The sequence below is a fragment of the Sphingobium limneticum genome, assembly GCF_008710155.1.
GTDB lineage: Bacteria > Pseudomonadota > Alphaproteobacteria > Sphingomonadales > Sphingomonadaceae > Sphingobium > Sphingobium limneticum.
On record NZ_VYPZ01000004.1, the window covers coordinates 55,678 to 109,771 of the forward strand.

Annotated in this window: 58 protein-coding genes (2 of these 58 running past the window's edge); 38 read left to right on the plus strand and 20 right to left on the minus strand. The window is 65.2% G+C overall.

All coding sequences use genetic code 11. The features are described 5' to 3' along the window. On the plus strand, positions 1-280 hold the end of the coding sequence (locus tag F4U94_RS06535) for a DNA-packaging protein (RefSeq protein ID WP_120250382.1). Its footprint begins 1,034 nt before the window's first position; only the last 280 of its 1,314 coding nucleotides appear in the window; its start codon lies beyond the left edge, outside the window; the stop codon is at positions 278-280. Between the two features lie 38 nt (positions 281-318). On the opposite strand, the gene F4U94_RS06540 is transcribed toward F4U94_RS06535, so the two are convergent. After that, the gene (locus tag F4U94_RS06540; RefSeq protein ID WP_232016064.1) at positions 319-933 is read right to left on the minus strand and encodes a hypothetical protein; all 615 of its coding nucleotides are present in this window, start codon (positions 931-933) and stop codon (positions 319-321) included. A 258-nt stretch (positions 934-1,191) separates the two neighbouring features. On the opposite strand from F4U94_RS06540, the gene F4U94_RS06545 reads away from it, so the two are divergent. Next, positions 1,192-2,502, plus strand: a complete 1,311-nt coding sequence (locus tag F4U94_RS06545) for a M20/M25/M40 family metallo-hydrolase (RefSeq protein ID WP_120250381.1) — start codon at positions 1,192-1,194, stop codon at positions 2,500-2,502. 53 nt (positions 2,503-2,555) lie between these two features. On the opposite strand, the gene F4U94_RS06550 is transcribed toward F4U94_RS06545, so the two are convergent. Beyond that, on the minus strand, positions 2,556-2,867 hold the full coding sequence (locus tag F4U94_RS06550; RefSeq protein WP_120250380.1) for a hypothetical protein: 312 nt from the start codon (positions 2,865-2,867) through the stop codon (positions 2,556-2,558). 173 nt (positions 2,868-3,040) lie between these two features. Between F4U94_RS06550 and F4U94_RS06555 the strand changes: the two genes are divergently transcribed. The 4 genes from F4U94_RS06555 to F4U94_RS06570 all read left to right on the plus strand — a co-directional run bounded on the left by F4U94_RS06555 (position 3,041) and on the right by F4U94_RS06570 (position 6,007). Then, positions 3,041-3,673, plus strand: coding sequence for an NAD(P)H-dependent oxidoreductase (locus F4U94_RS06555; RefSeq protein WP_120252085.1), 633 nt, complete (start codon positions 3,041-3,043; stop codon positions 3,671-3,673). 97 nt (positions 3,674-3,770) lie between these two features. Continuing rightward, the gene (locus tag F4U94_RS06560) at positions 3,771-4,109 is read left to right on the plus strand and encodes a hypothetical protein (protein ID WP_120250379.1); all 339 of its coding nucleotides are present in this window, start codon (positions 3,771-3,773) and stop codon (positions 4,107-4,109) included. A gap of 109 nt (positions 4,110-4,218) precedes the next feature. Next, positions 4,219-4,773: a hypothetical protein gene (locus tag F4U94_RS06565; RefSeq protein ID WP_120250378.1), complete on the plus strand. Its 555-nt coding sequence runs from the start codon at positions 4,219-4,221 to the stop codon at positions 4,771-4,773. A gap of 103 nt (positions 4,774-4,876) precedes the next feature. Continuing rightward, on the plus strand, positions 4,877-6,007 hold the full coding sequence (locus tag F4U94_RS06570; protein WP_120250377.1) for a phage portal protein: 1,131 nt from the start codon (positions 4,877-4,879) through the stop codon (positions 6,005-6,007). Between the two features lie 54 nt (positions 6,008-6,061). Here F4U94_RS06570 and F4U94_RS06575 read toward each other — a convergent pair whose 3' ends face one another. After that, the gene (locus tag F4U94_RS06575; RefSeq protein WP_120250376.1) at positions 6,062-6,241 is read right to left on the minus strand and encodes a hypothetical protein; all 180 of its coding nucleotides are present in this window, start codon (positions 6,239-6,241) and stop codon (positions 6,062-6,064) included. Between the two features lie 131 nt (positions 6,242-6,372). Here F4U94_RS06575 and F4U94_RS06580 point away from each other — a divergent pair, with 131 nt between their 5' ends. From F4U94_RS06580 to gp17, 9 genes are all read left to right on the plus strand, one after another. After that, positions 6,373-6,681, plus strand: a complete 309-nt coding sequence (locus tag F4U94_RS06580) for a DUF6127 family protein (RefSeq protein ID WP_120250375.1) — start codon at positions 6,373-6,375, stop codon at positions 6,679-6,681. A 40-nt stretch (positions 6,682-6,721) separates the two neighbouring features. Further along, positions 6,722-7,123 (plus strand): HK97 family phage prohead protease, encoded by a 402-nt coding sequence (locus F4U94_RS06585; protein ID WP_120250374.1) that lies wholly within the window; start codon positions 6,722-6,724, stop codon positions 7,121-7,123. Positions 7,124-7,405: 282 nt separating this feature from the next. Then, positions 7,406-8,533 carry a phage major capsid protein gene (locus F4U94_RS06590; RefSeq protein ID WP_120250373.1) on the plus strand — a complete coding sequence of 376 codons (1,128 nt, stop codon included), beginning with the start codon at positions 7,406-7,408 and terminating at the stop codon, positions 8,531-8,533. 140 nt (positions 8,534-8,673) lie between these two features. Beyond that, positions 8,674-10,302 carry a tail fiber domain-containing protein gene (locus F4U94_RS06595; RefSeq protein ID WP_120250372.1) on the plus strand — a complete coding sequence of 543 codons (1,629 nt, stop codon included), beginning with the start codon at positions 8,674-8,676 and terminating at the stop codon, positions 10,300-10,302. Next, entirely contained in the window at positions 10,289-10,456 is a 168-nt protein-coding gene (locus F4U94_RS24320) for a hypothetical protein (RefSeq protein ID WP_170271911.1), read from the plus strand. The genes F4U94_RS06595 and F4U94_RS24320 overlap by 14 nt, the downstream gene beginning before the upstream one ends. Further along, positions 10,453-10,731 (plus strand): phage fiber-tail adaptor protein, encoded by a 279-nt coding sequence (locus F4U94_RS06600; RefSeq protein WP_120250371.1) that lies wholly within the window; start codon positions 10,453-10,455, stop codon positions 10,729-10,731. The genes F4U94_RS24320 and F4U94_RS06600 overlap by 4 nt, the downstream gene beginning before the upstream one ends. Before the next feature lie 5 nt (positions 10,732-10,736). Further along, entirely contained in the window at positions 10,737-11,273 is a 537-nt protein-coding gene (locus F4U94_RS06605) for a head-tail connector protein (protein WP_120250370.1), read from the plus strand. Beyond that, on the plus strand, positions 11,270-11,461 hold the full coding sequence (locus F4U94_RS06610; RefSeq protein WP_197716441.1) for a hypothetical protein: 192 nt from the start codon (positions 11,270-11,272) through the stop codon (positions 11,459-11,461). Before F4U94_RS06605 ends, F4U94_RS06610 begins: the two co-directional genes overlap by 4 nt. After that, complete coding sequence (gp17, locus tag F4U94_RS06615) at positions 11,458-11,874, plus strand: tail completion protein gp17 (RefSeq protein ID WP_120250368.1); 417 nt, start codon at positions 11,458-11,460, stop codon at positions 11,872-11,874. The genes F4U94_RS06610 and gp17 overlap by 4 nt, the downstream gene beginning before the upstream one ends. Before the next feature lie 378 nt (positions 11,875-12,252). On the opposite strand, the gene F4U94_RS06620 is transcribed toward gp17, so the two are convergent. Beyond that, positions 12,253-12,576: a hypothetical protein gene (locus F4U94_RS06620; RefSeq protein ID WP_120250367.1), complete on the minus strand. Its 324-nt coding sequence runs from the start codon at positions 12,574-12,576 to the stop codon at positions 12,253-12,255. Positions 12,577-12,713: 137 nt separating this feature from the next. Here F4U94_RS06620 and F4U94_RS06625 point away from each other — a divergent pair, with 137 nt between their 5' ends. From F4U94_RS06625 to F4U94_RS06680, 12 genes are all read left to right on the plus strand, one after another. Further along, entirely contained in the window at positions 12,714-13,121 is a 408-nt protein-coding gene (locus F4U94_RS06625) for a phage major tail protein, TP901-1 family (RefSeq protein ID WP_120250366.1), read from the plus strand. Then, complete coding sequence (locus tag F4U94_RS06630; RefSeq protein WP_120250365.1) at positions 13,118-13,432, plus strand: gene transfer agent family protein; 315 nt, start codon at positions 13,118-13,120, stop codon at positions 13,430-13,432. The genes F4U94_RS06625 and F4U94_RS06630 overlap by 4 nt, the downstream gene beginning before the upstream one ends. Beyond that, complete coding sequence (locus F4U94_RS06635) at positions 13,429-13,626, plus strand: phage tail assembly chaperone (RefSeq protein WP_120250364.1); 198 nt, start codon at positions 13,429-13,431, stop codon at positions 13,624-13,626. The genes F4U94_RS06630 and F4U94_RS06635 overlap by 4 nt, the downstream gene beginning before the upstream one ends. 86 nt (positions 13,627-13,712) lie before the next feature. Further along, positions 13,713-14,267: a tail tape measure protein gene (locus F4U94_RS06640; protein WP_120250363.1), complete on the plus strand. Its 555-nt coding sequence runs from the start codon at positions 13,713-13,715 to the stop codon at positions 14,265-14,267. Continuing rightward, positions 14,267-16,597 carry a DUF2460 domain-containing protein gene (locus F4U94_RS06645; RefSeq protein ID WP_120250362.1) on the plus strand — a complete coding sequence of 777 codons (2,331 nt, stop codon included), beginning with the start codon at positions 14,267-14,269 and terminating at the stop codon, positions 16,595-16,597. The genes F4U94_RS06640 and F4U94_RS06645 overlap by 1 nt, the downstream gene beginning before the upstream one ends. Before the next feature lie 11 nt (positions 16,598-16,608). Further along, complete coding sequence (locus tag F4U94_RS06650; protein ID WP_120250361.1) at positions 16,609-17,424, plus strand: DUF2163 domain-containing protein; 816 nt, start codon at positions 16,609-16,611, stop codon at positions 17,422-17,424. Then, positions 17,421-17,789, plus strand: a complete 369-nt coding sequence (locus F4U94_RS06655; RefSeq protein ID WP_120250360.1) for an NlpC/P60 family protein — start codon at positions 17,421-17,423, stop codon at positions 17,787-17,789. The genes F4U94_RS06650 and F4U94_RS06655 overlap by 4 nt, the downstream gene beginning before the upstream one ends. Before the next feature lie 151 nt (positions 17,790-17,940). Next, the gene (locus tag F4U94_RS06660) at positions 17,941-20,139 is read left to right on the plus strand and encodes a phage tail protein (protein ID WP_120250359.1); all 2,199 of its coding nucleotides are present in this window, start codon (positions 17,941-17,943) and stop codon (positions 20,137-20,139) included. A gap of 48 nt (positions 20,140-20,187) precedes the next feature. Next, complete coding sequence (locus F4U94_RS06665) at positions 20,188-20,685, plus strand: DUF2793 domain-containing protein (RefSeq protein ID WP_120250358.1); 498 nt, start codon at positions 20,188-20,190, stop codon at positions 20,683-20,685. Between the two features lie 200 nt (positions 20,686-20,885). Further along, complete coding sequence (locus F4U94_RS06670) at positions 20,886-21,962, plus strand: OmpA family protein (protein WP_120250357.1); 1,077 nt, start codon at positions 20,886-20,888, stop codon at positions 21,960-21,962. Positions 21,963-22,821: 859 nt separating this feature from the next. Continuing rightward, positions 22,822-23,355 (plus strand): superoxide dismutase family protein, encoded by a 534-nt coding sequence (locus F4U94_RS06675; RefSeq protein WP_120250356.1) that lies wholly within the window; start codon positions 22,822-22,824, stop codon positions 23,353-23,355. Positions 23,356-23,730: 375 nt separating this feature from the next. Then, positions 23,731-24,156 (plus strand): GFA family protein, encoded by a 426-nt coding sequence (locus F4U94_RS06680; RefSeq protein ID WP_120250355.1) that lies wholly within the window; start codon positions 23,731-23,733, stop codon positions 24,154-24,156. An 8-nt stretch (positions 24,157-24,164) separates the two neighbouring features. Here F4U94_RS06680 and thpR read toward each other — a convergent pair whose 3' ends face one another. After that, positions 24,165-24,722 (minus strand): RNA 2',3'-cyclic phosphodiesterase, encoded by a 558-nt coding sequence (gene thpR / locus F4U94_RS06685; protein ID WP_120250354.1) that lies wholly within the window; start codon positions 24,720-24,722, stop codon positions 24,165-24,167. Between the two features lie 556 nt (positions 24,723-25,278). Between thpR and F4U94_RS06690 the strand changes: the two genes are divergently transcribed. Further along, complete coding sequence (locus F4U94_RS06690) at positions 25,279-26,025, plus strand: Bax inhibitor-1/YccA family protein (protein WP_120252084.1); 747 nt, start codon at positions 25,279-25,281, stop codon at positions 26,023-26,025. A 120-nt stretch (positions 26,026-26,145) separates the two neighbouring features. On the opposite strand, the gene F4U94_RS06695 is transcribed toward F4U94_RS06690, so the two are convergent. From F4U94_RS06695 to F4U94_RS06720, 6 genes are all read right to left on the minus strand, one after another. After that, positions 26,146-26,778, minus strand: coding sequence for a glutathione S-transferase family protein (locus F4U94_RS06695; protein WP_120250353.1), 633 nt, complete (start codon positions 26,776-26,778; stop codon positions 26,146-26,148). 191 nt (positions 26,779-26,969) lie between these two features. Further along, positions 26,970-28,211, minus strand: a complete 1,242-nt coding sequence (locus F4U94_RS06700; RefSeq protein WP_120250352.1) for a hypothetical protein — start codon at positions 28,209-28,211, stop codon at positions 26,970-26,972. A 70-nt stretch (positions 28,212-28,281) separates the two neighbouring features. Next, a complete protein-coding gene (locus F4U94_RS06705) occupies positions 28,282-28,938 on the minus strand; it encodes an esterase/lipase family protein (RefSeq protein WP_120250351.1) in 657 nt (218 codons plus the stop codon). After that, a complete protein-coding gene (locus F4U94_RS06710; RefSeq protein ID WP_120250350.1) occupies positions 28,925-29,629 on the minus strand; it encodes an immunity protein Imm33 domain-containing protein in 705 nt (234 codons plus the stop codon). The genes F4U94_RS06705 and F4U94_RS06710 overlap by 14 nt, the downstream gene beginning before the upstream one ends. Positions 29,630-29,840: 211 nt before the next feature. Next, positions 29,841-32,159: an ATP-dependent Clp protease ATP-binding subunit ClpA gene (gene clpA, locus F4U94_RS06715; RefSeq protein ID WP_120250349.1), complete on the minus strand. Its 2,319-nt coding sequence runs from the start codon at positions 32,157-32,159 to the stop codon at positions 29,841-29,843. A 153-nt stretch (positions 32,160-32,312) separates the two neighbouring features. Continuing rightward, on the minus strand, positions 32,313-32,510 hold the full coding sequence (locus F4U94_RS06720; RefSeq protein WP_120252083.1) for a DUF1192 domain-containing protein: 198 nt from the start codon (positions 32,508-32,510) through the stop codon (positions 32,313-32,315). Between the two features lie 103 nt (positions 32,511-32,613). On the opposite strand from F4U94_RS06720, the gene F4U94_RS06725 reads away from it, so the two are divergent. Then, entirely contained in the window at positions 32,614-33,618 is a 1,005-nt protein-coding gene (locus tag F4U94_RS06725) for an NAD(P)H-quinone oxidoreductase (protein WP_120250348.1), read from the plus strand. A 57-nt stretch (positions 33,619-33,675) separates the two neighbouring features. Here F4U94_RS06725 and F4U94_RS06730 read toward each other — a convergent pair whose 3' ends face one another. The 3 genes from F4U94_RS06730 to F4U94_RS06740 form a co-directional block, all read right to left on the minus strand. Beyond that, positions 33,676-34,572: a helix-turn-helix domain-containing protein gene (locus F4U94_RS06730; protein ID WP_120250347.1), complete on the minus strand. Its 897-nt coding sequence runs from the start codon at positions 34,570-34,572 to the stop codon at positions 33,676-33,678. Positions 34,573-34,759: 187 nt separating this feature from the next. Further along, positions 34,760-35,911, minus strand: coding sequence for an acyl-CoA dehydrogenase family protein (locus F4U94_RS06735; protein WP_120250346.1), 1,152 nt, complete (start codon positions 35,909-35,911; stop codon positions 34,760-34,762). 9 nt (positions 35,912-35,920) lie between these two features. Further along, entirely contained in the window at positions 35,921-37,459 is a 1,539-nt protein-coding gene (locus F4U94_RS06740) for an acyl-CoA synthetase (protein WP_120250345.1), read from the minus strand. A 243-nt stretch (positions 37,460-37,702) separates the two neighbouring features. On the opposite strand from F4U94_RS06740, the gene F4U94_RS06745 reads away from it, so the two are divergent. From F4U94_RS06745 to F4U94_RS06775, 7 genes are all read left to right on the plus strand, one after another. Beyond that, the gene (locus F4U94_RS06745) at positions 37,703-39,940 is read left to right on the plus strand and encodes a TonB-dependent receptor (RefSeq protein WP_120250344.1); all 2,238 of its coding nucleotides are present in this window, start codon (positions 37,703-37,705) and stop codon (positions 39,938-39,940) included. A 17-nt stretch (positions 39,941-39,957) separates the two neighbouring features. Further along, a complete protein-coding gene (locus F4U94_RS06750; protein ID WP_120250343.1) occupies positions 39,958-41,190 on the plus strand; it encodes a cytochrome P450 in 1,233 nt (410 codons plus the stop codon). Between the two features lie 129 nt (positions 41,191-41,319). Beyond that, the gene (locus tag F4U94_RS06755) at positions 41,320-42,081 is read left to right on the plus strand and encodes a helix-turn-helix domain-containing protein (RefSeq protein WP_232015986.1); all 762 of its coding nucleotides are present in this window, start codon (positions 41,320-41,322) and stop codon (positions 42,079-42,081) included. After that, positions 42,078-43,544, plus strand: a complete 1,467-nt coding sequence (locus tag F4U94_RS06760; protein WP_170271912.1) for an aldehyde dehydrogenase family protein — start codon at positions 42,078-42,080, stop codon at positions 43,542-43,544. Before F4U94_RS06755 ends, F4U94_RS06760 begins: the two co-directional genes overlap by 4 nt. Next, positions 43,541-43,960: a GFA family protein gene (locus tag F4U94_RS06765; protein WP_120250342.1), complete on the plus strand. Its 420-nt coding sequence runs from the start codon at positions 43,541-43,543 to the stop codon at positions 43,958-43,960. Before F4U94_RS06760 ends, F4U94_RS06765 begins: the two co-directional genes overlap by 4 nt. Before the next feature lies 1 nt (position 43,961). After that, positions 43,962-44,753 carry an SDR family NAD(P)-dependent oxidoreductase gene (locus F4U94_RS06770; RefSeq protein ID WP_120250341.1) on the plus strand — a complete coding sequence of 264 codons (792 nt, stop codon included), beginning with the start codon at positions 43,962-43,964 and terminating at the stop codon, positions 44,751-44,753. Between the two features lie 10 nt (positions 44,754-44,763). Then, complete coding sequence (locus F4U94_RS06775) at positions 44,764-45,870, plus strand: NAD(P)-dependent alcohol dehydrogenase (protein WP_120250340.1); 1,107 nt, start codon at positions 44,764-44,766, stop codon at positions 45,868-45,870. 102 nt (positions 45,871-45,972) lie between these two features. Here F4U94_RS06775 and F4U94_RS06780 read toward each other — a convergent pair whose 3' ends face one another. The 6 genes from F4U94_RS06780 to F4U94_RS06805 all read right to left on the minus strand — a co-directional run bounded on the left by F4U94_RS06780 (position 45,973) and on the right by F4U94_RS06805 (position 52,883). Further along, on the minus strand, positions 45,973-48,228 hold the full coding sequence (locus F4U94_RS06780; RefSeq protein WP_150411876.1) for a TonB-dependent receptor: 2,256 nt from the start codon (positions 48,226-48,228) through the stop codon (positions 45,973-45,975). A 146-nt stretch (positions 48,229-48,374) separates the two neighbouring features. Continuing rightward, positions 48,375-49,151 carry an SDR family NAD(P)-dependent oxidoreductase gene (locus tag F4U94_RS06785; RefSeq protein ID WP_170271913.1) on the minus strand — a complete coding sequence of 259 codons (777 nt, stop codon included), beginning with the start codon at positions 49,149-49,151 and terminating at the stop codon, positions 48,375-48,377. Positions 49,152-49,155: 4 nt separating this feature from the next. Beyond that, positions 49,156-50,271: an Rv3169 family protein gene (locus F4U94_RS06790; protein WP_120250337.1), complete on the minus strand. Its 1,116-nt coding sequence runs from the start codon at positions 50,269-50,271 to the stop codon at positions 49,156-49,158. Positions 50,272-50,292: 21 nt separating this feature from the next. After that, positions 50,293-50,718 (minus strand): hypothetical protein, encoded by a 426-nt coding sequence (locus F4U94_RS06795; protein ID WP_120250336.1) that lies wholly within the window; start codon positions 50,716-50,718, stop codon positions 50,293-50,295. After that, on the minus strand, positions 50,715-51,743 hold the full coding sequence (locus tag F4U94_RS06800) for a phosphotransferase family protein (protein ID WP_120250335.1): 1,029 nt from the start codon (positions 51,741-51,743) through the stop codon (positions 50,715-50,717). Before F4U94_RS06800 ends, F4U94_RS06795 begins: the two co-directional genes overlap by 4 nt. 75 nt (positions 51,744-51,818) lie before the next feature. Further along, entirely contained in the window at positions 51,819-52,883 is a 1,065-nt protein-coding gene (locus tag F4U94_RS06805; RefSeq protein ID WP_120250334.1) for a zinc-binding dehydrogenase, read from the minus strand. Between the two features lie 265 nt (positions 52,884-53,148). On the opposite strand from F4U94_RS06805, the gene F4U94_RS06810 reads away from it, so the two are divergent. Continuing rightward, positions 53,149-53,547: a limonene-1,2-epoxide hydrolase family protein gene (locus tag F4U94_RS06810; protein ID WP_120250333.1), complete on the plus strand. Its 399-nt coding sequence runs from the start codon at positions 53,149-53,151 to the stop codon at positions 53,545-53,547. A gap of 116 nt (positions 53,548-53,663) precedes the next feature. Continuing rightward, a protein-coding gene (locus tag F4U94_RS06815) for a helix-turn-helix transcriptional regulator (protein ID WP_120250332.1) crosses the window boundary here: on the plus strand, positions 53,664-54,094 show its 5' portion. The gene runs 313 nt beyond the window's last position; the window shows 431 of its 744 coding nt (coding positions 1-431); the start codon lies at positions 53,664-53,666; its stop codon lies beyond the right edge, outside the window.

A 54,094-nucleotide genomic window follows, 5' to 3' on the forward strand; every position in this document is an offset into this window, starting at 1 on the left:
AAGCGTGCTGGTGGCGGCGCAGGAAACGATGCCGGTGAAGCTGGTCCATGCGTCGCGCGGGAAAGCGGCGCGGGCGGAGCCGGTGGCGGCGCTGTATGAGGCCGGGCGCGTGGCGCATCGCGGCGCCTTCCCGGAATTGGAGGACCAGATGTGCGGCCTGCTGGCGGGGGGCGGTTATGTCGGGCCGGGGCGGTCGCCCGATCGGGCCGATGCGCTGGTGTGGGCGCTGAGCGAACTGATGCTGGGGAAGAAGGGCGAGGCGCGGGTGCGGGCGATGTAGAAGGTCCGGCGCGGGATGCGCCGCGCCGGCCTTTGGGGTCAGTTGGCTTTGATTTCGAGGGACGGGTCGACCAGCGAGGTCTTGGTCGCGGCCGGGGTCGCGGCTGCCGGGGCTACGGCTGCCGGAACTACGGCAGGTGTGGCGACGGGCGTGGCCGCCACGGGGACGGTTGGCGCAGCCGCCGCGAAGGCGACGCTGATATCTTCGTCGATGAAGGCGTTGACCGGCGCGCCGAGCGGGATGCGGGCGCTGGTGCCGGTGGTGAAGAAGCCGGCGATCGGCACCAAGGCGATGGCGGCGACCACGCCAGCGGTGCCGGTGACGCCCTTGTCATCGAAGCTGCCGGTCAGGCGGATCTGGTTACCGTTGGCGCGGACATAAAGGACGCGGCCGGTGATGTGGCCGGACTTGCCCCACATGCCCTTGTTACGGACGTCGGTAATTTCGCCGACGACCGGGCTGCCGATCGGAATGACGGTCTGGCCATTGAGCGTGACGGCTTCGGCGACTTCCATCTGGACGCGCTGGCCGACGCGCAGCTTCTTGCCCTCGGTCGAGATCGCTTCGGATGTCTTGAGCGCGATCTGGGTGCCGGCGCGCAGGACATTGCCGGCGGGCGCAGCGAGGATCGTGGCGACGGGTGCGGCAGGCATAATGGTGGCCTGAGCAAAAACGGACGGCGCGCAGGCGCAGACGATCACGCCTGCAAGGGCGCTGGTAACGGACTTCATGAGTGTAGACCCCCGAGTTAAAGACTCAACTCCCCCCGGAGCCGAGATATGCTCTGGTGCATTTGCGATGGCCCAGTCGTCAAGGGGATAAATATTTGAACTATATTGGGATTTATTGTGCGGTGGCGAGCAAGGCGGAGGGTGCTTTACAGATGTGCGACAGGCGGTAGACCGGTCGCCATGAAAAACATCCTCCTGCTGACCGCAGCTTCCGCCCTGTATGTCCTTCCCGCCGCCGCGCAGACGCAGGCGCCCGATGCGGATCGGTTGAAGGCGAATGTCGAGAAACTGGTGAGCTTCGGGACGCGGCATACGCTGTCTTCGGCGACCGATCCCAAGCGTGGGATCGGGGCGGCGCGTAAGTGGGGCGCGGCGGAATTTGCGAAGATCGGCAAGGGGTGCGGCGGCTGTCTGACGGTGGAGACGATCGCGGATCGCTTTACCGGGCCGCGCGCGCCCGACGGTGTCGAGGTGGTGGATGTGCTGGCGATCCAGAAGGGGACCGGGGATCCGTCGCAGGTGGTGATCGTCGCGGGGCATATCGATAGCCGCGTGACCGATGTGATGAACATTACCGATGATGCGCCGGGGGCGAACGACAATGCGTCGGGCACGGCGCTGGTGATGGAGGCGGCGAGGGTGCTGGCGGGCGAAAAGTTCGATGGGACGATCGTCTATGCGCTGCTGTCGGGTGAGGAGCAGGGGCTGTGGGGCGCCAAGCTGCTGGCCGCGACCGCCAAGGCGCGCGGGTGGCAGGTGCGCGCGATGCTGAACAACGATATCGTCGGCAATACGGTGGGCCAGAATGGCCAGCGCGTGGCCGACCGGGTGCGGGTGTTTTCCGAAGGGATACGCGGCGCCGAAGATGGCAAGGCGACCCTGACGCGCCGGGCGATCGGCGGCGAGGATGATGGGCCGTCCCGCGCGCTGGCCAAGGCGATCGACGGGATTGCGAAGGCCGATCGGGGGATCGGGCTGGACGTGTTTGCGGTACGGCGGTTCGATCGCTTCGGGCGTGGCGGCGACCATTCGCCGTTCCTGGACCTGGGCTTTCCCGCCGTGCGCTTTTCGGTGGGGATCGAAAATTACGACCGGCAGCATCAGGATCTGCGCACCGAAAACGGCCGCGTCTTTGGCGATACGGTCGAGGGGATGGACTTTCCCTATCTGGCGAAGGTGACGGCGCTCAATGTCGCGACGCTGCGGCAGTTGGCGAGCGCGCCGGCGGCCCCGGCGAGCGTGTCACTGGATGGCGCGCTGTCGATGGATACGCGGGTCTTCTGGGACGCGGTGCCGGGGGCGGTTTCGTACAAAGTCTATTGGCGCCGGGCCGATGCGCAGGACTGGACCGATAGCCGCGCGGTGAGCGGGGCGACGGAGACGGTGCTGAAGGATATCGTGGTGGACGATCATTTCATCGGCGTGGCGGCCGTGGCGAAAAATGGCGCGGAGAGCCTGGTGACGTTCGGGGGGATGGCGCCCAGAAAATAAGGGGCGGGAATAAGACTATCCCCTCCCCATGGTGGGGAGGGGAGGGATAAAGGTTAACGGCAGACCTGATGCCAGCGGCCGCCATCGTAGGTGGTGCGGCAATGCTGGCCACCGCGCTGGCCGCGACGGTCGGCATAGCCGCGGCGGTCGTCGCGATCGCGGCGGACGTCATGCCGGCGGCGCTGATCGTAGCGGCGCTCGGCCGCCTGACGCCGCTGTTCCGCGCGATAACGATCCGATCGGTGATCGTCATAGTGACGCGCGGAGGAGCGATGATCGAGGTCGGGCCGGGCCATCGCAGGCGCGGTCGTCATCGTCAGGGCGGCGATGGCCGCGGCAAGGGCGGTAAGGCGAGTGAACTTCATATAAACTCCCATATCACGTGCCGATACAACGTCGCAGCGCGCGGTCGGTTGCATGGGGCGACCGGTCGGGTTTTGATATGATACCTTTAATTTGATGGGAGAGGCTTCTACATGCGAGCGTCATGTGCCGGGCTCAGGCTTTGGCGCGATGCTTTTTCTGCAAAGGAATGCCCATGCTGATCGACCGTTTGAACTGGCGCTATGCCACCAAGAAGATGAACCCGGACAAGGCGGTGCCGGAGGATAAGGTGGAACGCATCCTGGAAGCGGTGCGGCTGGCGCCGACGTCGAGCGGGTTGCAGCAGTTCGAGGTGATCGTCGTCACCAACAGGGAAGTGCGCGAGAAGATCAAGCCGATCGCCTGGAACCAGGAGCAGGTGACCGATGCGTCGCACCTGATCGTCTTTGCCGCGTGGGACAATTATACCCCCGAGCGGATCAACCATATGTTCGACCTGGTCAATGACGAGCGCGGGTTCCGGAGCGAGGGCTGGGAAGCCTATCGCCAGATGTTGCTCACCACCTACCCGCAGCGCGACGCGGAAACGAATTTCGAACATGCCGCGCGGCAGGCCTATGTCGGGTTGGGCATCGCGCTAACGGCCGCTGCCTTCGAAGAGGTGGATGCGACGCCGATGGAAGGCTTCGATCCGGCGGCGCTGGACGAGATACTGGACCTGCGCGCGCGCGGATTGCGGTCGGTGGCGATGATGCCGCTGGGCTATCGCGCGGATGAAGGCGACTGGTTGCTGGGCCTGAAGAAGGTACGGCGCCCGGTCGACGAATTCGTTTCGCGGGTGGATTGAAATTGTGCTTCGCCCCTTCCGTCGGGGAACCGGCGAAAGGGGCGGATCGTTTCTGAGCCATTATGAAAACATCATGGTGAGAAACGGAGTAAGTGCGATGAAGATGGCCAAAATCTGTGCGGCTGTCGTGGGTGTTTCGCTGATGGCGGGACCGGTGATGGCGGCGAGCCTGAACAGCAAGGATCGGGCGCGGGTGGCGCGGGCTGCGCCGCGTGATCGCGACGATGTGCGCTACTGCCTGCTTCAGGGCAAGAAGGGGCGCGACAAGGGTACGCTGATCGGCGCGGCCGGTGGCGCGGGCGTGGGTGCGATCGCAGGCGGCAGCCTGGGCGAGACGTTGCTGGCGGGTGCTGCAGGCGCGGTGGCGGGCCGGGTGATCGGCAAGAGCGAAGGCACGAACAGCGTGTGCGATCGGGTGCTGGCGCGGAATAGGTAGAGCGTCGTTATGGGATGAATGAGAGTTCGGTCGCGTGGCGGCTTTCATTCATGATCTGGCTAGAAACAACGCATTCTTGACGGCATGGTCGCGCCAACGGAGGCGGACTATGTTTGATACGATTGGGGCATTTGGAAAGCAGTTCACACCGGCAGACGGTGGTTATCTCTACTATCCTTCACGCAAGGCTGGCGGAAAGCTGGTAACGCATGGTGAATATGCGGATCTTATGGCCGGATGGCAACGCGTTGTCGGTCGCAAAGGTCAATGGCAATTCGTTGGCGTGATATTCGCAATCATTGTCGTCTGGGAACTGATTTCCAATTGGCTGCAATTCCCAGATTGGACTCAACAGACGATGATCATAGCCTGTGTCGGGCTGCTGATCGCTCGGTTGTTTCGCGCGAGCTATGCGCCCCGTCGATTGGTTGGCGGCAGGCCGGATATTGCGCCGCCGCGAGCGCGAGCGGATGTGGGCCGTCAGGCGCGCTCTGCCCTGAATTGGCCCTTCGTCCTGTTCGCTCTGGTCATTAGCGGCTTGATTTTCTTTGGCGGGCTGGGCGCGTCAGTGCGCCCGTTTTCATGGTGGGCCTGGACGATCGGTAGCGGGGCTATGCTTGTCGGCTACATTTGGATCGCGGTTCGCAAGCTGATAGATCGCTGACGGGGCGCTGTCCCCTCTCCAAGTTTCGGTAAGCGGCTGACGCCGCTGACCTTCACTATCCTCTCCCCCATGGGGAGAGGATTTTTGCGTTTGGGGGCTTTGCATGAAATGGTTTGGGACGAAGGCAGTTGCTTCTGCGGATGCGCGGCCGGTTTTGGCGCGGGCCTGGGGTTCGGGCGCGGTGGCTCTGGGGGAGTGGCCGGCTAGTTATGAGGCGCAGTTGCGCGCAGGCGTGATGGGCAATGCGGTGGCGCAGCGGGCGATGCGGCTGGTGTCCGAAGGGGCGGGCGCCTGTGCGATCAAGATGCGGGATGTCGACGATGCGGCGGTGGCCACGGTGGCGGCGCTGGTCGGGCGGGCTTCGGCCGGGCAGGGGCTGGTGGAGACGTTGGCCTGCCATCTGCTGTTGCATGGCAATGCCTATGTGCAGGTGATTGCCGGAGCCGATGGGATGCCCGCCGAACTCTTTGCGCTGCGGCCTGAGCGCGTCAGCGTGGAGGCCGATGCGCGGGGATGGCCGGCGGCCTATCTCTATCGGGTGGGGGAGAGCGTGACGCGCCTGTCGCCGCAGGATGGCGCGGGGCGCACCGGTGTGCTGCATATCAAGGCGCTGCATCCACTGGACGATCATTATGGGCTGGGCTGTACCGGCGCGGCGGCGGGCGCGGTGGCGATCCACAATGCGGCGAGCGTGTGGAACAAGGCGCTGCTGGACAATGCGGCGCGGCCCAGCGGCGCGATGGTCTATGATCCGGGCGATGGGTCGGTGCTGTCGCCCGAACAGTTTGAGCGGGTGAAGCGGGAGATGGAGGTGGCCTTTGCCGGCGCGGCCAATGCCGGGCGGCCGATGCTGCTGGAAGGGGGGCTGAGTTGGCGGGCGATGAGCCTGACGCCGGCGGAGATGGATTTCGTGGGCCTCAAAAGCGCGGCGGCGCGGGAGATTGCGCTGGCTTTCGGGGTGCCGCCGATGCTGATGGGGCTGCCCGGCGACAACGCCTATGCCAATTATCGCGAGGCGAACAAGGCGCTGTGGCGGCAGACGATATTGCCGTTGGTGGCGAAGATATGCGGGGCGCTGGCCCAGGGGCTGGACGATTGGTGGCCGGGACTGGTCATCGCGCCGGACCTGGACGCCGTGCCGGCGCTGTCGGACGAGCGCGCGGCGTTGTGGGAACGGGTGGCGGCGGCGGATTTCCTGAGCGCCGACGAGAAGAAGGCCTTGCTCGGACTATGACTGTGTTGGCCGTGATTTTCGAGCCGTGAAATGTTCCATTTCCCTCAAAATCACTCAGAAGGCGTCCGGCGCGCGGGCGGGCATGGAATCGAGGCGGCAAAAGCCATTGTCCCAATTCCAGCTGCCACCCTGCACGATGCAGTCGCCCGCCCGGAACAAGCCGAAATGCCAGGCGAGGGCGGCGAGGATGACCAGAGCGAGGATGATCAGGACTTTGCGAGGGGCGCGTTTCATGGGGCGCAGATAGGGCGGCGCGGGCCTGAAGAAAAGATGGGTTCGCGCGGAGGCGCGGAAGGCGCGGAGAGAAAGAGGGGAAAGGTGCCGCCTTTTGCGGTTTTTGGGGCGGCTTTTTGGGAGGATGGGACATGAAAGAGGAGATGCTGGCGCGGCTGGTCGCGCAGGCGGAGGGGCGGCCGATGGATATGGTCACCGTCCGCGCGCTGATCGAGGAGGCGAGCGATCTGGGGGCGGAGCGGGCGTTGGAGCGGCTGGGCCTGGCGGACCGGCGCGCGGAGGGCGATGTGCGGGAGTTGCGCGAATTGCTGTCCGCCTGGCGCGACGCGAAGAAGGCGGCGCGCGGGGCGGTGATCGGTTGGGTCGTGCGGATCGCGATGGCGATGATCCTGCTGGGGATTGCGGTCAAGGTGGGGCTGGTCGGGTTGGTGCGCGGATAGCCGCGTGCTTCGACAGGCTCGGGACGAACGGGGGTGAGGGATGGAGGGCGATGTGCGCTTTGCCGGCTATGCGGCGATATTCGACCGGGTGGACCGGGGCGGCGATGTGGTGCGGGCGGGGGCCTTTGGCGCGATCGATCCGGCGGGCGTGCCTTTATTGTGGCAACATGGGCCGGGGCAGGTGATCGGTGTTGTGGAAAAGGCGCTGGAGGACGCGCGGGGGCTGCGCGTGATCGGCCGGGTGTCGCGGCGCACGGCGGCGGGGCGCGAGGCGGCGGCGGCTTTGGCGCGGGGGGCGCTGGACGGGCTGAGTTTTGGGTATCGGGTGCGGGTGGCACGGGGCGTGGGGCCGCGCGAGTTGCTGGGGCTGGACCTGGTGGAGGTCAGCCTGGTGACGCATCCGATGCAGGATTTGGCGCGGGTGGTGGCGGTGGAGGGGTAGTGTTTTCCCCCTCATCCAACTTCGCCTAGCCAGCAGGCTAGCATGGCTTCGTATCCTTCTCCCCCGAGGGAAGAAGGTTTTTTATGTGACGCCCAGCCATTGCAGGCCGCCGGGTAGTATAGTCGAGTTGTAGGACGGGGTTGGGGTGGCGGCAAGAGCGCCGATCCCCCTCTCCAACTGCGTCTAGGCGGCGCCGCCGCCAAGACTTCGTATCCTCTCCCCTGAAGGGGCGAGGAAAATATGGGCGGTCCATCTGGGCCGCCCTTTTTTGTGGAGACGGGTATGACGGATCAGGTGGTGGATAGCTTGGAAGCCAGTTTCGATGCGGTGTTGCAGGGGGAGCGGATCGAGGGGTTGGAGGGTGAGATTGCGGCGCTGAAGGGGGCGTTGCTGGCGCAGCAGCGGCCGGCGCTCGATGGGGTGAAGGGTGGCGCTGTCGATCCCGCGCGGGCGGCGTTCGTCGATCGCTATTTGCGGCAGGGGCATGAGGCGGGGGTCGAGTTGAAGAGCTTTTCGGGCGCCAGCGGCGCGGCGGGGGGCTATGCGGTGCCGCGCGAGATCGATCAACTGATCGGATCGACGCTGAAGGGGATTTCGCCGATCCGCGCCATCGCCAATGTCGTGCGCACCGGGACGGCGGGCTATCGCAAGCTGGTGAGCGCGGGCGGCATCGTGTCGGGCTGGGCGAGCGAGACGGGCGCGCGGGCCGAGACGGGGACGCCGAGCTTCAACGAAATCGCGCCTCCGGCTGGTGAATTGTTTGCCAATCCGGCGGCGTCGCAGGCCATGCTGGACGATGCGCAGTTCGATGTCGAAGCCTGGCTGGCCGGCGAGATTGCGCGGGAATTCGCGGTCGCGGAGGGGGCGGCCTTCGTCAGCGGCAATGGGACGAACAAGCCCAAGGGCTTCCTGACCTATACGACCACCAACGAGGCGGACAGCGTGCGTGCGTTCGGGTCGCTGCAATATGTGGCGTCGGGCGCGGCGGGCGGCTTTGCGGCTTCGAACCCGCAGGACAGGCTGATCGACCTGGTGCAGAGCCTGCGTGCGCCGTACCGGCAGGGGGCGAGTTTCGTGATGAACGGCGCCACGCTGGCGGCGGTGCGCAAGATGAAGACGAGCGACGGCGCGTTCATCTGGCAGCCGGGGCTGACGGGCGGGCAGTCCGCGACGTTGCTGGGCTATCCGGTGGTCGAGGCCGAGGACATGCCCGATATCGCCGCGAACAGCCTGTCGATCGCCTTCGGCAATTTCCAGGCCGGCTATGTCATCGCCGAACGCAGCGACACGAGCATCCTGCGCGATCCGTTCAGCAACAAGCCGTTCGTGCATTTCTATGCGGTCAAGCGGATCGGCGGCGCTGTGGCCAATTCGGAGGCGATCAAATTGATGAAGTTTGCGGCTTCTTGATGACGGGAGGGGGCGTGCTGCCCCCTCATCCAACTGCGCCTAGCCAGCAAGCTGGCAAGGCTTCGTATCCTTCTCCCCCAAGGGGAGAAGGTTTGGGGGGAGGCTTTTGGGCTTTCCCCCCTTTTTCTGGGGGGGTGGCTGTGGCGATCACGGGTTGGGAGATGGCGGATCTGGTGCGTGAGGTGTGTCTGGATGCGGGGGCGGGGCCGCTGATGCTGGGCGGGGCTTTGCCGGGCTATCGTGGTTTTGCGGCCGCGATCAGTGTCGGTGCGACTTTCCCTTATGTGATTCAGGGGGTGGTCGATCCGGGGCAGTGGGAGGCGGGACGCGGGACGATCAATCCGGGCGGGCGGCTGGTGCGGGTGCCGCATGCCTCTTCGGCCGGGGGCGAGGCGGTGGATTTCGTCGCGGGGGAGAAGCATGTCGGGCTGGCGCTGCATGCCGACTGGGTCGCGCGGGTCGAGGGGCATGGCCATGGGATCGAGGCGATCGAGGGGCTGGCGGCGGCGATCGCGGCTGGCCCTGCTGGCGGTGCGCTGACGAAGGTGGATGATGCCAATGTCAGGCTGACGCTGGGCGGTGAGGCGGCGACGGCGTTGCTGACGCCGGCGTCGATCAGCGTGAGTTGGTCGGGACAGTTGGCGGTGGCGCGCGGCGGGACCGGGGCGGCGAGCCTGACCGGCTATGTGAAGGGGAATGGCGCAGCGGCGATGAGCGCGAGCGCGACCATCCCCGCGAGCGACATCAGCGGGCTGGGCAGCATGGCGGCGCAAAATGCCTCGGCGGTGGCGATCGGTGGGGGGACGGCGGTCCTGTCCGCCTTCAGCCTGACGCCGGCGTCGGGGCCTGCCCATGCGGCGGTGAGTGCGGTTAACGGGCAGAGTGCGGCGCTGTCGCTGGGCACCGGCGGGGTGGAGATGTCGCGGGTCGAGCGCATGGCGAGCGCCAATAGCGGGGGCAATGCCGGGTCCGACTTCGCGTTGCGGCGCATGGATGATGGCGGCGCGGCGCTGGGGACGGCGATCGCGATTTCGCGGGCGAGCGGGGCCATCAGTTGCAGTGCGAGCAGCGCGCCCGTCCTGTCGGCGGCGCGGACGGGGAGCAATTTCAATTGCTGCTTTGCGGCGCAGACCAGTGCGGGGACGCTCTATTTCGGCAATGCGGATGGGACGCGCTTTGCCATCGGGCCTAACAGCAACCTGGCGGTGTCGCCCTATCTGACGGCGAGTGCGACCAGCTTTGCCATCGGCGCGAGCGTGGAGACGAGCTTTGCCAGCGGCGGGCGGCCATTGACGGATAATGGGCTGGCATGGGGCACGGCGGCCTATCGTTGGTCCACCATTTATGCCGCAAGCGGGACGATCAATACATCCGATGCGCGGGCCAAATGCGATGTCGGCGCGGCGGATGCGGCGCTGATCGAGGCATGGGGCGCGGTCGAATGGCAGCGCTATCGCTTCGTCGAGGCGGTGGCGGAAAAGGGCGAGGATGCGCGCTGGCATATGGGGCTGGTGGCGCAGCAGGTGCGCGACGCGATCGACCAGCAATTGGGTACGGGCGCGGCGCTGCGATGGGGGCTGGTGTGCCACGACAGTTGGGAGGCCGTGCCCGCGCAGGACGGGGTGCCGGCGCGGGCGGCGGGCGACCGGTGGGGACTGCGATACGATGAATGTTTCGCGCTGGAGGCGGTGTGGCAGCGGCGGGCTATCGCGCGGCTGGAGGCAAGATTGGCTTTGCTGGAAGGGGAAAGCGGCCATGCTGGCGGGTGAGGCGATCGGCGCGGGCGCGCTGGGCACGGTGCGGGTGACGGGCCTGTGGCGGGGGCCATGGGGATGGGGCGTGCGGCCGGGGTTGGAGGCGCGCGTGGGAACGCGGGACGGCGCGATGCGGCCCGAAGCGAATAAGGGGAGCAAGGTGCGATGAGCCTGACTGTCAAAGACCCGCAGGCGGGGGTGGATCATGCGATCGACTGGTCCGCCTATCTGGCGGGGCAGAGCCTGGTGGCGAGCCTGTGGACGGTGGCGCCGCAGGAAGAAGGCGGGCTGGCGATCGAGGCGAGCGCGTTCGAGGCGCAGCGCAGCAGCGCGCGGGTGAACGGTGGAATTGTTGGGCGCGTCTATCGGCTGACCAATCGCGTCACCTTGTCCGACGGGCAGGTGGATGAACGGTCGGTGACGATGCGGGTGGAGGAGCGCTGAAAGCGATGGTGGACGAGAGCGAGAGCGGGGCGCTGGCGGCATCGCTGGCGGAGTTGAAGGCCTATTTGCGGATCGAGACGGCGGGCGAGGATGCGGTGCTGGCGGGCTTGCTGCGCAGCGCGGCGGCGTTGTGCGAGCAGTTTACCGGGCAATGGCTGGTGCGGCGCGCGGTGGGCGAGACGGTGGCATGCGATGGCAGCTGGCAAAGGCTGGCCGCACGGCCGGTGGCGGCGATCGACGAGGTCGAGGCGGTGGATGGCGAGGGCGTGGTGCTGGCGTTGCCGGTGGAGGCCTATGCGATCGACATCGACGCAGCGGGCGACGGATGGGTGCGATCGACGCGGGCGCGGGCGGGCGAGCGGTTGAAGATACGCTATCGCGCGGGAATGGCGGCGGAGATGAATGGGCTGCCGGAACCGCTGCGGCAGGGGATCGTGCGGCTGGCGGCGGAGCATTTTTCGGCGCGGGGGGCGGAGAGCGCGGCGCCGCCGGCGGTGGTGAGCGCGCTGTGGCGGCCGTTCCGGCGGATGCGGCTGGCATGAGGGGGCGATTGGTGGCGCTGTTGGAGGCGCGGGCGGCGGCGCGGCGGATGCGGATCGTGGCGGCGTTGGGGGATATGGGCGTCGAGGCTGTGGTGGAGGGGGAGGATGTGCGGGCGTCCGGGGCTGGGCTGATGGGGCGCTGGTGGCGGGATCTTGGGCTGCGGGACGCGGGGAGGGACCGGATATGAGCGCGGAAGTGGTGGCGCGGGCGGCGGTGATCGCGGCATTGCAGGCGGACGGGGCGCTGATGGATGGGCTGAATGGCCTGTTCGATGGCGATCCGGGGCGGGCGAGCGTGCCCTATGCCTATGTCGATGTCTGTATCGGGGCGGACTGGGGCGGGAAGAATATGGACGGGCGGGAGGTGCGGATCAGTCTCGCGCTGCGCGTGGGGGATGAGGCGGCACGGTGGCTGGGCGACATGATCGCGCGGATCGATGCGGTGGTGGCGGGGCTGGGCGTGCAGGATGGGTGGCGGATCGTCACTGCGCGGCTGGTGCGATCGCGGGTGGCGCGGGAAGAAGGGCGCGACGGGGGGCGGGCGCCTGCGGGATGGCGGGCGGTGATCGACTATCGGTTGCGGATGGTGCGGGAGGGGTGAGGGGTATCACGCCGTAGGCATTTAGAGTCTGATGGCTTGAGACGGATCCATTACGTCATCGCGAGCGGAGCGTGGCGATCCACTGTCGCGCTTGTGGATCGCCACGCTTCGTTCGTGCCTCTGCGAGCCTTATTTTGGTTCGCGCGGAGGCGCGGAGACACGGAGGCGTTTTGCCTTGCTCCGCGGCTCCGCGGCTCCGCGTGAATAATTTGCTGCGTGCGGCGCCATGACTGCCTGCGGCGCCATGACTGCCTTCGTCATGCAGGGCTGGACGCGGCATCCTGTTTTTTCTCGCTCATAGTGCGGGAAGAAAGCGGGGCCCCGGATCAAGTCCGGGGTGACGGCTTCTGGCGATGTCAGGCGCCATGATTGTCGCGGTCAGCGGGGTTGGCTGCTTTCTTCATATTCGCTGGTGATCTTGTCGACATATTCGCTGATCTGGTCGTCCGCGTCCGAATTGGCGGCGGCGTCGGACATCTTGTCGGCCTTGTCGGAGGCGACGATCGCCGAGCGGAAGGCGGCTTCCTTGTCGGCGCAGGCCTTTTTGGCTGCCGACTGGAAATCGCCGACGGCCAGCTTCTTGTCGAGGGCGGGCTGGACCTGGGCGCTCAGGCATTTGGAAAAATCCTTGCGCCCGGTGCCGACCGCGTCGGCGGACGGCGCGGTGGCCAGCATCATCATGAGCGAAGCAGCAACAATCATACAGACCTCTCCATAAGCGGCGCAGGACGGTTGCGACCTGATGGTCGGGCCGGCGCCGAGTCCCCTAATTTTTCGCGATTTTCCGGGTGGGAACAGGGTGTTGCCCGCGTCGGGATCGCTTGTCGGGAGAATGCGCCATGGGCGTCGAAAAGGGAAGTACGTTTCTGTTGAAAGTGGGCGATGGCAACATGCCTGCAACATATGCGACCGTGGCCGGCATGCGGACCACGCAGCTGTCCGTCAACGGCGAGGCGGTGAACATCACCAGCAAGGATTCGGGCGGCTGGCGCGAATTGCTGTCGGGCGCAGGGGTGCGGTCCGTCAGCGTATCGGCGGCGGGGCTGTTCACGGGCTCTGCGGCCGAGGTGAGGGTGCGCGGCCATGCGCTGGCCGGGACGATCGAGCAATATGAGCTGAGTTTCGAAAGCGGCGAGCGGATGCGCGGGCGATTCCTGGTCACGCGGCTGGACTATGCCGGCGATTATAATGGCGAGCGCAATTATGCGCTGAGCCTGGAAAGCTCAGGTCCGGTGGTGAGCGAATGAGCGCCGGGGTGGCGAACCCCGCGCGCGGGGAAGCGGCGCTGGATCTGGGCGGGGAGCGGCTGGCGCTGCGGCCGAGTTTCGGGGCGCTGGTGGCGGCGGAACAGGAATTGGGGCCGCTGTTCGATCTGGTCGAGCGGGCGGCGGACGGGAAATTGTCGCTGGCCGATCTGGTCGCGCTCTTCTGGCATTGTCTGGTGGATCGCGACGCGCTGAGCCGCGAGGCGCTGGGCGAGGCGATCGTCGCGGTGGGGCTGGCGAAGGTGACGCCGGTGCTGAAAGCGATCTTGCAACAGATATTGGCGGGAAAATGACGCGCTTTGCCGATGCGGCGGGGCGGCTGGCGGGGGTGGCCGGGTGGCTGCTGGGCTGGCGGCCCGATGAGTTCTGGCGCGCGACCCCGGCGGAACTGGCGGCGGTGTTGCGCGCGGCGCGGGGGGAGGAAGCGGCGGAGGCCGGGGTGGATGGGGCGGAGTTGGGGCGGTTGATGGGGGTGATGCCGGATTGAGGGCATGACGGTGAGTGTGTGGGGCACGCCCCCACCCCAACCCCTCCCCTGAAGGGGAGGGGCTTTTCAGGTTGAAAGGCAGTCATATGGACGAGGACATCGAGACTTTGGTGGTGCGGGTGCGGGCCGATACGCAGGGGCTGAGCCGGGATGTCGAGGCGATGCGGGCGGGGCTGGAGGGGCCGCTGGGTGAGGGGGCGGACCGGGCCGGGCGGCGGATCGAGCAAGGGCTTATGCGGGCGGTGCGGACCGGCAAGTTCGGGTTCGAGGATCTGCGGCGGATGGCGTTCAGCGTGCTGGACGAGATTGCGGCGAGTGCCTTGCGGTCGGCCGTGGGTGGCGGGGGCAGTGCAGCCGGTGGGCTGGTGAGCCTGGGGGCGTCTTTGCTGACGTCGGCGCTGGGGCTGCCGGGGCGGGCGACCGGTGGGCCGGTGGCGCCGGGGCGGGCCTATATGGTCGGTGAGCGGGGGCCGGAAATGTTCGTGCCGACGTCGAGCGGGCAGGTCGTCGCGCAGGGCGGCGGCGGGCGGGACGTGCGGGTGAGCATCGCGGTCAATGGCCGGGGTGGCGAGAGCGAGCCGCGCTTGCTGGCGCGTAGTGCGCGGCAGGTGGCGCGGGCGGTGAAGGGGGCGCTGGGCTGATGGTCGGGACAGGATATTGGCTGGCGGACAAGCGGCGGGGGCAGGAGGCGCGCTGGATCAAGCGCTTTGCCGCGACGCACTGGACCGTCAATTTTCCGCGACCGATGATGGCGAGCGTCGTGACGACCGCGCCGGACGCGGTGCGGGTGGATGCGGTCTTCTATGGGTCGGGGGATCTGGCGGGGCTGATCTGGGACGCGGCGGATGGGTGGAGCCATCCTCTGCTCGCTTATGAGACGCGACGGGATTTTCGGGATTGCACCCTGTCCTTTCGCTGGCGCAGCGGGGGCGTGCGCAGGCTGGACGAGACGCATGGGCCGACGCTGACGATCGAGGGGCGGGATGCGGACGGTGCCCCGCGCGCCTGGTATGTGCGCTTGTGGAACTATGCGAGCGGTGGGCCGGAAGATGCTGTCATCAGGCTGGATTTTGCGGCGCTGACGGGTGGTTTCGACCTGCCCGAGGATGATGACCCGGTGTGGGCGGGGGATGTGGACCGGATGTTCATATCGCTGGTGCCGCCCGGCTATGATGAGGGGGATACGCCCTTTGCCGCTGCGGTCGAGGGGTGGGCGGAGCTGAGCGAGATTGCGTGCGAGGGCGCGGGGTCGGTGCTGGCGATCGGCGACGTGATGCTGCCCGAACATGGGCTGTCGATGGCGACCGGCTATGACGATTGTTTCAACCAGACGCCCGAGCGGGTGGTCGGGGCGATCCATGCGCTGGGCTATCGCGGGGCGATCAACCATTATGTCGGGATGAGCCACTATTTCCGACTGGAGCGGCTGGGAGGCGGGCTTTACGTCAGCCTGAGCGGCGGGGTGCTGAATGCGGCCTGCGCGGCGTGGCATCGGGACTTTGCGGTGCGGGCGAAGGCGCTGGGCTTCGATGTCATCTGGTCGCTGTCCTATGAATTGTTCGATGCGCATTGCAGGAACGACTGGAAGCAGCGGGCGGAGGATGGCGCGCCGGCGCTGACCGGATGGGTGCCGCCGTCCACTTTGCTGTCGCCGGCACATATGGGCGCGATGGCCTATTTGCAGCAGGTGGCGGGGGCCTTTGTTTCCATGGGGTTGGAGGCGGGGTTGCCGATCCTGTTTCAGGTCGGCGAACCCTGGTGGTGGGTGATGCCGGGGAATGGGCGGATATGCGTCTATGACGATGCGGCGCGGGCGGCACTGGGCGGGGCCGTGGTGTCGATCCCCAGTGTGTGGGACGATCTGGATGCCGGACAATGCGCGCTGCTGGATGCGGCGGGGGCTTTGCTGGCGGCGTCGACGGCGGCGCTCTGTGCGTCCGTGAAGGCGGTGGCGCCGGGGGCGGTGACGCATTTGCTGGCCTATCTGCCGACCATATTGGACCCGCGCGCGCCGGAGGCCAAGCGGGCGAACATGCCGGTCGGGTGGGCGGCGCCGGCCTTCGATATACTGCAATTGGAAGATTATGACTGGGTGACGGAAGGGCGGCCCGGCCTGACGGCGAAGGGCGTGGCGGCGGCGACGGCACGGCTGGGCTATCCGATTGCGGAGCAGCATTATCTGGCGGGGTTCGTGCTGCTGCCGGAGCAGGCCGCGCAATGGGGGCTGATCGCCAAGGCGGCGCAGGCGGCGGTGGCGCGGGGGACAGCGCAGACCTTCATCTGGGCGCTGCCGCAAGTGTGCCGTGATGGCTTTACCTGCTTCAGACAGGGTGGGGAGGATGATGTGGAAGCCTTTGACGATATAGTCTTTCCGATCGCGATGGGCAGCCAGGCGAGCGTGTCGCCGGCCTTTTCGACGCAGATCGTCGAAAGCCCTTCGGGGCATGAGCGGCGCAGCGCCGATTGGGCGGATGCGCGCCTGTCCTTCGATGCCGGGCCGGGGGTGCGGTCGGAGGCGGATATCGCTGCGCTGATCGCTTTCTTTCGGGCGCGGCGGGGTGCGGCGCGCGGGTTTCGCTTCACCGACCCCTATGACGATCGCAGCTGCGTGCCGGGCGTGGCGCCGGGGCCGATCGACCAGCGGCTGGGCGTGGGCGATGGGGTGATGACCGCCTTTCAGTTGATGCGCCATTATGGCGCGGGCGACGAGGCGCAGGGGCGGATCATCACGCGGCCGGTGCCGGGTAGCATCCGTGTGGCGGCCGATGGCGTGGAACGGACCGAGGGGTGGAGTCATGCGGGGTTGGGCGTGATCGCGTTCGACACGGCGCCGGGCGCGGGCGTGGTGCTGACCGCCGGATACCGGTTCGATGTGCCGGTGCGCTTTGCCGAGGATCGGCTGGACATCAACCGCGCGACCTTTGCCGCGGGCGAGGCGCCTTCGGTGATGCTGGTGGAGATACGCGAATGAGCGGCGTTATAATGAGTGATGGGGAGCGGCTGAGCGAGCCGGTCAATACGCTGGCTTTCTGCTGGCGGATCGAGCGGCGGGATGGGGTGACGATCGGTTTGACGAGCCATGATCGCGATCTGAGCATCGGCGGGCTGAGCTATCGCGCGGCGCCGGGGATGACGCCGTCGGCGGTGCGGAGCGGCATCGGGCTGCAGGGGGAGGATAGCGATGTGGCGGGCGCGCTGTCGAGCGACGCCATCAGCGAGGCGGACCTGATGGCCGGGCGATGGGACGGCGCGGCGCTGGAGGTGCGGCTGACGCAGTGGGAAGCGCCGGGCGCGCTGTGGCTGTTGCTGGCGCGGGGCGAGATGGGCGCAGTGGCGCGCAAGGGCGGGGCATTTACGGCGGAGCTGCTGGGCGCGGCGGCGGTGCTGGGCGGGCCGGTGGCGCCGTCGACTTCGCCCGATTGCCGGGCGCGGCTGGGCGATACGGCCTGCCGGGTCGATATGGCGGGGCGGCGGCGGATCGTGGCGGTCGGGAGTGTCGAGGAGGCGGAGGTCTTGGTCGGGGGGCTGCCGGCGGGGGCTTATGCGTTCGGGACTTTGCGATGGCTGGGCGGGGCCAATGCCGGGTTGGTGCAGGGGGTGGTGGATAATGGCGTGGACGGCGTGACGCTGAGCGATCCGCCGGCCTTTGCGGTGGCGGCGGGGACGCTGGCGCTGCTGAGCGAGGGATGCGACCGGCAATTGGCGACCTGTGCCGGGCGCTTTGGCAATGCGGTGAATTTTCGGGGCGAACCCTATCTGCCGGGGATGGATTTGCTGACCCGCTATCCGGGCGCATGAACAGCGTGGTCGAGCGGGCGCGGGCGATGATCGGCGTGCCGTTCCGGCTGCATGGGCGGAGCGAGGCGGGGCTGGATTGCGTGGGGCTGGCGGCGGTGGCGCTGGGGCGGGAGGCGCCCTGCGCCTATGGGCTGCGCAGCGGGGATGTGGCGCGGGCCGAGGGCTGGCTGCGCGCGGCGAGTTTGCGGTTGGTGAATGTGGGGCGGCCGGGTGATCTGGCGCTGGTGCGGCCGGGGCCGTTGCAACTGCATCTGATGATCGGGACCGGGGCGGGCTTTGTCCACGCCCATGCGGGGCTGGGGCGGGTGGTGGAGATGCCGGGGGTGTCGCCGTGGCCGGTGATCGGGTGGTGGAGAGCGGAATAGATCAAAGGTCCGTTCGTTTCGAGCCCTTCGACTGCCTGCCAAGGCAGGCGCTCAGGGTAAACTAAGTCGAGAGACATGAAGCGCAGCGCTTGCCGCTTCTCGACACGCTCGAAGCGAACGGAGGTTTTGGGGACATTTCGGGGAGGGACATATGGCGACGGTGGTGCTGACGGCGGTGGGGACGGCGCTGGGCGGGCCGGTCGGGGCGGCGATCGGGGGATTGATCGGCAATGTCATCGACCATCAGATCCTATTCAAGCCCAAGGGACGGGAAGGCGCGCGGCTGGCCGACCTGCAGGTGCAGACGTCCAGTTACGGCACGCAGGTGCCAAAGCTGTTCGGGACGATGCGGGTGGCGGGCACGGTGATCTGGGCGACGGACCTGAAGGAAGTGCAGAGCCGGAGCGGCGGCGGCAAGGGGCGGGGGAGCGTGACCAGTTATAGTTACTCCGCCAGTTTTGCGGTGGCGCTGTCGGCGCGGGCGATCGGGCAGGTCAGGCGCATCTGGGCGGACGGCAATCTGCTGCGCGGGGCGGCGGGGGATTTCAAGACGGAGGTTTCCGCCTTTCGCGTGCATGGCGGTGGAGAGGATCAGGCGGTCGATCCGCTGATCGCGGCGGCGCAAGGCATTGGGGTGACCCCGGCGCACCGGGGGATCGCCTATGTCGTGTTCGAGGATCTGGCGCTGGCCGATTATGGCAATCGGATTCCGTCGCTGACCTTTGAAGTGGAGGCCGATCACGGGCCGGTGGCGATCGGTGCGGTGGCCGGGGCGTTGAGCGACGGGCGGCTGGGTGGTGAGGGGCTTGCGCAAGTGGCTGGCTTTGCCGCGAGCGGGGGCGATGTGCGGGCGGCGATCGCGCCGCTGGTCGAGGCCTATGGGCTGGCGCTGCGGTCGGATGGCGCGGGATTGCGGCTGGCGGCAGTTGGTGACGGGGCGGAGGGCGCGATCGACGCGGATGGGCTGGCGAGGCGGGTGAACGGACGGGATGTCGATCCGGCCGAGCGATCGGGCGCGGCGGCCGATGCCGTGCCGGTGGCGCTGAGCCTGCGACATCATGATGCTGCGCGCGACTATCAGGCCGGGGTGCAGCGGGTGACGCGACCGGGGGCGGGGCGGCAGGAAGTGGGCATGGACCTGCCCGTGGTGATGGCGGCGGACGATGCGCGCGCGCTGGCTGCGGCGCGGCTGGCGGATGGATGGACCGGGCGGGCGACGATGACGCTGCGTTGCGACTGGCGGGCCCTGGCGCTGACGCCCGGTGCGGTGGTGGAGGTGGCGCAGGTGCCGGGGCTGTGGCGGATCGAGGAACGGGAATGGGAGGCGATGGCGGTGCGGCTGGCGCTGCGACGGGTGCCGGGGGCTGGCGGAACTTTGCCGGCGGGGGCTTCGTCCGGCGCGATCGTGCGGCAGGTGGATGCGCCCCATGGGGTGACGCGCCTGATGCTGGCGGACCTGCCGCCGATCCGCGACGGGGTGGCGAGTGCGCCTTTGCTGGTCGCGGCGGCGAGCGGCGGGGCAGGCTGGCGCAGTGCGGCGCTGTTCGTGATGAGCGAAAGCGGCGAAGCGATGCCGATCGGGCGCAGCGCGTTGCGGGCGGTGATGGGGGTGGCGGACGATATATTGCCGCAAGGGAGCGCGACGCTGGTGGATCGGCGTCATTCGTTGCGCGTCACGTTGTTGGCCGACGATATGATGCTGGGTGGCGCGGACGAGGCGGCGTTGGGGCAGGGGCGCAACCTGTGTCTGGTGGGGGGCGAGTTGATCCAGTTCGAGCATGCCGAGCGGATCGGGGCGGATCGCTATCGGCTGAGCGGGCTGCGCCGGGGGCTGCGTGGGACAGAATGGGCGATGGCGGGGCACGGGCCGAGCGAGCCGTTCCTGTTGATCGAGGAGGATCGGCTGGTCGAGCCGCTGGCGGCGATGGGCCGTGTCGGGGAACCGGGCGCGATGGCGCGCGTGGCGGCGCTGGGCCTGGGCGATGTCGCGCCGGTGGAGGCGGCGATGACCATCGAGGGGGCCGCGATCGTGCCGCCATCGCCGGTGCATCTGACGGTGCGGGGCGAAGGTGGCGGATGGCGCATCGGCTGGATCAGGCGCAGCCGGGCGGGATGGCGATGGAATAGCGGCGGCGACGTCCCGCTGGGCGAGGAGGTGGAGCGCTATGCCATCCGCCTGCTGGACGGCGGGGCTGTGGTACGCAGCGCCGAAAGCGGGGTGCCGCAATGGACCTATGACGCGGCGATGGTGGCGGCCGATGGCACCGCCGGGCGATCGCTGGTCGTGGAGGTGCGGCAGATGGGGACGCTGGCGCCGGGGCGGGTGGCGGCGATCGACTTTGTCGCCTGAGGCGAGGGCGACTTCGTCGCCTGAACGGAACCAAGAGGAGAATGGGTCATGGACGGAACGGCGCGATGGGCGCTGCCGCTGCTGTTTGCAGGGCAGGCGCAGAAGGAAATCACGCATAATGAGGCATTGGTGCTGATCGATGCGCTATTGCACGGACGGGTGGAAAGCGCCGATCTGGCCAGTCCGCCGGGGACGCCGCTGGTGGGGCAATGCTGGATCGTGGCGGATGGGGCAACGGGCGACTGGGCCGGGAAGATGGGGGCGATCGCGCTGTGGACCGAAGGCGGATGGCGCTTTGTTCCGCCGCGTGCGGGCCTTTGCGTCGCCGTCGCCGACCGCGATCACCGTGTTTTTCACGACGGGACAGAATGGCGGGCCGGGGCGATCCGCCAAGACGGCGTCTACCTGAACGAAGATAAAGTGGTGGGCGCGAGAATGGCGGCAATCGCAGGACCGGTCGGTGGCGGCGTGATTGACGTGGAGGCGCGATCCGTCGTCGCAGACATTCTGGCTGCCTTGCGCGGTCATGGGCTGATCGCCGCCTAATATTACGCCAATATGTTTTTCTTGTTGCGGGTGTGCGTCAATAGCCTAGGATTTCTTGGTATTGGCCGGGCAAGCCTGTCTCTGTCGGGTTAGTGCGTTATTTTTGCAACGGTTTCACTAATTGTGGACTTGCCATGAAACCTTCTCCCGATTACAGGGTTTCAGCAGTCCTTCGTGACACTCTTGAAAGGGGAATTCAAATGCGGAAGCTTGCCCTCGCGGCTGCGCTTGCGACCACTGCCCTGGCCACCCCGGCCATGGCGCGTGACAACAGCTGGTATGTTGGCGTCGACGCCGGCGTCCTGCTGGTCGAAGACCAGGACATCACCTTCACGCCCGGCAACGGTGCCGCTGCCAGCAACACCATCTCGGGTGTTGACTATCACAAGGGTTATGACTTCGACGCCAACATCGGCTACGACTTCGGCGGTTTCCGCCTTGAAGCCGAAGCCGGCTACAAGCGCGCCAAGGTCGACCTCGACGAGAGCGGCTTCGGCGGTTCTGCCTCGGCTCTCTCGTTCATGCTGAACGGCTTGCTCGACTTCGGTCCCGATGACGGCCTTCAGGGCTTCGTCGGCGGCGGTGTCGGCGTTTCGCGCGGCAAGCTGGCCAACAACCTGGTTAACGACAGCGACACCGGCTTCGCCTGGCAGGCGATCGCAGGCGTTCGTTACCCTGTGACCGACCATGTCGACGTTTCGCTGAAGTATCGCTTCTTCAACCAGGACGATATCAAGCTGATCCCGGCATACACCACCATCGGTGGCCCGGCTGGTTCGACCGCAGACACCAAGCTGCGTACGCACAGCCTGCTGCTCGGCCTGACCTACAACTTCGGTGGCGAACCGGCTGCACCGCCGCCGCCGCCCCCGCCGCCCCCGCCGCCCCCGCCGCCCCCGCCTCCGCCGCCGCCGCCGGTTGCAGAGTGCAACCCTGGCCCGTACATCGTGTTCTTCGAATGGGACAAGTCGGACATCACGCCTGACGCCGCCACCATTCTGGACAACGCGGTTTCGGCCTACAGCAGCTGCGGCAGCGCCCAGGTCATGCTGGCCGGTCACGCTGACCGTTCGGGTTCGGCCTCGTACAACGTCGGCCTCTCGCAGCGCCGCGCTGACTCGACCAAGGCCTATCTGGCCTCGAAGGGTATCCCTGACGGTGTCATCACCACGCAGGCCTTCGGTGAATCGAAGCCCCGCGTCGACACTGCCGACGGCGTTCGCGAAGTCCAGAACCGTCGCGTGGAAATCAGCTACGGTCCGGGTTCGGGCCAGTAAGCCGATCTCCATTCCTCGGAATGGAATACAGAATTGGGGGCCGGTCGCAGGATCGGCCCCTTTTTCTTGTTCCGGGCACACGGAGCAGGGCGCCGATATGATGGCGTAAGGCGCGGTGCGCCCGGGAATGCATCGGGAAAATGCATCAGGGAAGTGTATCGGTGAAATATGTGCTGAGGGATGATTGCAGCGGATGGCCGGTTTCTGCCGGCCTGATGGAGCATGCTATCTTTGCATGACGCCAAGAATGGCATGATAGATTTGGCATAGCGCAACAGCGTGACGTCGATCAGCGCGCGCTGGGTCCAATCCGGTGCGGGTCGCGCGATCTGGAGCGGAGTCCGATCCGATTGCATGTGGGAGGGCTGCCCCGTGCTTTCGATGTGCCGGATGATCTCGACCAGCAGGTGAATCCTCTTGCTTGGACAAGGCTGCAGGTCTCTGTCGTCGCATCCATTTTAAGCGCGGAGCGAATGTCGGTGTCGCTCATAGCGGGTTCCGCTTTTTCCGACGATGCGTGGGGCGCCAAGGAAGGGGAGGGCATCTTGCCGCGGGCCAGCGGTTTGCGTGCTTGGTTGCTGGGAGTCGATCCGGGTGAAGGATCCTAGTCTCTGCGCCGTCGATGTGAGGGAACGGGCGCGCGGCCTGGCGCATGTCTCTTGAAAATTGCGGCGATTGATCGCGCCTTTCGTACCGGATTGCTGACGACGGGGCGGACGTCACGCGCTCTTTTCATTATTGCGACGCAAAATCATGTGACTAGGTGAGTCTTGCCGTGACAATTCGGTTCGAATGGGCAACAAAAAGGCCGTTGTCGCGTTCGCGTACATATCCGTGCTTTTCTCCCTAGGAGCCTGCCATGAAATTTCTTGCCCTTGCTGCCGCTTTGCCTTTCGCCCTTGCCACATCGGCCTGTGCGACCGCAGCCGACACGCCCGCCGCACCGACCGCTGCGGCCAAGCTGGCTGCCGGCGATGGCGCCGCGCGCGGCACGGCTAGCGTGACGCAGGCGGCCGACGGCCTGCATGTGCTGGTCAAGGCCATCGGCGTGACGCCCGGCATCCACGCGGTCCATATCCACACGACCGGTCAGTGCACCGGCCCCGATTTCACCAGCGCCGGTGGCCATTGGAACCCGACCGCGCACAAGCATGGCAAGGATAATCCCGCCGGCCCGCATATGGGCGACATGCCCAACATGACGGTCGGATCGGACGGCACGGGCGCGATCGAATATGTCGTGGCCGGCGGCACGATCAGCGAAGGCGCGTCGCCGTTGCTGGACACCGATGGTGCGGCGATCGTGATCCACGCGCAGGCGGACGATTATGCCACCGACCCGACCGGCAATGCCGGCGGCCGCGTGGCATGCGGCGTGCTGACCAAGGGGTAAGGCCTGCGCTGCGCCCCGGCGCAGTATGGGTGATCGAGGGCGCCCGGATCGCTTCCCGACAGGGAGGTGGTTCGGGCGTCCTGTCGTTTGGCCGGGGCTTTGGGAAGGTGCGATGGGGTTGGTCGCGTTGCGGGCAGGTTCATGGCATGGCTTGCCGGGTTAGGAATTCTGGGCCGTTAGACATGTTGCCGCCGTCGTTGCGCGGACCAGATGCGCGCCTGAAGCTTGGGTGGCGCCGGGCGCTATGGTCCGTCGGTTTCATGATGGCCTGTCGGTCAGACGGGTGGGGCGTTCCTGCATTGTCCGCGCTGCTGTTCGGGACGTCCTTGGTATCGGCTGAAAATCGGATAGTCTTGCGCAGGACAGGAGGTGGCGATGGCCGATGACGCGGATATCCGAACAGGGCAATGCCATTGCGGGACGGTGCGGTTCGAAGTGACGCTGAGCGATGGGTTGAACAGCGCCCGGCGCTGCACCTGTTCCTATTGCCGGATGCGTGGCGCAGTAGCGGTTTCAGTGGAATTGGGCGGCATCCGCTTCCTGCAGGGTGAGGATGCGCTGACCAGCTACCGGTTCAATAGCGGGGTGGCGCAGCATTTCTTTTGTGCCCGGTGCGGCATCTACACCCATCATCAGCGACGATCGAACCCCAATCAATATGGCGTCAATGTCGCGTGCCTGGATGGGGTCAGTCCGTTCGATTTCGCGCAGGTGCCGGTGGTCGATGGGGTGAATCATCCCAAGGACACGAACGCGCCCGCGAGACTGGCCGGGACTTTGCGTTTCGTTCCGGCAGAATAGCTGGCTTGTCAGTCCATGCCGCCCAGCGTCCTGCCGCTGGCCGGATAATCCTCCACCGGATGATAGCTGGCGCCGCCATGGCCGACGCGGCTTTCATAGAGGGTGAAGCCGTCCACGCGGAAGAGCGGGCCGGTGAGCGCGGCGTGGCGGGCAAGGAAGGGCGCGACGAAGGCGCCGGTGCGGCCGAAGCGGGCGAGGGTGATATGGGGGAGATAGGCGCGGCTTTCGGGCGGCATGCCGGTCGAGACGCAGGCGCGGTCGGCTTTTTTATGCAGCCGTTCGAGCGCGTCGCGGGGCTGGACGCCGGCCCAGAGCGTATCGACCACGCCCTTGCGATCGAAACTGCCGACGCTCGACAATTGGATGTCGAACGGGGTGAAGCGGATGGCGGCGAGGGCGTCGGCGATATCGTTCGCCTGGTGCCGGTCGACTTCGCCGATGAAACGCAGGGTGAGGTGAAGCTGGGCGTCATCCTGCCAGCGGGCATTGTCGACCCCCATCATCAGCGAGAGGAGGTGGGTGCGCTGATCAGCGGGCGGGCGGATGGCGACGAACAGGCGATGCATAGGGATCTATATAAGGGCGTTTGTGACAATTGCTTGTGGGGTTTTGGAGGGGAAGGTGGTGATCAGCTCTGTTGCCCCGGATCTTTCGACAGGCTTGATCCGGGGAGCGTTTTCGATCGTCAGCGTTTGCGGAGAAGCGGGATGCCGGGTCGAGCCCGGCATGACGGAAGAGGGGGAGAGGTCGAAAACGATCAGAGGCGGACTTATCGCGATCCTTCCCATCGGCTTCATAGCCGTCACCCCAGCGAAGGCTGGGGTCTCAGGCAGTAGTAGAAGGAGGCCAGCCGTCTTGTGCTATCCGTTGACGCAATGTGCGCCTGCCTGAGATCCCCGCTTTCGCTGGGATGACGGTATTCTAGGTGTTAAACTCAAAACCCGCCAGTCCGCTTCCCACCATACTGACAATCCGTGCTGCCCTGCCGCTCCTCGGCCCATGACATTTGCTGTCCGGATCATGACGAAGCGTCCATTCGTGCGGGTTTGGCTTGAAGTTGGGGGGCGATGGGCCGATAATGGGTGGGTACCGGCACCGATGCCGGCAAAGGAGAATATTTTCATGGCCAACTGGTCCGATCCCCGTTCCGACAGCCCTGCCGGCATGGCGGGCTTTGGCGGCGCGACGGCGGCGCGTGGTGCGGCGTATGACGCCGGGCTGCGCAAATATATGCTGTCGGTCTATAATTATATGGCGAGCGGCGTGCTGCTGACCGGCATCGTGGCGCTGTTGTTCGCCAATAGCGGCATGGCCTACAGCGTGTTCGCCGGCCCCGGCATCCTGAAATATATCGTGATGTTCGCCCCGCTGGCATTCGTAATGGTGCTGAGCTTCGGCATCAATCGCCTGTCGACCGGCGCGGCGCAGGCGCTTTATTGGGCCTATGCGGCGGTGATGGGCGTGTCGCTCTCCTACATCTTCCTGGCCTATACCGGCACGTCGATCGCGCAGACCTTCTTCGCGACGGCCGCCGCCTTCGCGGGCCTGAGCCTGTGGGGTTACACCACCAAGAAGGATCTGTCGGGTTTCGGCACCTTCCTGATCATGGGCGTGGTCGGCCTGTTCGTGGCGAGCCTGATCAACATCTTCATGAAGTCGAACGCGATGAGCCTGGTCATCAGCGGCGTCGGCGTGCTGCTGTTCGCGGGTCTGACCGCTTACGACACGCAGAAGATCAAGAGCATCTATGCCCATGTCGCGGGCACGGACATGATGGGCAAGTCGGTGGTGATGGGGGCGCTGAACCTCTATCTCGACTTCATCAATATGTTCCTGTTCCTGCTGCGCCTGTTCGGCGATCGTCGCTGATCGCATAGCGGATATGATATGAGGAAGGCCTGGTGGAGTGATCCGCCGGGCCTTTTTTGTTGGAGGCTCGTTCGCTACCCACCCCTTGCCCCCTCCTTGGGAGGGAGGGGGGAAGTGAGGTCAGCCCTTCTTCTGCATTTCGGCAATGAGGGCGCCGTCTATGTCCTTCTGCCGCTTATAGGCGGGGCGTTCCCGCAGGCGGGTGGCGTAGGCTTCCAGCGCGGGGCTGGAGGGGATGGTCTTGAAGCTGAGGCCCCAGTCGATCTGTGAGCCGACATAGACGTCGGCGGCGGTGAATTGCTCGCCGCAGATCCAGGCATCGCCCGCGACCGCGGTTTCCAGTGCGGCGATGGTGTCTTCGAAGCTGCCATAGCCGGCGGCGCGTTCGCGGCCTTCGGGGACGACGAAACCCATCGCCTTGTTGGTGACGGCAGCCTCGACCGGGCCGGCGGCGAAGAAGAGCCAGCGATAATAAGAATGGCGGTCGGTGGGCGGTGGGGCGAGGTCGGCGTCAGGGAAAGCGTCGGCCAGATAGGCGCAGATGGCGGCGCATTCGGTGACGGTGCGGCCGTTGTGGACGATCGCGGGCACCTTGCCCATCGGGTTGATGGCGCGATAATCGGCGGCCTTCATACCGTCTTCGCCATAGGCCAGGATCACCGTGTCGTAAGCGGCGCCGACTTCCTCCAGCATCCAGCGGGCGATCTGGCCGCGCGACATGGGGTTGGTGTAGAAAATGAGGTCAGAGGGCATGGCTTCTCTCTCCTGAATCGAGGCGGGGAAGGTGGCGCATGCGGAGGGCGCGTGCCAGCCTGTTTCTCGACCAGAATATGCGTCCTCCGTTCGTCATGCGTAGGGACTGCGTGAAATCGAGGGCACCTGACCCTTCGATACGCCGCTTCGACTTCGCTCAGCGGCTACTCAGGACGAACGGGAGAGGCTTTCTAACAGCCCACGCCCATGGCGCTGCCGAGCATGCCGCCGAGGCCACCGCCGCACTTCTTCTTTTTCTTCTGCTGTTGCTGCCGGGCGGGGGTGTCTTCGCCCTCATCGCTGCCGGAGTCGCTCATCATGGCGCCCATGTCCGGGCCGTTCAGCATCCACATGGTGTTGGCGCGATAGCGGACGCGGGCGATCCATTCGGGTTTCCACGCGATTTTCGGATCGGCGGGGCGCGGGGGATAGGCGAAGTTCGCTTCCGGGCCATAGGCATAGAGGCTGCCCATCAGCATTTCTCCGCCTGCCTGGGTGACGGCGGCGGGGACGGTGCAACTGGTCTGGCTGGGCGGCATGACGATTTTCTGGGCGATCATTTTTTGCACGGCGGCGGGCGACATCCAGTCCCAGACCGGGCCGCCGAACGCCTGGGTCGCGGAAGAGGCCCACCAGACCATGTCGCCATTGTCCTGCGCGCCGAAGGTCCAGGCGTAGTAGCCGGTCGCCTGGGGCAGGCCATTCCAACTGAGGATCGTGGCGCCGCCGGCGATCTTTCGCGCGGTGCCGGTGATGGGGGGCATGAAATCCTGCTTCAGGTTGAAGGCGATGTCGGGGCTGTAATTACCCGCGATGCGATGGTCGCCGAGCAGGGAGCTGCTGGCGGAGACGGTCTTGCGCGTCTGCGCATTGGGCCAGTCGCCATAGGTCTTGCTGTTGGTGACGCGGACTTGCCATTCCTGCGGAATCGACGCGCCGCTCATGTAGAGGCCGGGCGGGATCTGGCCCCTGGCGACCTTGGCAAAGTCGATGATGACGGGCTGGCCCGCGCCCACGGTGGCGCCACAGCCCCAATAGATGAGCAGGCGGCCCTTGGGACGCTCGCCGGGGATGGGTTGATCCTCGCTGGGCGGGATGCGCGGGGTGACGAGCGGGACGGAGGCGCCAAGGGCTGCCCCGGCGGGCATGAAATGCTCGGCTGCAGGCGCACCGCCGGTGGGCGCGCGCGTAGAGCCGAGGCGCAGGACGAGTTCGTGCATCGGCTTGTTGCCGCCGCCCATCATCATGCTCATGGCCGCGCCCATGCCGCCGCCGCTCCCCATGGCGGCCATGCCGGACATGGTGCCGGCGTCGATCGTGTAGCGGGCGATGGGGCCGGACGCCTGCTGACTGGAGCCGGGGGCGGCGAGGAGCGTGAAGGATGCGAGAAGCAGCGCACCGCGAGCGGGGCGCGAGGTCAGAATTTTGCGCACAACATCTATTCCTTATGGTGAACGGAAGAGATGCGACCTTTTTTCTGGGATGCGGGATCGTAGCAGAGATTCAGGGGCGCTTGAAGCGACCTTCGCGCAGGAAATGGGCGACCTGATCGGCGACCGGGCGGGTGTAGATCATGGCGGTGTGGGCGACGGGCATGACGAGATGGTCGGCCTGGCCATCGACATGGGTAGCGGCAACGCTGACCTTGCCGTCATTGGGGGCGCGGAAGACGAGGTGGGGCAGGGCGCCGATCATCGGGCGATCGCCGGCGATGATGCCGAGGGGATAGTCGATCGTGCCGAACAATGCCTGCGTGGCGGCGTCGCGCCGGGTACGCAGGAGGAGGCCGGCATGGTTCAGGATCGGGCGGTCGAGGCGCAGGCGGTAGAGCAGATCGGCCAGTTCGCTGCCGCCATTGGGCGTGCCGAGCATGACGACGCGGCCGAGTTGGGCGGGGCGATGGCGCGCGAGATAGGCGCGTAGCAGCAGGCCGCCCATGGAGTGGCCGACGAAATGGATGTGCCGTGCGGCGGAGGCCGGGGCGGCGGTGATGCGCTGGTGGAGGTGATCCAGCACGCGTTCGATGGGCCAGCGCCAGCTTGGGTAGCCGATATTGGCGACGGTGTAGCCGGCCGTGCGCAGGCGTCGGGCGAGGAGCGCGGTCTGGATGGGGAGGCCGCCGAAGCCGTGGAGGAGGATGACGGCGTCAGTTGTCGCCATGATTATCTTCGTCGCCAAGCGGCTCATAGTCTCCCGTCTCGAAATTGCGTAGCCATGCCGAACCGACCGGGCTGTCGATCAGGTGCAGCCAGCTGTCATCAGCGTTCAACACTTTCCCGATGGCGATATAGTCGTGCTTGCGGGCATGAAGTTGCTCGTCGTTCAGGTCGCGATAGTCGCCTCTGATGCGCCATCCGCTGTCGGGATATTTGTCGTCTTCGCCGCCCATGTCTGGCTCGTCGCGATAGATATAATAGACCGGTACACCCTCATCGAGCACGCAACTGTCGACCATGCAGCGATCCCAATATTCGCGTCGAGGCAGTTCGGGCTGGGCTTCTCTGTCGCCTTCGTAGATGAGGTCTATGATGTGGAAGGGCTGGAATGTAAGGCGACTGCCCTCGCGCAATTGCGGCATGTCGCATGGCGTGTTCGCCAATGCGCCGGTCCAGCCTTCTGGCGCGATGTTTTCCACCTCCGCCCACATCCGCTCCGCATCCCATTCCGGACCGGGAGGATGGCTACGGATGACAAGCTTTACTAGATCGCCGGGCCGCAAGGCAGCGATCCGCTCGGCTGAGGGCAGGAAATAGGTGTAGGGCGCGTCCGCCTGAATCGGACGGGGATCGTCTATCGACCAGGAGCCGAAGGCGCGGCGGCGCAGATTGTAGAGACGGTGTTTGAGGCCCATGTGGTGCGAAACTAGCGCGGGCTTACGAGAAGGCAAGGTTGCTGGAACGACGGCAGGCAATGTTGATTTTACAGCGTCGCGCCCCTCATCCAACTTCGCCTAACGCGCTGTGCGCGTAAGGCTGCGTATCCTTCTCCCCCGTGGGGAGAAGGGGGCATATGGAAAGGGCGGCCGTTGCGGGCCGCCCTTTTCGTTTTGCGTATGAAGGCGCTTATTTCGTGCCTTCCGATGCCTTGGCCTTGCCGCCCTTCTTGCCCTTTTTGGGGGCGGCGGGGGTGATCTGGAAGGCGAGAGCCTCGTCCTTCATATGGACATGGACTTCGCCGCCATGGACCAGCTTGCCGAAGAGCAGTTCCTCGGCCAGCGGCTGCTTGATCTTTTCCTGCATCAGGCGGCCCATCGGGCGCGCGCCGTAGAGCTTGTCATAGCCCTTTTTCGTGAGCCAGCTCTTGGCATCGTCATCCAGCGTGATGTGGACGTCGCGGTCGGCCAGTTGCAGTTCGAGTTGCAGCACGAACTTGTCGATGACGCGGGCCACCACTTCGGTCGGCAGATAATCGAACGGCACGATCGCATCGAGGCGGTTGCGGAATTCGGGGGTGAAGAGCTTCTTCACCGCATCTTCCTGCACATCTTCACGAGTGAATTCGCCGAAACCGATGCTTTCCTTCGCCATGTCCGACGCACCGGCATTGGTGGTCATGATGAGGATGGTGTTGCGGAAATCGACGGTCTTGCCGTGGTGATCGGTCAGGCGGCCATTGTCCATCACCTGCAAGAGGATGTTGAACAGGTCCGGGTGCGCCTTTTCGATTTCGTCGAGCAACAGCACGCTATGCGGATTCTGATCGACCGCATCGGTCAGCAGGCCGCCCTGATCATAGCCGACATAGCCCGGAGGGGCACCGATCAGCCGGCTGACCGAATGGCGTTCCATATATTCCGACATGTCGAAGCGCTGGAGCGGGATGCCCATGATCGATGCGAGCTGGCGCGCGACCTCCGTCTTGCCGACACCGGTGGGGCCGGAGAAGAGATAGTTGCCGATCGGCTTGTCCGGATCGCGCAGGCCTGCCCGAGACAGCTTGATCGCGGAGGACAGCACTTCGATCGCCTTGTCCTGGCCGAAGACGACGCGCTTGAGGTCCGTGGTCAGCGAGCTGAGCACGGTCTTGTCGTCGGACGACACGGTCTTGGGCGGGATGCGGGCCATGGTCGCGATGACCTGCTCGATCTCCTTGGGCGTGATGGTCTTCTTGCGCTTGGAGGGCACCACGAGCATCTGCATCGCGCCGACTTCATCGATCACGTCGATCGCCTTGTCCGGCAGCTTGCGGTCGTTGATGTAACGGGCCGAAAGCTCCACCGCCGCCTTGATCGCGTCGGGGGTATATTTGACGTGATGATGCTCCTCGAACGCGGTGCGAAGCCCGGCGAGGATCTTGATCGTATCCTCGATCGTGGGTTCGTTGACGTCGATCTTCTGGAACCGGCGCAGCAGGGCGCGGTCCTTTTCGAAGTGATTGCGGAATTCCTTGTAGGTGGTCGAACCGATGCAGCGGATCGTGCCGCCCGACAGAGCGGGCTTCAAGAGGTTCGAAGCATCCATCGCGCCGCCGCTGGTCGCGCCAGCGCCGATCACCGTGTGGATCTCATCGATGAAAAGCACCGCGTGCGGCATCTTTTCCAGTTCGGTGACAACCGCCTTCAGGCGCTCTTCGAAATCGCCGCGATAGCGGGTGCCGGCCAGCAGCGCGCCCATGTCGAGCGAGTAGATGACGGCTTCCTTGAGGACGTCGGGCACTTCGCCCTCGACGATCTTGCGCGCCAGGCCTTCCGCGATCGCCGTCTTGCCGACGCCCGGATCGCCCACATAAAGCGGGTTGTTCTTGGACCGGCGGCACAGGATCTGGATCGTGCGATCCACTTCGGCGGTGCGGCCGATCAACGGATCGACCTTGCCCCGGCCGGCCTTCTCATTGAGGTTGACGGTGAACTGTTCGAGGGCGCTGTCTTTCTTGGCCTTACCGTCCTGCACCTTCTTTTCCTCCTCGGCGACGCCCTTCGTCTCCTGACGCTCGGGCGCGGGCGTGCCCTTGCCGACGCCATGGCTGATGAAGCTCACGGCATCGAGGCGGCTCATATCCTGTTGTTGCAGGAAGTAGACGGCATAGGATTCGCGTTCGGAAAAGAGTGCGACGAGGACGTTGGCGCCCGTCACTTCATCCTTGCCGGACGACTGGACATGGAGGATGGCGCGCTGAACCACGCGCTGAAAACCGCTGGTGGGGGAGGGGTCGGACGCCCCTTCGACCTTCAGGCTGTCGAGTTCGGTGTCGAGATAATGGGTGACCGCGTCGCCCAGCTCGCCCAGCTCCACGCCGCACGCCTGCATCACCTTTGACGCATGTTCGTCATCAATCAATGCCAGGAGGAGATGCTCCAGCGTGGCATATTCATGCTTACGCTCGGACGCGTGCGTCAGCGCATTGTGCAGGGTTGTTTCAAGAGCGGGTGCGAATGAAGGCATGTCTGTTCTACTCCTGGCCCCAAAGAGGGGTAGTGTTGAACCCTATGTCGGCATTGCTCGACGCAGGATCAAGGCCATGGCCCAGACCAGCGGAATTGCCTGACTGCCGTAGCCCTATGGAGCCTTTCAAGGCGCAGGGGGCGTGGCAATGGTTCATCGTCTGAATAACGCCTCGGCACTTGCCTTATGGTTAACGGCGTTGTCTTTCGTCCGCCGGGTGCGCGCGATTTCCGTTTCGAGGGCGGCGATGCGGGCATCCAGTTCGGATACGGACAATGGCCCCAGATCCTGTTTCAGCAGGCGGGTCAGCGGATCGTCGCCCTTGTTCGGCAGATCGTCATCCAGGTCCATGACGCCAATGTTGACCCAGTTGGCCACTCTGTCAATAAGGGCATAGGTTCCGCACGGTAATTTTTGATGCGGTGCAACATGGTTAACGGCTGGGGGCAGCAATATGGCGGATTTGGACGCAGTGCCGGGCGAGATGACGGCGATCGCGATTCCCACGCCGGGCGGGCCGGATGCCTTGGTGCCCGAGCGGCGGCCGGTGCCGGTGCCGGGCGAAGGCGAAGTGCTGATCAAGGTGGCCGCCGCCGGCGTGAACCGGCCGGACGTGTTGCAGCGGCAGGGCAAATATCCGCCGCCGCCAGGTGCATCCGACATTCCCGGACTCGAAGTGGCTGGCACGATCGTGGCGGCAGGCAGCGGTGCGGACGCGTTGATCGGGCAGAAGGTGTGCGCGTTGCTGGCGGGCGGCGGCTATGCCGAATATGCGGTGGCGCCTGCGGGCCAATGCCTGCCGGTGCCGGACGATTATGATCTGGCCGAAGCGGCGGCGCTGCCCGAGACGCTCTTCACCGTGTGGACCAATTTGTTCGAGCGCGCCTATGTCGTGGCGGGCGACACGGTGCTGGTGCATGGCGGGACCAGCGGGATCGGCACGATGGCGATCCGGCTGTGCAACCTGTTCGACGTGACGATCATCGCGACCTGCGGATCGGACGAGAAATGTGTGGCTGCGACAGAGTGGGGCGCGGATCATGCGATCAACTACAAGACGCAGGATTATGCCGAGGAGGTGAAGCGCATCACCGGCGGGCAGGGTGTGCAGGCGGTGCTGGACATGGTCGGCGGCGATTATGTGCCGCGCAACCTGTCCTGCCTGGCCGAGGATGGCCGGCATGTGTCGATCGCCGTGCTGGGCGGGGCGAAGACGGAGGTCTTCATTCCGGCGATCATGCAGAAGCGGCTGACGCTGACCGGATCGACGCTGCGGGCGCGGTCGGTGGGTTTCAAGAGCCTGGTCGCGGACGAGCTGATGCGCAATGTCTGGCCGTTCGTGGGCGAGGGCAAGCTGCGCCCGGCGATGGACCGGAAGTTCGCTTTGACAGATGCGGCCAAGGCCCATGCCCGCATGGATGCGGGCGAGCATTTCGGGAAGATCGTGCTGGTCGTGTGAGAGACTGTTGGGAAAATGCGCGAAAGAGCGCATTTTCGATGCGGATGCGCCAAGCTGTTACCCGTTCAGCCGGCGCTTGCGGTAGGTGGACGGGGTTTCACCGGTCATGTTGCGGAAGGCGCGGTTGAAGCTGCTCTGGCTGGCGAAGCCCAGAAATTCGGCGATATAGTTCATCGACGCGTCGGATTGGCCGAGCATCTCCTGCGCCCGCTCCAACCGGGTTTTCAGCACATATTGGTGCGGGCTGACGCCGGTCGCCTTCTTGAACACGCGGCAGAGGTGCGAGGGGGTGATGCCGATCTGCGCCGCCATTTCCTCCAGCCCATGGTCCGCCTCCGGCCGTTCGCGGATCGCGTTCATGATATGGTGGATGCGATAGGCGGAAAAGGCGGAGGTCGGGAATTCCTGCGCCGCCGCCTTGACCGGGCCGCGCAGCATATGCGCCTTGAGCGCGTCGACGAGCGCCGAGACATAGAGATCGCGGGGGCCATCGGACGGCGTGTAGAGTTCTGCCAGTATCTGCCGGGCGAGTGCGGCGCCGAGCGGATCGTTGAAGGCGAAGCGCATGCGGGAAAACTGGTCCAGGACCGAGGCCGAACGCAGATCGTCGGCATCGACGCTGAGCGTCACGACATCCAGTTCACCATCGACCAGCCAGCGGGTGCTCATGGTCGCGGGCACGATCGTCGCGGCGCCGGGGAAGGAACTGGTTTCGCTCCACCCGTCGCGGTCCCAGGTGCGCACATTGGTCTTGCCGGCCAGTTGTACCACGAAGAGGGGATCGGGCAGGGCGGGCAGGGCGTAGCTGCCCACGAACTGACGCCAGCGGCTGAAGCGCCAGCGGCCGTCGGAGGATTCCAGCTTCACTTCGGGGGCGCGCTTCAGCGTATCGGCGATGATCGCTTCGGCATGCCATTTGCCGTTGCTGGCGGGCGCAGGGGCAAGGCTGCTCATGCGATGCAGCCGGACGCGGGGGCGTTCCCCTGACTGATGCCTGCGACCTTGAGCGAGCTGACCATATTACCTCTCCGTGCCGCCATTCTGCGGTCATTGCATCATCTTCTCATACAAGAATGGCCGGTCCAAGGCTTTGCTGAAAAAGCGCATCAGATTTTGCATTTCTTGCGCTAATTGGGTGCGATCAGCTTCGGGCGTCCAGATCCATGCCGCGCGCGATGATTTCCAGCATGATTTCGTTGCTGCCAGCGAAGATGCGGCTGATCCGGGCGTCGGTGTAGAGGCGGCTGATCCGATATTCGTCCATATAGCCCGCGCCGCCGTGCAGCTGGACGCCAAGGTCGACCATCTGGCTTTCCACCTCGCTGGCCAACAGTTTGGCCGAGGCTGCATCGCCGCCCTCCAGCGATCCGGCATTCGCGCGCAGGACCAGTTGATCGACCATGGTTTGCACCGCGTCGATCTGCGCGCGCAGGGCCGCGAGGCGAAATCGGTTATGCTGAAACTGCCCGATCGCCTGACCGAATGCGCGGCGATGCCGGACGAAGTCGAGCGTGAGATCGAGCGCGACCTGCGCGGCGGCGATGCTGGCGATCGCGGCGATCAGCCGTTCGGTGCCGAGAAATCGCATGAGGGTGCCGAAACCGGCGGTGGGATCGCCCAGCAGATTGTCGGCCGGCACATGGACGTCGTCCAGCATGATTTCGGCGGTGTCCTGCGATGCCAATCCCATTTTCTTGAGCGGCTTTCCACGCGACAGGCCGGCCATGTCCCGTTCGACCAGAAAGAGGCCGATCGGTTCGCCCGGCAGGTCACGGCATCGCGCGACGACGACGATCGCGTCGCTCAATATGCCGTTGGAGATATAGGTTTTCGTGCCCGACAGGCGCCAGCCGTCGCCATCCCTGATCGCGCGGGTCTGGACCGCGCGCAAATCGCTGCCGCCGCCCGGTTCGGTCATGGCGATGGCCAAGATGGTGTCGCCCGCCACGATGCCGGGCATCAGCCGCGCGCGCAATGTGGGCGACCCGAGGCGGTCGATATAGGGCGCGACGAGGTTGCTGTGCAGGTGGATGTAGAAGCCGGTTTCGCCGTGGCGGATATTTTCCTCTATGATGATCTGGTCGAAGCGCAGGTCGGCTATGCCCGCGCCGCCCACATCGGCCTGTGCCCACAGGCATAGCAGTCCGGCCTCGCCAGCCTGGCGATAGACGGCCCGGTCGACCATGCCGTCTCGGCGCCACCGTTCCGCATGGGGCGCCACATTGGTCAGCATGAAATGACGGACGGTGTCGCGGAACAGGATATGTTCGCTATCGAAGATCAGCCGGTCCATGGCGCGATATCACCCTCTCATCGTGGCGGCCGGTGCGCGATATTCGTCGATCAGCCTGCGTTTCATCAGCTTGCCGGTCGGTTCGCGGGGGAGGTCGGCGCGGAAGACGAATGCGCGCGGCGTCTTCACGCCCCCCAGGGCCGTACGGACGAAGCGGGTCAATTCTTCCGTCAGAGCGGCGTCGCCGTCAACGCTTTCGGCCGGTTGCACGATGGCCAGGATATTTTCGCCCATTTCCTCGTCCGGAACGCCGATGACGGCCACGTCTGCGACCTGCGGATGGGTGATCAGGCAATTTTCGATTTCCTGCGGATAGATGTTCACGCCACCCGAGATGATCATGAAGCTGCGCCGGTCGGTAAGGAACAGATAGCCGTCCGCGTCGAGATGGCCGACATCGCCGAGCGTGGCCCAGCCCCGGTCATTATGGGCAGCGGCGGTCTTGTCCGGATCATTATGATAGGTGAAGGTCGGGCCGTCCGAGAAGAAGACGTCGCCCGTTTCGCCGGGCGCGACTTCCTGCCCATTTTCTCCCACGATACGGACCCTTCCCAGCACCGCGCGGCCGACCGATCCGGGGCGGGACAGCCATTCGGGCGAAGACAAGGCGGTGATGCCGCAACATTCGGTGCCGGAATAATATTCATGCACGATCGGCCCCCACCAGTCGATCATCGCCTGCTTGACCGGCACGGGGCAGGGAGCGGCGGCGTGGATGACGGCTTTGAGCGACCCATGATCGTAGCGGGCGCGGACATCCTCCGGCAATTTGAGCAACCGCACGAAATGGGTCGGCACCCAGGTCGCATGGGTGATGCGGTAGCGCTCGATCAGCGCCAGCGAGTCTTCCGCGTCGAACCTGTCCATCACCACCACGGTGCCGCAGAGCCGATGAATGGTCATCGCCCAGCGCAAGGGCGCGGCATGATAGAGGGGCGAGGTGGAGAGATAGATGCAGTCCTGCCCCATGCCGTAGAGGGCGGTGCCCATCCCCTCCAGCGCGGTCTGCGCGTCCAGGGGGCCTTCGGGTAGCGGGGGCTTCACGCCCTTGGGCCGGCCGGTGGTGCCGGAGGAATAGAGCATGTCCGTACCGGCGCTTTCGTTGGGGACGGGCGTGTCCGGATAGCGGACGACGCTGGCGGACCAGTTTTTGAGCGGATCGACAGCGGTATCGACCAGATAGCCCTGTACGCCGTCCGCCTCTGCCAGCGCCGCCTGCGCCAAAGAAGCGAGCCGGTCGGATGCGATCAGAATGCGCGCGCCAGAATCCCACAGGATATAGGCGATGTCGGCGGCGGACAATTTGGTCGATATGCTGGTGAGGTAGAGGCCGATGCGCTGCGCCGCCCAGCCAAGGTCGAAGATCGCGGCTTCATTGTCCATCAGCAGTGCGATCCCGTCGCCGCGCACGCAGCCGAGCGCGCGCAGCAGGTGGGCGCCGCGATTGGCGGCGGCCTCCAACTGGCCGTAAGTGATGGTCTGGTCGGTCGCCGGCAGGATGATCGCCGGTCGATCCGGATCGCTGATGGCAAATGGCCTGGGGTGCATGGGTGAGCCTCTCCAAAAATCATGCGGCATGATGCGCGGCGCATGGTCGGCCGGGGCCGCTATCGCTCACGTCTTGCGCTTGGTGGCTACAGAGGCCCGGTTTGTGCGCCAGTTCAAGGCGAGCGCAAGAAATGCCAAATCTGGCGTCAACTCTGGGTAAAGCCTTCCCGGTTCGGCTGGGCTAGGTCTGCTTCATCATAACCGCATCCCCCGCCAAAAGGGGGAAGATGGAGGAGAGGGTAAATGAGGTTCATCACGACCAAGGCTTTGGCGATTCTGCTGTGCAGCGGCGTATCGCAGGTCGCGTTGGCGCAGGAGGCGGCAAGCGCGCCCCAGCCGACAGCGGATAATGGAGACATCATCGTCACCGCGCAGCGCCGGTCGCAATCCATGCTGTCTGTGCCGCTGGCCATTTCCGCGCTGGGTGGCGAAACGCTCCAGAATAAGGGGATTTCCAATTCCGCCGCGCTAGCGACGGCGGTGCCCAATTTGCAGGTCAGCAGCCCCTATGGCAGCACCCAGCCCAATTTCTCGCTGCGCGGCATCAGCGTCGCCAATGAATATAACAGCAATCAGGCTTCGCCCGTGGGCGTCTATATCGACGACGTCTATATCGCTGCGCGGACCAGCCATGGCATGGGCCTGTTCGATCTGGATCGGGTGGAAGTGCTGCGCGGGCCGCAGGGCACTTTGTTCGGTCGCAACACGACCGGCGGCGCGATCAACTTCATCACCCGCGCACCCAAATTGTCGGGCACCAACAGCTATGCCGAGGTCGGCTACGGCAATTTCAACACGTCCAAGGCGCAGGCCGCGATCGAAACCACGATGGTCGAGGATGAATTGGGCATCCGCGTCGCCGGCAATTATGAAAAGGGCGACGGCATGCTGCACAATGTCGCGCCGGGCGGTCGGGATTCCAACAGCGTCGATACGGCGCAGGGCCGCGTCTATCTGCGCATGAAGCCGGGCAATGGTCCGCTGGATATCAAGATTCGCGCCTATGCGGGCCGCGATCGCGGGGCGCAGGCGGCCATCCATGGGCTGACCGGTCCCAACACGCCAGGACAGGGCTTTTTCGACATCAACGAAAATGACGTCGGCGAAAACCGCACCGACGCCTGGGGCGTGGCGGCCAATGTCGCGCTGGAGCTAAGCCCCACGGTCACGCTGACGTCGATCACATCCTATGATGGCGGCAAGCAGAATTTGCAGCAGGCGGCGGACGGGTCGCCGCTTAACGTGCTCAACATCAACTGGCGCTCCAATTTCCGTCAGTTCAGCGAGGAAGCGCGCCTGAATTATGAGGGCGAGCGGCTGAAGCTGGTGGGCGGCGGCTTTTACGGCTGGGACCGCACGATCACCGACAATCGCTTCAATATCGGCAGCGCTCTGGCGCCCGGTGTCGATGGTGGCTTCTTCCAGCATTATCGCCAGACGCGGAGATCCTATGCGGCCTTCCTTCAGGGCGATTACGGCCTGACCGACAAGCTGGTGCTGACCTTGGGCGCGCGCTACACTTGGGACAAGGCGAAATATGGCGACGCCTATGCCTATCTGTTCGCCGGCCCCTTCGGCAGTGCGGGGACGCCGTTGGCCAGCACCGTGCCCTGCGCCGGGGTGGCGGGCACTTGCGCCTATGATCCTGCGGCTCGCTATGCGATCGACGGCAGTAACAAGGCGCTGACCGGCCGCGCGGCATTGAGCTACACCTTCGATGGCGGCACTCTGGTTTATGCCAGCTATAGCAGGGGCTATCGGTCCGGCGCGTTCAATGGCGGCGGCTACACGTCGTCGGTCGGCATCACCTATATCGACCCCGAACGGGTCAATGCCTATGAAGTGGGCGTCAAGGGCCGCTTCCTGGACAATAAGCTGACCCTGTCGGCGGCCGGCTTCTATTATGACTATAGCAACCAGCAGGTGCAGGATACGCGGCCCGGCCCGGTATCCTTCCTGGTCAATGCGCCCAAGTCGCAAGTCTATGGCGGCGAAGTGGAGGCCAGCCTGCGGCCGATCGACGGCCTGGTCATCAACCTGTCGGGCGGCTACCTCCATGCCACCTACAAGGATCTGACGTTGCAGAACACGGACCTGTCGGGCAACGACCTGCCCTTCGCGCCGCGCTGGACGGGAACGGCCGGGTTCGACTGGACGATCTTCGATACCGGCAGCGACAGCCTGACCTTCTCCCCCACGGTAAATTATTTCAGCCGGCAGTATTTCTCGCCCTTCAACGGCACCGACGCGGTCGGCACGGCGCAGAATAACGCGGAATTGCAGCAGAAGGGCTATGCCAAGGTCAACGCCACGTTGGCCTGGGCACATGGGCCGTTCCAGCTGCGCGGGTGGATCAACAACGCCTTCAACCGCAAGACCTACAGCTATGGTCTGGACCTGCGCGGGGCGGGCTTCCCCTACAACTTCCTGGTTCCAGCCATGCCGCGTACGTTCGGTGTGACCGGCCGGTTCAGCTTCTGACGCCGGGAGAGCGCCCCATGACCGCGACCATAACCGCCCCGGACCTGAAAGATCCCGACCTCTATTTCGACCGGGCGCCGCACGATCTGTTCGCGCAGCTGCGGACCGAACAGCCCGTCTATTGGAACCCGGAAAGCGACGGGGCGGGGTTCTGGGCGCTCACCCGCTATGCCGACATCGTCGCGGTGTCGCGCAATCCGGGCCTCTTCTCGTCCGCGTACGAAAATGGCGGGCATCGGATCTTCAACGAGAATGAGGTCGGGTTGACAGGCGCAGGGGAGGCGGCGATCGGCATCCCCTTCATCTCGGTCGATCCGCCGGTCCATACCCAATATCGCAAGTTCATCATGCCCGCTCTGTCGCCCGCGCGGCTGGCGGGGATAGAGGAGCGCATCCATGCCCGGTGCCTCAGCCTGATCGACAGGATTCCGCTGGGTGAGACGGTCGATCTGGTGCCGTTGCTGTCGGCGCCGCTGCCGCTGCTGACGCTGTGCGAGCTGCTCGACCTGCCGACCGGTATGTGGGTGAAGCTGTACGATTGGACCAATGCCTTCGTTGGCGAGGATGATCCCGATTTTCGCCAGTCTCTGCAAGCGATGGCGGCGATATTGGGCGAATTCATGGCCTTTTCCCAACAGCTGTACGAGGAAAGGCGGGCGACGCCGGGGCAGGATCTGGCGACGTTGCTGGCGACCATGGAGGTCAATGGCCAGCCGGTGACGTTCCAGGAATTTGTCGGCAACCTCATTCTGGCGCTGGTCGGCGCGAACGAGACGACGCGCAATTCGCTGAGCCACAGCGTCGCGGCCTTTGACGCCAATCCCGACCAGTGGGATCTGGTCCGTGCCGATCCGACACTGCTGAAAAACGGCGTGCGCGAAATGGTGCGCTATGCCAGCCCGGTCATGCACATGCGGCGGACGGCGACGGCGGATACCGAAATCGGCGGGCAGGCGATCCGTAAAGGCGATAAGATCGTGCTGTGGTATATCGCCGCCAATCGCGACGAGAGCGTCTTTCCCGACCCCGACCGGTTCGACATCAGGCGGGGGAATATCCAGCATCTGGGCTTTGGCACCGGTCAGCATGTGTGCGTCGGATCGCGCCTTGCCGAAATGCAGCTGAGGGTGGCTTTCAGTCTATTGGCGGAGCGTGTCGGCCGGTTCAAGATGATGGCGGCACCACGCCGATTCAGGTCCAACTTCATCAACGGGCTGAAGAATCTGGACGTGCAGATGGTCGCTGCATGAGGAGAGGATGATGGACCTGGTCCGGGGATCGACCGACGAGGAAATCATTTCGGACGCGCTGGGCCGCGCGCCCGATATCCAGCTGGGCGCCGATCATGGCGCTGGCGCCTGTGCCGGTGGCGCCAGTTCGTGGGCAGCTATACCCTGCCGGCGCTGCCCGATCCGATGTTCGTCGTGCATATTGCGGGCAAACCCAATGTGCGCACCTGGGAAAGGGACGGGTGGAGCGAGACGAGTTCGCTGCCCGGATGCGCCACCATCGTGCCGTCGGGGCATCCGACCGGATGGCTGGTCGATGGCGAGCTGGACGTCGTGACGCTGAGCGTCGCGTCGACCGACCTGCAACGCGCGCCCGCGCTCGACCAGTTCCGGCGGATGCGCTTTGCCTTTTCCGATCCGCTGGGCGTCGCGCTGACGCGGCAGGTGCTGGGCGAACTTTATGCGCCGCAGACGAAGGAGCGGGACGTCTATGTCGGCGCGCTGGTCGATGCGCTGAAAGCCCATATGATGCGCGGGCCAGTGAGCGCCAGCAGCGCGGACATCCCGACCGCCGCTTTCTCCTCCTATCGCATCCATGCGATCATGAACGCCATATTGGAACGGCCGGAAGCCAGCCATCATCTGGAGGAACTGGCGGCGCAGGCAGGCATCACGCCGACCCATTTCTGCCGCGTGTTCAAGAAGGCGACGGGTGTGTCGCCACATCAATATGTCATGCGCGCGCGGCTCGACCGAGCGCAGCAGATGCTGGAACAGTCCGACACGTCGATGGCGACCATTGCCGACGCGCTGGGCTTTACCAGCCAGAGCCATTTCACCCGCGCCTTCCGCCAATTTGCCGGCGAAACGCCGAGCGATTTTCGCAGGCGCCGTCAGGAGACGCTTCAGTGAGTGCTATTCAGGGTTTTGAAGGACTGGTCCTGCCGGATCTGGCGTTGCGGGCGGGCGGCGATCGGCTGGCCACCGGGGCGACGATCGCCGATATCGATCCCTGCACGGCGCAGGCCTTTGCGCAAGTGCCGGTGGCCGATGGGAGTCAGGTGGATGCGATCGTGCAAGCGGCACACCGGGCGTTCCATGATCCGGCCTGGCGCGACCTGACGCCGCTGGCGCGCGAGCGGTTGCTGCATCGCTTTGCCGATGCGATCGAGGCGGACCTGCCCCGGCTGGCGGCGCTGGAAGCGCTGGACGCGGGCAAGCCGATCGGCGTGACGGAGACGGTCGATATCCCGGCCGCGATCGGATGGCTGCGCACCTATGCCGGCTGGCCGACCAAGCTGGCTGGCCGGGCGGGCACATTGTCCGCAACGCCAGGGCAGTGGCATGTCTATTCGCGGCGCGAGCCGATCGGCGTGGTGGCGGCCATCACGCCGTGGAATTTTCCGCTGGTGCTGGCGATGTGGAAGATCGCGCCGGCGCTGGCGGCCGGTTGCACCGTCGTTCTGAAGCCTGCGCCGGAAACGCCGCTGTCGGCGCTGCGGCTGGTGGAACTGGCGCGGCAGGCAGGGTTGCCGGACGGGGTGCTGAGCGTCGTGACGGGCGATGGGGCTACGGGCGCGGCGCTGGTCGAGCATCCGCTGATCGCGAAGGTCGCCTTCACCGGATCGACCGCGACGGGGCAGGGGATATTGCGGGCGTCCGTGCCTGATCTCAAGCGGGTGACGCTGGAACTGGGCGGCAAGTCGCCGTCCATCATCTGCGCCGACGCGGACCTGTCGGTCGCTATTCCGCAGGCGGCGATGGGCTGTTTCTTCAACAGCGGGCAGGTCTGCTATGCCGGCACGCGCCTCTATGTGCATCGGTCGGTCTATGATGAGGTGGTCGAGGGGATCGCCGCCTTCGCTGCCGGATTGACATTGGGGCGCAGCGCCGATCGCACCACCGCGCTCGGCCCGTTGATCAGCGCGCGCCAGCATGAGCGGGTGACGGGCTATGTCGACCGCGCACGGGCGGCGGGGATGGAGGCGGTTGCGGCCAATGCCGCGCTGCCCGGCGAAGGCTATTATTTCGCGCCGACCCTGTTGCGTGATGTGCCCCGCGACGCGGAGGCAGCGCGCGAGGAGATATTCGGCCCTGTGCTGGCCACGGCCGCCTTCGACGATCTGGACGAGGCGATCGACCTGGCCAATGACAGCCCATACGGCCTGGCCGCCCATGTCTTCACCCGCGACCTAGCGACCGCGCACCGCACGGCGGCGCGGCTGGAGGCTGGAACGGCCTTTATCAATTGCGTGATGCTGGCCGACCCGGCCTTCCCCTTCGGCGGCATGAAAATGTCCGGCATCGGCCGCGAAAATGGCAGCGAAGTGCTGGACGCCTATCTGGAACCCAAGACGGTGGTGGTGGCATTATGAGTGACGCAAGCGTGCATGAAGGCGGGTGCCTGTGCGGACAGGTGCGTTACAGCTTTACCGGCGATCCGCTGCTGGTGGCGCTGTGCCATTGCACCCATTGCCGCAAGCAGGGCGGCGCGCCCTTCTCTCTGATCTGTGCGGTGGCGGACGAGGCCTATAGCGAACGGGGCGAAACGCGCATCTATGAGGATCGCGGCGAAAGCGGCGCGGCGGTTCATCGCCATTTCTGCGCCACATGCGGGTCGCCGATCCGGTCGATGGCGGCAGCGTTGCCGGGGCTGACGATCGTCAAGGCGGGGACGCTCGACACGCCCGACCAGTGGCCCCCGGTGCTGGAGGCCTATTGCGACAGCGCCCTCAGCTGGATGCCCACCATCACCGACCAGCGTTTCGCGCGGTCCAATATCGGAGAATGAGATGAGCAATCTGGATGGCAAGACCGCCTGGGTCACGGGCGCGGGATCGGGCATCGGCCGGGCGACCGCGATCGCGCTGGCGCAGGCGGGCGCGAGCGTGGTGCTGGGCGATATCAATCCGGCGGGGCTGGAGGAAACGGCCGGGCTGTGCGGCGGTGCGGCGACCCTGTCGCTGACGCAGGACGTCACCAGCGAAGCGGCATGGGCGGATGGGGCGGCGGCGATCGACGCCCGCTTCGGCCGGCTCGACATATTGGTCAACAATGCCGGCATCATGATGGCCCAGCCGTTCGAAGACGCGCCGGTCGAGATACTGCGCCGGCAGAATCGCATCAATGTGGAGAGCGTCTATATCGGCATGCAGGTGGCATTGCCGCTGATGCGCCGCACGATTGCCGATGGGGCGAAGGGCGCGTCGATCATCAATATCGCGTCCGTCTATGGCATGGTCGCGGGTGCACAGTTCGCCGCCTACAGCGCCACCAAGGGCGCGGTCCGATCGCTGAGCCGCGCGGTCGCCTACGAACTGGCGAAGACCGGCATTCGCGTCAATTGCGTGTTGCCGGGACCGGTGCAGACCAATTTGGGCGCAGATTGGGAGCCGCCGCGCGACGAGACGGGCGCACCGATTCCGCCGGAGGTCGCGCTGGCCGCCTGGGCGCAGCTGATCCCGATGGGCCGGCTGGGCATCGCGCAGGATATCGCCCCGCTCGTCGCCTTCCTGGCCGGCGACGATGCCGCTTTCATCACCGGCGCGGAATTCGTTGCCGATGGTGGTTATACCGCAGCCTGAAGGACATATCATGGACAGTATCGCCGCCATCGCCCGCGCGCCGCATCACCCCTTCACGGTCGAGCCGATCGTCATCGATCCGCCCCGGCCGGGCGAGGTGCTGGTGCGGATCGCCGGGGTCGGGCTGTGCCATACCGATCTGGTCGCGCGGGACCAGTTCATCCCGATCCCGCTGCCCGCCGTGCTGGGCCATGAAGGGGCCGGTATCGTCGAAGCGGTTGGCGAGGGCGTGACCAAGGTGGCGCCGGGCGATCGGGTCGTCATCGGCTTTGCCAGTTGCGGCCATTGCGCGCGCTGTGACGAGCATCTGCCATCCTATTGCCGTGAATTTCCGATGCTCAACTATGCGGGCACGCGGGCGGACGGCAGTTCGGGCCTGCGGCAGGGCGACGCGGCGCTGTCCGGCCATTTCTTCGGCCAGTCCTCCTTCGCCGGGCATGCGTTGGCGCAGGAGCGCAATGTCGTGAAGATCGAGGCGACGGACGTGCCGCTGGAACTGCTGGGGCCGCTGGCCTGCGGATTCCAGACCGGGGCGGGCGGGGTGATGCGATCGCTCGCTTGTCCGGCCGGATCGACCATCGCCATTTTCGGCGCGGGGCCGGTGGGGCTGGCGGCGGTGATGGGCGCGGTGATCCAGGAGTGCGCGACGATCATCGTGGTCGAACCGGTGGCCAGCCGTCGCGACCTGGCACTGTCGCTGGGCGCGACCCATGCGATCGACCCGGCGGCGGAGGCGGTGCTGCCGGATGCGATCCGCGCGATCGTGGCGGACGGGGTGGAATTCGCGTTCGAGACGAGCGGGCGGGAAGCGGTGGTGGAGGCAGCGCTGGCGTCTCTGGGCAGCCATGGCCTGCTGGGACTGGTGGGCGTGCCGCCCAAGCCGGAGAGCAGCCTGACGATCAATCTCGCCGCGCTCATCACCTACGGCCACCGCATCCATGGCATCATCGAGGGCGACAGCGATCTTGATGGCTTCATCCCGGAACTGGTGGAGCTGTATCGGGCGGGGCGTTTCCCGTTCGATCGCCTGATCCAGACCTTCCCGCTGGCGCAGATCAACGAGGCGGTGGAGGCACAGGCGCGGGGCGATTGCGTGAAGGCCGTGCTGATCCCCTGAACTTTCCGTTCTTTTCGAGCGGACGGATATATTTGGCCCGGGGGACCGCATCGAGAAACGGGCCGCTTCCTTTTCAGGAAACGGCCCGTTTCTAGCGCCCGTTCAGAAATTATAGCGGGCGGTGATGCCATAGGCGCGCGGCGGGGCGTGGAGCATATAGTCATAACCAAAGGCATCGCGCAGGTTGAGGCCGTACATGAACATCTTCTTGTTGAAGAGGTTCGTAGTCCACAGGCGGATCGCCAGCTGCTCGCTTTCCCAGCCCAGCGTCGCATTGACCCGGACATTGCCGGGCGCATGCAGGTTGATGTTCCCGGCTTCGTTGTTGAAGGGCGAGAAATATTGTTTGCTGGTGTAGATGAGGTTCGGCGAGAAGATGATGTTCCCGCTGCCCAACTGCCCCAGCGTCCAGTCCGCGCCGGCATTGATCGTGATCTTGGGCGCGTTGGGCAGGCTGTTGCCGTCCAGCACCGTGCCCGACAGGGTCAGCTTATCATAAGTCGCATCCAGCCAGGTGAAGGAGAAATTGGTCTTCAGGCTGGAGATGAAGCGGGTGTTGAATTCCAGCTCGAACCCCTTGATCGTGGAGCCGGGCGCCGAGCGGATGAAACCCGTCGTGCCGATCACCTCATTGAGCTGCTGGTTCTTGTACTTGGTGAGGAAGGCGGCGGCGGTCAGGTTGGCGCGATTGTCGAACAAGCGCGCTTTGGTGCCGACTTCATAGGCTTCCACCTTTTCCGGCGGCACGAAGTCGATCGGGTTGCCGGCGTAGAATTGGCTGGAGAAGGAGCCGGCCCGATAGCCGCGGCTGTAATTGGCATAGACCATGGCGCCGCTGTCGAACGTATAGTCCACGCCGACCTTGCCGGTGAGGCGGCTGCTGGAGCGACTCTTGTTTGCTTCGGGCGTGATGACGCCTGCGGGTGAGATCGAGCCGTGGGTGAAGGTGATGGAAGCCGCATCCGGATCGGCCGGATCGAAATCATAGCCGCCGAAGGAGGGGGAGGTTGCCGGATCGGCGAACTGCGTCAGGAAACTGTAGGAATCGTAATGACGGCTCCTGTCCTTGGTATAGCGCAGACCGAGCGTGAAGCCCAGATTGTCGCCCAGCTTCTGGTTCAGCTGCGCAAAGGCAGCATAGCTTTTGCGGGTCTGCTGATAATGCTGGTAGAAATACAGCACCTGCACCAGCCGGTATTTGTCGACATTGTCGATATGATCCCAGCCATAATAGACGCCGGCCTGCACATTGGTGCCGGCATTATTGTAGGCCAGCTTCACCTCCTGATTAAACTGCTTGTAGGTGTCGCCATAATTGGTCTGAAGATGGCCGATGACGGGCGTGCCTGACCCTTCCTGCGTAAATTCCTGCTTCGACCAGTCATAGGCGGTCAGCGTCTGGAGCGAGAGGGCGTCGGTCAGCTCATAATTGAGGTTGAACTGGACGCCCGCATTCTTGACGTCGTTGAAGCCGAGATCGGGCTGGTTCGTCTCGAAGAAGCTGAGATTGTCCTGCGCGCGATTATAGCCCGATGCGCCATTGGTCAGGTGATAGGCGGCAGCCTGCGTCGGCTTGCCCTTCGATCCTGTAAATTTCAGCATCATGTCCAGCCGCTCGGTCGGCCGCGCGCGGATGATGAGGCGACCGGCCAGACTGTCGCGGCTGTTGGCGTCGGGCTGGCCGGGGAAGATATTCTTCACGAACCCGTCCGCCTCGACATAATTGACCGAAGCGCGGAAACCCAGCACATCGTCGACCAAAGTGCCTTCGATCGCGGCCTGGCCCTTCACTTCGTTGAAGCGGCCATAGCCCCCCTCGACATAGCCGCGCGTGCCCGATTCCAGGCTGGGCTTGACCGAGATGAAGTTGATCGCGCCGCCGGTGGTGTTGCGGCCATAGAGCGTGCCCTGCGGCCCGCGCACCGCTTCGACGCGCTCCAGATCATAAAGTTGCAGGCCGTGCATGGTGCGGGCGGAGAGGTAATTGTCGTCGGTATAGACGCCGACGGGCGACACCTGATTGGCGCCATATTCATTGCCGACGCCGATGCCGCGCATGGTGAAATTGGGCTGGGCTTCACCGAAGGCCGACGTGACTTGCAGAGAGGGGACGGCGGCGCTCAGCGCAAAGGTCGAGTTGGCGCCCTGCCTCGCCAGATCGGTGGGGGTCAGCGCGGTCACGGCGACCGGCACCTTCATCAGCGATTCCGACTGGCGCTGGGCGGTGACGACGATGTCCTCCAGCCCGACATTCTGCTGCGGCTGCGGCGCCTGCGGTTCCTGCGCAAAGGCAGGCGCGGTCGCCATGGTCAGCGCCAGCAGCGCGCACGATGTATGGAACATAATGTTCTTCATCATTCCCCTCCTATATTGTCTTTGTTGGGTTGACCGCCTTCGGCGGTTCGTCTGTGTTCGAAGCTTCCTCTTCCCTTATATTCCCGTCCAATTGCGTTTGGCGGCCCATTCATCGGCGCGGACGATGGACCGCGCGGACCGCGCGAAGCTCATCCGATCGGCACCTGCGTCGGCTGGCCGGTCGCCGCCGTCACGCCGCCATCGGCGACCACGATCGACCCGTGCATGTAGCTGGCATCGTCCGACGCCAGGAAGGCGACGATAGACGCCATCTCATCCGGCTGGGCTGGGCGCTGCGCCGGGATGGATCTGAACCAGTCCTCCAGCAATTGCGGAAACGCCTTGAACGCGTCCGTCGCGGGCGTTTCGACAAAGCCGGGGCAGAGCGCGTTGATGCGGATATTCTCGCGCGCATGATAGGCGGCCATGGCGCGGGTCAGGTTGATGACCGCGCCCTTTTGCGCGCAATAGCTAGGATAGGCGCCATCGCCCGCCAGGCCGGAAATCGACGCGACGTTGACGATGACGCCGCCGCCCTGCTTGCGGAACTGGCGCACCGCCCCGCGCGACAGGAAGAAGACGGAGTCGAGATTGACCGCCGTGCTGCGCCGCCATTCTTCCGTACTATGATCGGGGATCAGGGCGACGGCGGCCTTGGCGGCATTGTTGACGAGGATGTCGAGCCGCCCGAACAGGGTGACCGCCCGCGCGAGCAGCGCTTCGCAATCCGCTTCCTCGCTCACATCGGTGCGCAGGAAATGGGCGTTGGGCGTATCGAGCGCCGCCAGCGCATCGGCCCCGCGCCCTTCATCCTGCCCGCAGAACAGGACATGCGCGCCTTCGTCCAGCAAGCGGCGGACGATGGCGAGGCCGATGCCCGCCGATCCGCCGGTGACGATGCACGCCTTGTTATCCAGCCGCGCCATCGCTCTATTCCTTGTCCCAGCGGCTGATATCCATGCCGCTCGTGACGCCCAGCGGCGCATAGGCGCCGAGGATCGCCTGCTCGAACACGCCGACCGACTTTTCCTGGCTGCCGTCCGGGTTGGTCAGGGTCAGGTGCGACAGGCGCTGGACATGGAAATTCTGCATCGCCATCGGATCGAGATCGTCGACGGTGAAATCCTCGCGCTCCACCTTCAGCGGTACGCCATGATAGCGGCCGTGGAACCATTCGGGATGGAAATAGCCGATGCCCTTCATCTGCATCCGGTGGAACGGGGTGAATTCGACCGTATAGGGGCCGGTGCCATAATCGACCGTCAGCGTCCCGCTTTCGGGCCAGAGCGTGCCGGCTTGCAGCACCGTGTCCAGCGTCCCTTCCTCCGTCTCCAGAAAGGCTTCCGGCCCGGCGCCATCGGGGCAGAGGACCGAGCGCCGGTTCCAGACATGCCCGTCCGGTTCGGCGGCGATGTGGAAGAACAGGCTCTTGCTCGCGAAATTGAGCGGGGTCCATTGCCAGAAATAGCCCTGCGGCGCTTCGGGCACATTGGGCTGCGGATCGGACAGGCCGATGGGGCGGATGCCCCAGCTACGGTCGCGCGTACCCATGGCGTGGGGCGACAGGTCGATGCGGCGACCATCGATGCTCACCCAGCCGGACCAGTGGCCGTTCTGGGTCAGGCGGGTATAGTCCAGAAAGCCGCGCTTGCCCACGCGCCGGGTGAAGCGTGGCTCCTCGATCGGGAAGGCACGGCCGGTTATGGTGAGGTCGGCGGCGATACCGTCCTGCTCCTCGACCACGAAGCGCAGGGTCCAGAGCGGCTTGGGTATTTCCAGCCGCATCGGGCCGATGCTCATGTCCATCCGGTCGGTCAGGATGCGCGATCCGCGCAGATTATATTGCTTGCCTTCGACCTGGATGGAAATGCCGCAATCGGTGACGTTGAGGTGGGGATAGACCCCCATCCCGATCAGGAAGAAGAGCGAGCCGTCCGGTTCGAACCCGTTGAACCAGTAGCGATCGTAGAAATTCCGGTCGCTGCCCGAATAGCAGATGGGTTCTGGCGTCTGATGGATCGGAAAATCGTCGGCGGCTGTAAGCATCTATTCTCTCCGTCTATTCTGTCAGAAATTGGCGAGGGTTACGCGGCGCCGCTCGGTCGAGGCGCGCAGTTCGTCCCAGATGGCGCTATTCAGCGCCTGCGCGCTTTGGTCCGTCTCGATCCGCGCTTGTAGGGCGATGAGGGCGCGGCGCCGCTGATCGTTGATCCGCTCCAGCGTGGATATTTTGAGGTCTTGGGCTTCCTCCTTCGCGGCGTTCCGAAAGGCCGGATCGCCGGTCAGGGCGCTGCCCTGCCCGAGTAGCGTGGCGAGCGCGGCATTTTCCTGCACCAGCCGGTCGGCGGCGCCGTCCCAGGCCTCCGCCGTCATGTCCAGCATCGCAGCGGTCATGCCGACCATATTCGCCTGAAAACCCTTCAGGTCGGGCAGGATCGTCTCGCGCAATTTGCGCGCGACATCTTCGAGCACGGCAGGGATGTCCGGTTTCATGATAGCTTGTCCATCAGTTCGAGGATGGCCCTGTCCTGCGCGTTGCGCAGCCACCAGGCGGCATAGGCCTGAATCACGTCGCGATTCTGGCCGGACTGCCAGACATGGGCGCAGCTGTTCCAGATCGCCTGGCCCTTGATACAGTTGAACAATTCCCACCAATGGAGCGCGCGGGGATCGGCGATGAGGCCGCTGGCTTCCTCCCAGATCGCCACCGCCTGCTCGCGGGTGGCAAGGCCGCAATAACGATCGTCCTTGGCGAAGCAGAAGACGCGCGCCAGGCTCCAGCCCAGATCCTCCAGCGGATCGCCCAGATGGGCCATTTCCCAATCCAGCACGGCGATCAGGTCGCCCGCATCATCGTAGAGGAAATTGCCGGCGCGAAAATCGCCATGCACCATCGCCAGCTTCTGCGCGGTCGGTTGCCAGCGCTCCAGCGCGCGGATCGCGGCGCGGGTGATGGGTTCGGCGCCGACATCATGGCGGTCCAGCACATCGACCCAACTGGCCAGTTCCTGCGCGGCGGTGTTTTCCACCGTTGCGGGGCGGGTGAAGCCCATGTCCAGCGCTTCTACCGGCACGGCGGCGAGCCGGCCCATGGTCGACCACATTTGTTGCGCGATATGGGGCAGGCGGTCGGCCCAGGCCGGATCCTGAAACTGATATTCGCTGTTATGATAGCCGCGCAGATCCTCCGCCAGACTGATCGCGCCGTCGAAATGGGATGCGTCCGGCTCCAGCAGGATCATCTTGGGCACGGGAATGCCATGGCCGTAGATCGCCTGATAGGCGGCAAATTCATGGGCGCGGTCGCTCTCGACATTGCTGGCGGGCGGGTCGCGCCGCAGGATCATGCCGGTGCGCTGGCTCTCCCCCTGTTCGTCCACATAGGACAGGTCGAAGCGAAAGGTTTCCCGCGATGCGCCGAGCGGCAGACGGAAAAGATTCTCGACCGCAAGCTGCGTCCATTGGGGCAGCTTGTGGCCGAGATAGGTTTGGAGAAGGTCTGCACTGATCGGTTTCATGCGTCTCTCAAAAAGGTCTGGAGAGAAGGTCAGGCTAGGCCGATCCCCGGATAAGGGGGATGGACGGAAATCCACCTATGCGGAGGCGACGAGCAATTTGACCTGGCTGCCGTCGCCGCCGGTCAGCGCGGCAAAGGCGCTGTCCAGTTCGGTAAGGCCAACCGTGCCCGTGACCATGGGGGCGAGGCGATCGGGATTGGCGGCGATCATGGTGAAGGCTTCGCCAAATTCCGCTGGCGAGTAAGCGAAGACGAAGCGCAGCGTCAGGCTCTTCTGCAACAGGAAGGCCGGCTCGATCGGGTCTGTTTCCATGCAGTTGCCGACCACAACCAGCGTCGCGCCGGTCGGGCATGTCTTCGCCAGCGTCATCAACATGCCAGGCTTGCCGACACATTCGAAGACGACCGCGCGGCTGCGGCGTTTCTGATCGGTGGTGACGGCCATGGCGTCCGACATGCCGATGGGCAGGCCTAGGTCGGTCCACCATGCCGGGCCGGCGGCATCGCCCGGCGAAAGGATGATGTCCGCGCCCATCCGTTCCGCCATGGCGCGGCGCGCGGCATTGGGTTCGATCGCTAGTACCGGGCCAAGCCCGAGCGCCTTCAGTCGCGCGATGATGAACAACCCCACCGGCCCGCAACCCACCACGGCGAAGGCGCAATCGGCGTCGGCCCCGCTTTCCGCGACCGCATGGACGGCGACCGACAGCGGCTCGGCCAGCGCGGCGATGTCGGTCGGGACATGATCGGGCACGGGCAGGCAGAGCGCGGCGTCCAGCAGCATCGCTTCGGCAAAGGCACCGTTATAGCGATTGGAATAGCCGATCAGTTCGATCCCCTGCGGCCCGGTGAGAAAGGGCAGGCCGACGATCCGTTGGCCCGCGGCAAAGCTGCCGCTCGGTTCGATCAGTTCGCAGCAAAATTCATGGCCCATCACCACTGGCTGAGCGGGATCCATGAAGCCGCGAAAGCCCGCGCGCTGCAACAGGTCGCACAGATGATCGGCATGGTCGCGGGCATGCAGGTCGCTGCCGCACACGCCGCACACCAGCGGACGGGCGAGCAATTGTCCGGCCGCCGGCACGGGATCGGGCAGCGATTCCAGCGTGAACCGCCCATCGTTCAGCACCATGGCCTTCATATATCCTCTCCTTCGCCGTTCATTATCCAGCCGCCTCTTTTGTTATGTGGCTTCCGGGCTTTGTCAGGGTGCCACGCTTGCCCGCGCGCTACTCATCGCCTGTTCCGAACAAAGTCGGACGATTTTCCATATATGGCGGAAAGGCCGGAATTATCGGGCTTTGCCGCCATGACGGCATGTGGTGGCATGGATAGAACTGCCAATATCGTCTAACGAAAATATCGGTCAATATCGAGTCGGCAAAAGACTTGAAGAAAGGAGAGCGATGCGGGACGAGGATCCGCAGGCCGTGGTGGAGGCTTTGATCGACGCGTTCAATCGGCGTGACGGCGTTGCTGTCGCCGCGCTGTTGCACGATGATATCATGTGCATCGGTATCCCGCTGCCACCGGCGCAGGGCAAGGCGGCGGCGCTGGACCTGCTGGCGCCGTTCCTCGCGGCGGAGGCGATCGACTGGCAATTGCATGCGATCGCCGTCAATGGCCGGACCGTCCATACCGAACGCACCGACCGTTTTCGTTTTGCGGGCGCGGACTGGACGCAGGTGCGGGCGGCCGGCATCTTTGAAGTGGCAGAGGATAGCCGCATTCGTGCCTGGCGAGACTATTTCGATATGGCGGAACTACTCGCAGCGATGCCGGCTTCGGGGTCGCAGGATATTTGACGTTGGCCGTCCGACCCTTTATGGTCGGATGAAATTGTCCGATAATATGGCATCATAGCCGAAGGGCAATTCCACCGGAGAGCCGCACGAAGCGGCCATGCACGGGAGGCGAGAGGATGAGGCTGAGCCAGGACATATCCGGCTTTACCGACCAGATGGTGACAGATTGCGCGCTGGGCAGTGCGTCGATCTTCTTTTACGACGACAATGTCGGGGAAGGGCAGCTGTCCTATCTCTACCATGTCGGCGTCAGCGAAGAGGCGCAGCATCGCTATGATGACGGCCGCGTATTCAAATCGGACCCTTTTACCCGGCAATTGCTGGCGCGCAGCCACGCGTCCGGGGCGCATTTCGTCCATTGGGGCGATGCGGTGCTCGATCGGTTCGTGGCGCGGCCCTATACCAGCTTCCTCGATCATTATGCCGTCGATGTCGTCGGTGCTTCCACCCGTCGGTTGGCGCCGGGCCTCTGCCTCATCATCGGCGCGCATCGCAAGGGGCGGCGGATCGGGTCGGCCGATGTGCCCGAACCCTTGTTGGAGCAGCG

What these genes read in the sequence shown, in the direction of transcription:
- F4U94_RS06540 (WP_232016064.1), bottom strand. Translation starts at nt 933, where the DNA reads ATGCCTGCCGCACCCGTCGCCACGATCCTCGCTGCGCCCGCCGGCAAT.
- F4U94_RS06545 (WP_120250381.1), top strand. Translation starts at nt 1,192, where the DNA reads ATGAAAAACATCCTCCTGCTGACCGCAGCTTCCGCCCTGTATGTCCTT.
- F4U94_RS06550 (WP_120250380.1), bottom strand. Translation starts at nt 2,867, where the DNA reads ATGAAGTTCACTCGCCTTACCGCCCTTGCCGCGGCCATCGCCGCCCTG.
- F4U94_RS06555 (WP_120252085.1), top strand. Translation starts at nt 3,041, where the DNA reads ATGCTGATCGACCGTTTGAACTGGCGCTATGCCACCAAGAAGATGAAC.
- F4U94_RS06560 (WP_120250379.1), top strand. Translation starts at nt 3,771, where the DNA reads ATGAAGATGGCCAAAATCTGTGCGGCTGTCGTGGGTGTTTCGCTGATG.
- F4U94_RS06565 (WP_120250378.1), top strand. Translation starts at nt 4,219, where the DNA reads ATGTTTGATACGATTGGGGCATTTGGAAAGCAGTTCACACCGGCAGAC.
- F4U94_RS06570 (WP_120250377.1), top strand. Translation starts at nt 4,877, where the DNA reads ATGAAATGGTTTGGGACGAAGGCAGTTGCTTCTGCGGATGCGCGGCCG.
- F4U94_RS06575 (WP_120250376.1), bottom strand. Translation starts at nt 6,241, where the DNA reads ATGAAACGCGCCCCTCGCAAAGTCCTGATCATCCTCGCTCTGGTCATC.
- F4U94_RS06580 (WP_120250375.1), top strand. Translation starts at nt 6,373, where the DNA reads ATGAAAGAGGAGATGCTGGCGCGGCTGGTCGCGCAGGCGGAGGGGCGG.
- F4U94_RS06585 (WP_120250374.1), top strand. Translation starts at nt 6,722, where the DNA reads ATGGAGGGCGATGTGCGCTTTGCCGGCTATGCGGCGATATTCGACCGG.
- F4U94_RS06590 (WP_120250373.1), top strand. Translation starts at nt 7,406, where the DNA reads ATGACGGATCAGGTGGTGGATAGCTTGGAAGCCAGTTTCGATGCGGTG.
- F4U94_RS24320 (WP_170271911.1), top strand. Translation starts at nt 10,289, where the DNA reads ATGCTGGCGGGTGAGGCGATCGGCGCGGGCGCGCTGGGCACGGTGCGG.
- F4U94_RS06600 (WP_120250371.1), top strand. Translation starts at nt 10,453, where the DNA reads ATGAGCCTGACTGTCAAAGACCCGCAGGCGGGGGTGGATCATGCGATC.
- F4U94_RS06605 (WP_120250370.1), top strand. Translation starts at nt 10,737, where the DNA reads ATGGTGGACGAGAGCGAGAGCGGGGCGCTGGCGGCATCGCTGGCGGAG.
- F4U94_RS06610 (WP_197716441.1), top strand. Translation starts at nt 11,270, where the DNA reads ATGAGGGGGCGATTGGTGGCGCTGTTGGAGGCGCGGGCGGCGGCGCGG.
- gp17 (WP_120250368.1), top strand. Translation starts at nt 11,458, where the DNA reads ATGAGCGCGGAAGTGGTGGCGCGGGCGGCGGTGATCGCGGCATTGCAG.
- F4U94_RS06620 (WP_120250367.1), bottom strand. Translation starts at nt 12,576, where the DNA reads ATGATTGTTGCTGCTTCGCTCATGATGATGCTGGCCACCGCGCCGTCC.
- F4U94_RS06625 (WP_120250366.1), top strand. Translation starts at nt 12,714, where the DNA reads ATGGGCGTCGAAAAGGGAAGTACGTTTCTGTTGAAAGTGGGCGATGGC.
- F4U94_RS06630 (WP_120250365.1), top strand. Translation starts at nt 13,118, where the DNA reads ATGAGCGCCGGGGTGGCGAACCCCGCGCGCGGGGAAGCGGCGCTGGAT.
- F4U94_RS06635 (WP_120250364.1), top strand. Translation starts at nt 13,429, where the DNA reads ATGACGCGCTTTGCCGATGCGGCGGGGCGGCTGGCGGGGGTGGCCGGG.
- F4U94_RS06640 (WP_120250363.1), top strand. Translation starts at nt 13,713, where the DNA reads ATGGACGAGGACATCGAGACTTTGGTGGTGCGGGTGCGGGCCGATACG.
- F4U94_RS06645 (WP_120250362.1), top strand. Translation starts at nt 14,267, where the DNA reads ATGGTCGGGACAGGATATTGGCTGGCGGACAAGCGGCGGGGGCAGGAG.
- F4U94_RS06650 (WP_120250361.1), top strand. Translation starts at nt 16,609, where the DNA reads ATGAGTGATGGGGAGCGGCTGAGCGAGCCGGTCAATACGCTGGCTTTC.
- F4U94_RS06655 (WP_120250360.1), top strand. Translation starts at nt 17,421, where the DNA reads ATGAACAGCGTGGTCGAGCGGGCGCGGGCGATGATCGGCGTGCCGTTC.
- F4U94_RS06660 (WP_120250359.1), top strand. Translation starts at nt 17,941, where the DNA reads ATGGCGACGGTGGTGCTGACGGCGGTGGGGACGGCGCTGGGCGGGCCG.
- F4U94_RS06665 (WP_120250358.1), top strand. Translation starts at nt 20,188, where the DNA reads ATGGACGGAACGGCGCGATGGGCGCTGCCGCTGCTGTTTGCAGGGCAG.
- F4U94_RS06670 (WP_120250357.1), top strand. Translation starts at nt 20,886, where the DNA reads ATGCGGAAGCTTGCCCTCGCGGCTGCGCTTGCGACCACTGCCCTGGCC.
- F4U94_RS06675 (WP_120250356.1), top strand. Translation starts at nt 22,822, where the DNA reads ATGAAATTTCTTGCCCTTGCTGCCGCTTTGCCTTTCGCCCTTGCCACA.
- F4U94_RS06680 (WP_120250355.1), top strand. Translation starts at nt 23,731, where the DNA reads ATGGCCGATGACGCGGATATCCGAACAGGGCAATGCCATTGCGGGACG.
- thpR (WP_120250354.1), bottom strand. Translation starts at nt 24,722, where the DNA reads ATGCATCGCCTGTTCGTCGCCATCCGCCCGCCCGCTGATCAGCGCACC.
- F4U94_RS06690 (WP_120252084.1), top strand. Translation starts at nt 25,279, where the DNA reads ATGGCCAACTGGTCCGATCCCCGTTCCGACAGCCCTGCCGGCATGGCG.
- F4U94_RS06695 (WP_120250353.1), bottom strand. Translation starts at nt 26,778, where the DNA reads ATGCCCTCTGACCTCATTTTCTACACCAACCCCATGTCGCGCGGCCAG.
- F4U94_RS06705 (WP_120250351.1), bottom strand. Translation starts at nt 28,938, where the DNA reads ATGGCGACAACTGACGCCGTCATCCTCCTCCACGGCTTCGGCGGCCTC.
- F4U94_RS06710 (WP_120250350.1), bottom strand. Translation starts at nt 29,629, where the DNA reads ATGGGCCTCAAACACCGTCTCTACAATCTGCGCCGCCGCGCCTTCGGC.
- clpA (WP_120250349.1), bottom strand. Translation starts at nt 32,159, where the DNA reads ATGCCTTCATTCGCACCCGCTCTTGAAACAACCCTGCACAATGCGCTG.
- F4U94_RS06720 (WP_120252083.1), bottom strand. Translation starts at nt 32,510, where the DNA reads ATGGACCTGGATGACGATCTGCCGAACAAGGGCGACGATCCGCTGACC.
- F4U94_RS06725 (WP_120250348.1), top strand. Translation starts at nt 32,614, where the DNA reads ATGGCGGATTTGGACGCAGTGCCGGGCGAGATGACGGCGATCGCGATT.
- F4U94_RS06730 (WP_120250347.1), bottom strand. Translation starts at nt 34,572, where the DNA reads ATGAGCAGCCTTGCCCCTGCGCCCGCCAGCAACGGCAAATGGCATGCC.
- F4U94_RS06735 (WP_120250346.1), bottom strand. Translation starts at nt 35,911, where the DNA reads ATGGACCGGCTGATCTTCGATAGCGAACATATCCTGTTCCGCGACACC.
- F4U94_RS06740 (WP_120250345.1), bottom strand. Translation starts at nt 37,459, where the DNA reads ATGCACCCCAGGCCATTTGCCATCAGCGATCCGGATCGACCGGCGATC.
- F4U94_RS06745 (WP_120250344.1), top strand. Translation starts at nt 37,703, where the DNA reads ATGAGGTTCATCACGACCAAGGCTTTGGCGATTCTGCTGTGCAGCGGC.
- F4U94_RS06750 (WP_120250343.1), top strand. Translation starts at nt 39,958, where the DNA reads ATGACCGCGACCATAACCGCCCCGGACCTGAAAGATCCCGACCTCTAT.
- F4U94_RS06765 (WP_120250342.1), top strand. Translation starts at nt 43,541, where the DNA reads ATGAGTGACGCAAGCGTGCATGAAGGCGGGTGCCTGTGCGGACAGGTG.
- F4U94_RS06770 (WP_120250341.1), top strand. Translation starts at nt 43,962, where the DNA reads ATGAGCAATCTGGATGGCAAGACCGCCTGGGTCACGGGCGCGGGATCG.
- F4U94_RS06775 (WP_120250340.1), top strand. Translation starts at nt 44,764, where the DNA reads ATGGACAGTATCGCCGCCATCGCCCGCGCGCCGCATCACCCCTTCACG.
- F4U94_RS06780 (WP_150411876.1), bottom strand. Translation starts at nt 48,228, where the DNA reads ATGATGAAGAACATTATGTTCCATACATCGTGCGCGCTGCTGGCGCTG.
- F4U94_RS06785 (WP_170271913.1), bottom strand. Translation starts at nt 49,151, where the DNA reads ATGGCGCGGCTGGATAACAAGGCGTGCATCGTCACCGGCGGATCGGCG.
- F4U94_RS06790 (WP_120250337.1), bottom strand. Translation starts at nt 50,271, where the DNA reads ATGCTTACAGCCGCCGACGATTTTCCGATCCATCAGACGCCAGAACCC.
- F4U94_RS06795 (WP_120250336.1), bottom strand. Translation starts at nt 50,718, where the DNA reads ATGAAACCGGACATCCCTGCCGTGCTCGAAGATGTCGCGCGCAAATTG.
- F4U94_RS06800 (WP_120250335.1), bottom strand. Translation starts at nt 51,743, where the DNA reads ATGAAACCGATCAGTGCAGACCTTCTCCAAACCTATCTCGGCCACAAG.
- F4U94_RS06805 (WP_120250334.1), bottom strand. Translation starts at nt 52,883, where the DNA reads ATGAAGGCCATGGTGCTGAACGATGGGCGGTTCACGCTGGAATCGCTG.
- F4U94_RS06810 (WP_120250333.1), top strand. Translation starts at nt 53,149, where the DNA reads ATGCGGGACGAGGATCCGCAGGCCGTGGTGGAGGCTTTGATCGACGCG.